Source organism: Azospirillum agricola, from assembly GCF_020005195.1.
GTDB lineage: Bacteria > Pseudomonadota > Alphaproteobacteria > Azospirillales > Azospirillaceae > Azospirillum > Azospirillum agricola.
Window position 1 is genome coordinate 1,128,795 of record NZ_JAIFZR010000002.1, and the last position, 54,353, is coordinate 1,183,147.

The following is a 54,353-nucleotide window of genomic DNA, read 5'->3' on the forward strand; positions in this document are numbered from 1 at the left end:
CTCGCCCGACGCCCGCATGGAGGGATCGACCAGCCACATGAGCTCGGTGCTGACCACGGCGACGGTGCCGGTCACGCAAATGAAGAACAGAAAGGCCCAGATCGGCATCGCCAGCCAGGAATGCCACAGGAACCACAGCCGCGTGCGCGACTTGCCAGCGCTCATCTCATACTCTCCGCAGGACCCACCCCGACAGGAAGCACCGCCCCCGCCCCAAAGACGAACGGGAGGCCCGCTTCCCTCACCGAAAAATGCGAGGGCTTCTCATTTTCATTTGGGGGAGGCGCGTCGCGTTGCCGGGGCCGGCACGGGAGAGCGACGAAAAAGCCCCCTTCCGGCGTGGAAGGGGGCGGCGTGGAAGGGGAGCGGGGCGGGGACGCCGGAGGCCGAAGCCGCCGCCCTCAGGCGGTGGCCGGATTCGTCACCATCTCGCGGATGGTGCTCTTCAGCAGCTTGCCGGTCGCGGTATGGGGCAGGGCCTCGACGAAGCGGACGTCGTCGGGGATGCACCATTTGGCGACCTTGCCCTCGAACACCGCCAGCAGCTCCTCGCGGGTCAGGCTGGCGCCCTCCTTCACCACGACGACCAGCATCGGGCGCTCGCCCCATTTCTCGTCGGGGATGGCGACGGCGGCGGCCTCCTGCACGGCGGGATGGCCGACGGCGATGTTCTCCAGGTCGATGGAGCTGATCCACTCGCCGCCCGACTTGATGACGTCCTTGGTGCGGTCGACGATCTGGACATAGCCGTCGCCGTCCATCGTCACCACGTCGCCGGTCTCGAACCAGCCGGGCTCGGTCTCGTGGGCCGGGCTGGAGTCCAGGCCGAAATAGCCGGAGCAGACGGTGGGGCCGCGCACCAGCAGCCGGCCGAAGCTGCGGCCGTCGCGCGGCACGTCGGCGCCGGACTCGTCGACGACGCGGAACTGCACGCCGAAGATCGGCCGCCCCTGCTTGGAGGCCAGCGCCAGCGCCTCGTCGGCGTCGAGCCCCCTGTGCTTGCTCTTGGGCGTGTTGGCGAGGCCGAGCGGGCTGGTCTCGGTCATGCCCCAGGCGTGCAGGACCTCGATCCCCATCTCCTTGAAGCGCTGGATCATCACCGGCGGGCAGGAGGAGCCGCCGATGGCGATGCGGCGCATGGTGGTCAGGGTCTTGCCGTTGGCGTGCAGCCAGTTCAGCAGGGCGAGCCAGACCGTGGGCACGCCGGCGGTGTTGGTGACGCCCTCCGCCTCGAACAGCTCGTGCAGGCTGGCGCCGTCCAGCTTGGCGCCGGGGAAGACCAGCTTGGCGCCGACCATCGGCGCCGCGTAGGGCACGCCCCAGGCGTTGACGTGGAACATCGGCACCACCGGCAGCACCACGTCGGAGGCCGACAGGCCGAAGACGTCGGGCAGGCAGGCCGCCATGGCGTGCAGCACCGACGAGCGGTGGCTGTAGAGGACGCCCTTCGGGTTGCCGGTGGTGCCCGAGGTGTAGCACATGCCGCAGGCGGTGTTCTCGTCGAGGTCCGGCCAGGCGAACTCCGCCGGCTGTTCGGCCAGCAGATCCTCGTAGCACAGCAGGTTGGGCAGGCTGGACCGCGGCATGTTGGCGGCGTCGGTCATCACCACGATGGCCTTCACGCCGGTCAGATGGTCGGCGATGCCCTCCAGCAGCGGGATGAAGGTCAGGTCGGTGAACAGCACGCGGTCCTCGGCGTGGTTCACGATGTAGGCGATCTGCTCGGGGAACAGGCGCGGGTTGATGGTGTGGCAGACCATGCCGGAGCCGCCGATGCCGTAATAGCATTCCAGATGGCGGTAGCCGTTCCAGGCCAGCGTGCCGACCCGGTCGCCGGGCTGAAGGCCGAGCGCCGCCAGGGCGTTGGCCAGCCGCTGCGACCGCGCCCAGGCGTCGGCGTAGGTGTAGCGGTGGATCGGCCCCTCGGTGGTGCGCGACACGATCTCGGTGTCGGCGTGGTACCGCGCCGCGTGGCGCAGCACCGACGTGACCAGCAGGGGGACCCCCATCATCATTCCGCGCAACATTGGTGTCACTCCCGGTTCTTTGGTTTTTGGGTGGTGGGGTTTTTCTGGTGATTGTTTCGGGGCGGGCGTCATTCGGCGGCCGCCGCCTCGCAGGCGGCGAGCCGCCGTTCGGCGTCCCGCTCCATCAGCTTCAGGTCGCTCACGATGTCGGCGATCTCCGCCTGCATCCGCTCCAGCGCCGACAGCCGGCCGCGGATCTTGGCCAGCCCGTCGCGGTACTGGCAGGCGCTGGGCCGGCCGGAGCGGTAATGGGCGAGATATTCGGCGATCTGGTCGAGCGAGAAGCCGACGCGGCGGAATTTCAGGATCAGGATCAGGCGCGCCCGGTCGCGGTAGGTGAAGACCCGCCGTCCGGCGGCGCGCTGCGGCGACAGCAGCCCCTTCTCCTCGTAGAAGCGCAGGGCCTGCGGCGTCAGGTCGAACTCCGCCGCCAGCTCCGTCACGCCATAGATCCGGCTTCTGTCGGCCATGAAATGTCTCCCTTGCCGGCGATTTCGACAGGAACCGCCGGCAAAGTCAACGGCCAAGCATAAAGTGTGCTTTAGGTCCTCCGGGTGGACGGGTGGACGGGTGGGCGGGCCGGGCGCCGTCGCGGCGGCGGGGGCTCAGCCCTTCAGGCAGGCGCTCATGAAGGCCTTGCGGTCGTCGCCGGTCTTGCCGGTCGCGTCCGCGTTGCACTTCTTCATCCGCTCCTGCTGCGGGGTCATCGTCTTGGCCGTGGCGGCGGCGGCCGGCTTGTTGGACAGGCAGGAACTCATGAAGCTCTTGCGCTCGTCGCCCTTCAGGCCCTTGCCGGTCGCGTCGGCGTTGCAGGCCTGCATCTTTTCCTGCTGCGGGGTGGCGGCCATGGCCGGCGTCCCGATGGCGGGCGCTCCGACGGCGAGGGCCAGGACGAGGGCGGATGCGGCGATGCCAAAAGTCTTCATGGTGCGTTCCTCCCGGCCGTGAAAACCGCCGTCGTCCCGGTGCGGGGCGCGTCCATCGCGGGGTGGCCTGACGATCCGAGAATCGCACGGTCGGCAAGGAACGCCAAGGGAGCGCTTGGAGGGGGGACGAGTCTTCATGCCGGGGGGAAAGGAAGACGACGCCATGAACTCCGCTGCGCCAGGGCGATGGGTTTTTGATCGATCGTTCAAAATAAACAGAAGGCGGAAAGTCGCCGGACTCGGCCGCCAAGAAGAATGGGAGATCATCTTGCGATTCCGGCCGGTTCCTCCTTCCGTGTCACTTTCATTGCGGCGGGAAGCCGGTTATGGTGCGGCCGCGCCGGCCTGGCGGCTCGTCGGCCGCGACTCTCGGGACGCTGGAATGGGAGAGCAGAGGACATGGACGCCGATTCGATCCGCGCCGCCTACCGCCGCTACGCCGGCTTCTACGACCGGGTGTTCGGCGTGCTGCTGGCGTCGGGCCGCCACGCCGCGGTCGCCTGGCTGAACCGCCGGGGCGGCCGGCGCATCCTGGAGGTCGGCGTCGGCACCGGGCTGTCGCTGTCGGACTACCGCAAGGACAACCGCGTCGTCGGCATCGACCTGTCCACCGACATGCTGAAGGTGGCGCAGGAGCGGGTGGCGCGCGAGGGGCTCGACCATGTCGAGGGGCTGCTGGAGATGGACGCCGGCAAGCTGGCCTTCGCCGACGACAGCTTCGACGTGGTGGTCGCCATGTATGTGATGACGGTGGTCCCCGACCCGCAGGGCACCATGGCCGAGCTGGAGCGCGTCTGCAAGCCGGGCGGCGACATCGTGATCGTCAACCATTTCGCCGCCCCGCGCCCCGGCATCCGCCGCGCGGTCGAGGGCTGGCTGGCGCCCCTGTCGAAGAAGCTCGGCTGGCGCCCCGACTTCACCATGGAGTCGCTGATGCAGGGCTCGCGGCTGGCGGTGGAGAGCGTGCGGACCGTGCCGCCCTTCGGCCTGTTCAGCCTGCTGCACTGCCGCCGCCAGAACGTGTGACGGACTACCCCTTGCCGGGATGGGGGTGACGGGGGCGGGTGGCGCCTGCTAGGCTCGGCGGGATGAAACTTGGCAAGCGCGGGGACGGCATGGGCGGCGATCTGGCGGGGCGGCGGATTCTGGTGCCGGAAAGCCGGGACCTCGACCTGTTCGCCGGCATGATGGAGCAGCACGGCGCGGAGACGATCCGCTGCCCGATGGTGAAGATCCTCGACCTCGACGACCCCGCCCCGGCGCGGGGCTGGCTCGACCGGCTGGTGGCCGGCGGATTCCACGACGTCGTGCTGCTCACCGGCGAGGGGCTGCGCCGCCTGATGACGGTCGCCCGCGCCGACGGGCGGGAGGCGGAGGTCGTCGCCGCCCTCGGCCGCACCCGGATCTTCGTGCGCGGGCCGAAGCCGGTCAAGGCGCTGCGCGAGATCGGCCTCGGGCCGTACAAGCTGGCCCCGGCCCCGACGACGGACGGCGTCATCCAGGCGCTGGCCGACGAGGATCTGTCGGGGCGGACGGTCGGCGTCCAGCTCTACCCCGACAACCCCAACGCGGTCCTGCTCGACGCGGTGCGGGCGCGCGGCGGCGAGCCGGTGGCGGTGACGCCCTACCGCTACGCCTCCGATTCCGAAACCGGCGCCGTGGAAACGGCGATCCGCGAGATGGCGGCCGGGCGCATCGATTTCGTCGCCTTCACCGCCTCGCCCCAGGTGCGCCGCCTGCACGAGGTGGCGGAGGCCTGTGGCCTGTCCGACGCCTTCCGCGCGGCCTTCCGCAACACCCGCATCGCCGCCGTCGGCCCGGTGGTGGCCGAGGCGGTGGAGGCGGCCGGCGGCACCGTCGCCGTGTCGCCCGAATCGACCTTCCACATGAAGCCGCTGGTCAACGCCATCCGCGACCTGCTCGCCAGGGAGTAGGGCGGCGGCCGGGAAAAGGGGCGGGCGGCAATCTGCCTCACCCGGCTGCGAGCGATTCTCATGCTTGGTTAAGCCGGAACGCTCATAGTGGCGCCGGTCCGCGGGCTTTGCGGGCCGGTTTCCGGAGTGTCGTCATGCCGATCTTCACCTCGTCCCGTTTCCGCCGCGCCGTCCTGCCCGCCGCTCTGCTGCTGGCCTTCGCGGCGCCCCCCGCCGCGGCCGGGGATCCGCCGACCAGGGAGACGCTGGGCGAGGCGTTGTTCTCCGACACCGCCCTCTCCTTCAACCGCACGCAATCCTGCGCCGACTGCCACAACCCGATGGCCGGCTTCGCCGACCCGCGCGACGGCGGCGTCGGCGGCGCCGCGTCGATCGGGGCCGACGGCAGGTCGATCGGCGACCGCAACGCGCCGAGCGCCGCCTACGCGAAGTTCAGCCCGGCCTTCTCCTTCAACGCCAAGGGCCGCGCGGTCGGCGGGCAGTTCCACGACGGCCGGGCGGCGACGCTGAAGGAGCAGGCGGGCGGCCCGCCGCTGAATCCCGGCGAGATGGGCATGGCCTCCAAGGAGCAGGTGCGGCAGCGGCTGGCCGAGAATCCGTCCTACGCCCGCGCCTTCGTCGCGCTGTACGGCACCGGGGTGCTGGACGACGCCGGCCGCGCCTTCGACGCGATGAGCGACGCGATCGCCCGCTTCGAGGAAACCGACGCCTTCGCCCCCTTCGATTCGAAGTACGACCGCTACCTGCGCGGCGAGTACAGGATGTCGCCGGAGGAGGATCTGGGAATGACCCTGTTCTTCTCGACCCAGTTCACCAACTGCAACCTGTGCCACCAGTTGAAGCGGATCCCGGCCTCGCCGGGCGAGACCTTCACCAACTACGAGCACCACAACATCGGCGTGCCGGTCAACGCGGCGCTGCGCGCGGCCAACGGCAAGGGGCCGAAGCATGTCGATCACGGCCTGCGCGAGAATCCGGCGGCCGCCAGCGCGGCGCAGGACGGCAAGTTCAAGACCCCGACGCTGCGCAACGTCGCCGTCACCGGCCCTTACATGCACAACGGGGTGTTCCAGGAACTCGAAACGGTGGTCCGCTTCTACAACAGCTACAACAGCCGCACCGCCAAGGGGGCGACCAACCCGGAGACGGGCAAGCCCTGGGGCAAGCCGGAGGTGGCGGGCACCCTGTCGATGACGGAGCTGGAAACCGGCCCGGCGCTGGACGACCGCCGCATCCGGGCGCTGGTCGCCTTCCTGAAGACGCTGACCGACGCCCGTTACGAGCATCTGGTCAAGTAGGTCGGGCTGGCCGGACGGAGCCGGCGTCAGCCGTGCCCCGCGTCAGCCGTGCCCCGCGTCAGCCGTGGAGGTCGTTGCGGAACAGTTCCAGGTCCAGCAGCTCCATCCGCATGCGGCGGCCCAGCGGCTTGCGGATGAAGGGGCGGTTGCGCAGGGGACGGCTGAGAACGGCGCGGGCGCGCCCGATCAGGGAGGTGCAGCGGTCGGCGAGGTTCGTGCGCATGTCCGGCTGGTCCTTGGATGGGGCCCGGTGATGGGCCTGCGGGGAGGCGGATGATCGCGGGTGTGACGCTCCATGTCCGATGACCACAGAATGCCCGTGGTCTGTGACAGTTTCCATCGCCCAAAGGTCCAACAGGAAGGTCGGGCTGGGCCGGGGGCCGGTCAGAACAGCACGCCGGTCTGCCGCTTCAGGGCGTCGCGCGCCGCCGGGTCGAGCACCGGCACGCCGGCCCGCGCCTCGAGCATGTAGGCGCCGGGATCGGACAGGGTGCGCAGGGCGAAGCCGACCACGGCCGGCGGTTCGCCGCGCAGCGGCGTGTCGTCGTAGACCGGGGTGAAGCTGCAACCGGACAGCAGGGCGCGCACCATCAGCGCCTCGTCCGACGAGGCGCCGGCCGCCGGGCTGTTGATGCCGAACAGCAGCCGCTCGGCCTCGGCCTCGTTGACCAGCCCGCGCTCCTGCATGATGTCGACCATGGTGGAGCTGGTCATCACCGGCGCCGCCTTGCCCTTCCAGCAGAAGCGGCCGTCGTCCCAGCCGACGTCGAGGCAGCGGAAGACCATGTGCGGCTCCACCGCGCCGGGGGCCGAGGACACGATGTAGTTGACCCGCAGCAGCCCGTTCCACACCCCCGCCGGGGCGACGATGCAGGACAGGCCGTTGCGCGTCAGGCGCAGGTAGGTGTCGTTGATGCCCGAGGGCTCGAAATCGAAGAGCATGGCTGCCTCACCTCGTTCCGGGACGTGCATCCCTCGTTCGATGAGTCAGGTGAGGCGTGCGGCGCGCTCCGCACACTGTCCATGCGTGGGGTTCTCGTTCGGGACGGGGCGAAAAGGCGGTAGGCCGAAGCGGAGGGGCCTCCACCTTTTCGCGGTCGCCTTCGGAGGGGGAACCCCCCTGGCGCTTGCGCCAGAGCCCTCTCCCGCGAGGGGAGAAGGGCTGCGCGGGCCGTGCCCCCGTGTCAGTTTCCTGTCGCCGGCCCCAGGAACACGCTGGCGTGGCTGTCCTTGTCCTTGCTGCCGGTGTCGGTCAGTTGGAAGGTCAGCGGGGTGGAGGCCGCCTTCACGTTCGCCTTGGGGGCGGTGACGTAGACGCGGTAGGTCGCGACGCTGTCCGGCGAGGCGGAGATGGTCGCGCCGTGGGTCTCGGCCGATTCGTCCTCGCCGACCACCTTGACCTCGGCCCCGGTCAGGCCGCTGACGGTCAGGGCGTAGGAGCGCGGCTGCCGGGTCTTGTTGGCGACCTTGAAGGTGTAGGCGTTGCGCAGGCCGCCGTCCGACAGGGCGACGAACAGCGGGGCGCGGTCGCGCAGCACCGTGATGTCAAGCCGGGGGCGCAGCGCGAAGCTCCAGGCCATGGCGCCGCCGATGACCAGCATCAGCAGGGCGTAGATGATGCTGCGCGGGCGGAAGAAGCGCCAGGAATAGGTCTTGCCCTGCGCCCGCGTTTCCTGGGCGGCCAGCGAATCGAAGGCGATCAGCTTGGTCGGCAGGCCCTGGGCGACCATGATGCTGTCGCAGGCGTCGACGCACAGGCCGCAGTTGATGCAGTCGGCCTGCTCGCCGGTCCGCACGTCGATGCCGACCGGGCAGACCTGCACGCACTGGCCGCAGTCGATGCAGTCGCCGAAGCCCTGCGCCCGCCGCTCGTCCCAGCTCTGCGACTTGCGCTTGGGCGCGCGGTTGTCGCCACGGTCGGCCCGGTAGGTGACGACCAGGCTGTGCTCGTCCAGCATCGCGGTCTGGATGCGCGGCCACGGGCACATGTACATGCACATCTGCTCGCGGGTCCAGCCGGCCATCAGGTAGGTCATGCCGGCGAACAGCGCGAAGAAGCTGTAGGATTCGTAGGAGGCCTGGAACGTCACGAGGTCGCGCGCCAGGGCCGGCGCGTCGGTGAAATAGGCGACGAAGCCGAAGCCGGTGACGAGGCTGAGCGCGATCCAGCCGGCGTGCTTGCCGGTCTTGCGCAGCAGCTTGCGCGCGGTCCAGGGCGCCTTGTCGCCGCGGATGCGCTCGGCCCGGTCGCCCTCGAAGACGCGCTCGATCCACACGAACAGGTCGGTCCACACGGTGTGCGGGCAGGCGAAGCCGCACCAGACGCGCCCGGCCAGCGCGGTGGCCAGGAACAGCCCGAGCGCCGCGACGATCAGGATGCCGGTCAGGTAATAGATCTCCTGCGGCCAGATCTCGATCCAGAAGATGAAGAAGCGGGGCGTCGTCAGGTCGAACAGCACCGCCTGGGCCGGCGCGTCGCCGCCGCGCTCCCAGCGGATCCAGGGCGCGATGAAGAACAGCGCCAGCAGGACCGCGAAGGTCAGGGTCTTGAGACGGCGGTAAACACCCTTGACCGCCTTCGGGTGAACTTTCTTGTGGCTTTCGAACAGCGTGAGCGGGGCCTTCTCCGGCTGAACGATGCTTCCGTCTGGCATGTCGAGGGGCCTGGGTTCCGGGACTGAATGCGGAACGGACCATAGACGCCCGCCGTCCCACGGCCATTGACCTCGGTCAACCGGACATGGAATTTTAAAAAGCCTTTATTTTATTACGGCTTTCCGGTGGTGCGTCAATCCGGCTTCCGGGCTCCGGTGATACTGCGCGCGGGGCTCCGGCTCAAGCGTCTTCTTGTGTCAAAACAGGACGTTAGGCGGATGGTGTCATATTGCCGCAATCAGCGCGACGTAGCGTCCGGCCTTGCCCAGCGTGACCAGGAGCAGGAACAGGCGGAAATCGACGCGCAGGATTCCGGCGACCAGGGTCAGCGGATCGCCGATCACCGGAACCCAGGCCAGCAGCAGCGACCAGACGCCGAAGCGGCGGTACCAGCGGGTCGCCCGCTCCACCAGCGCCGGCGACGCCGGAAACCAGCGGCGGTCCTGGAAATGCATCAGGTAGCGGCCGAGCGCCCAGTTGACCGCCGATCCGGCGACGTTGCCGACGGTCGCCACCAGAATCAGCGTCAGGGTGTCGTAGCGTCCCGACGCGTGCAGGCTGGCCAGGAGCAGTTCGGACTGGGCGGGGAAAATTGTCGCGGCGATCAGGGCGACGAAAAAAAGTCCGGCGTAGGCCGCGACGTCGGACATCGGTAAAATCCTTCCCGGCCAGCGGTTTGGGGGATGGCGAAGGGCGCGCAGCGGACCATAAGAGGGTGGGGGTCGGCGATTTCAAGCGGAAAGCGATGGCCGGATGCACGCCTTCCCGCTTGCCCGGCAACCCCGGAGAGACAAGAATGGGCGGAGGGGACGCCATGCGTGTTCACTGCCGGCAAATGCCACTCTGTCGGGAATCGCCGGCAATCTCTGGACTCTGGTCCCCGCGAAGGAGGAACGAGCGCGCATGACCGAAACCGGCTTCGCCCGTCTTGACGCCGACGGGCGGTTGATCTGGTCGAACGCGGCCTTCGCCGCGCTGTTCGCGACCCAGCCGGGGGCGGCGCTCGACGCCTTCCTCGGGCCGGTGGCGGCGGCCGCCCTGCGCGCCGGGGAGACGGTGGCGCACCGGCGGCCCGGCCGGCCGGCGGCCGACCTGTCGCTGGGACGCGGCGAGGGCGGCGGATGGCTGCTGTCGGCCGCGCGGCCGGCGGGGTGGGAGGCGTCGGTGGCGCTCTCCGACCGGGGGGAGGGGCCGTGGGCGCGGACCAGCCTGATCCTGGACTGCCTCAGCCAGGGCGTCATGGCCTTCGACCGCAATCTGCGGCTGGTCGCCTGGAACCAGCGGGTGCTGGAGCTTCTGTGCATCGACCCGGCCTTTCCGCGCTACGAGCAGCCCTACGAGGAGGTCGTCCGCCACATCGCCGAGCGCGGCGGCTACGGCGACGGGGTGGTGACCGATCTGGTGGCGCAGCGGCTCGACCACATCCGCAACGCCTCCTGGCCCTTCTACAACGAGCGCGTGCGGCCCGACGGGGTGATCATCGAAACGGTGACGCTGGCGCTTCCCGACGGCGGCTTCGTCACCACCTACACCGACATCACCGGGCGCAAGCGGACCGAGCGCGAGCTGGCCGCCAGCCGCGAGCTGTTCGAGCTGGCGGTCCGCGCCGCGCACGAGGGCGTCTCGCAATGGAATCCGCAGGCCGGGGAGGTCTGGTTCTCGCCGCAATGGTGGGGCCTGCTCGGCTATGACGAGACGGAGATGGACAACCGCCGCGAGCGCTGGGAGGAGCTGATCCACCCCGACGACGCCGCCGACACCCTGCGGGTGATCGGCCAGATGGCGGACGGGCTGCTGACGGAAAGCCACCTGCTCCAGCGCTACCAGCACAAGGAGGGGCACCGGGTCTATCTCGACACCCGCTCCATCGCCGTGCCGGAGCCCGACGGGCGGGGCTTCCGCGTCGTCGGCTCCCACGCCGACGTGACCGAGGCCGTGCGCTCGGCCGAGGCGGTGCGCGCCGCCAAGGAGGAGGCGGAGCGCGCGCTCTACGACCTGAAGGAGGCGCAGGTCCATCTGATCCAGGCGGAGAAGATGGCGGTGCTGGGGTCGCTGGTGGCCGGGGTGACGCACGAGGTGAACACGCCGATCGGCATCGCCCTGACCGGCGCCTCGCTGCTGGCGGAGAAGACGCGGGGCCTGCGCGGGCTGTTCGAGGCCGGCACCATGCGGCGGGCCGATTTCGCCGATTACATCGACACCGCCGACGAGGCGGCGCAGCTGATGCTGCTCAACATCGAGCGCGCCGTCCGCCTGATCCAGAGCTTCAAGCAGATCGCCGTCGACCAGGCGAGCGAGGAGCGCCGGGTCTTCGAGCTGAGCCATTACATCCAGGAGGTTCTGCGCAGCCTGGGCGTGCGCATCCGCCGTTCCGGCCACGCGGTGACGGTGCTCTGTCCGGAGGAGCTGACGCTGGACAGCTACCCCGGCGCCTTCGGCCAGATCCTGACCAATCTGGTGATGAACTCGATCACCCACGGCTACGAGGCGGGGCAGCGCGGCGCGCTGCGCATCGACGTGACCGAAAGCGCCGACGAGGTGACGCTGGTCTACGCCGACGACGGCCGGGGCATTCCGTCGGATTTGCAGGGCAAGGTGTTCGAGCCCTTCTTCACGACCTGCCGCGACAACGGCGGCAGCGGGCTCGGCCTGAACATCGTCTACACGCTGGTGACCCGGACCCTGCGCGGCCACATCCGGCTCGACAGCCGGCCGGGCGAGGGCGTGACCTTCACCCTGCGCTTTCCGCGCGTGGCCCCGCAACCCATTCTGGCCGAGGCCGCGCGGGCCTGAGCGTGCCGGGCCTGGGCGTGCAGGCAGCCGCCGGCTGGGCGATGGCCGGGCGGGAATTGAAAGCCGGTAGAAAAAGACCCCGAACCGCACAAGCGGAACGGGGTCTTTTAAAGAAACGGGCGACAAATCCGCCCGTTTTGATTTTGAACGCGACGCCTTTACTGCGTGCGGCGCGAGGCGCGGTGGGCCGGAATGGGGATCGGGCGGATCGCCTGTTCCTCGCGCCGGCTGGCCGACATGTCGATCTCGATGCGGGCGAGCGCCTTGCGAAGCTCGTGCACCGTGTCCGACAGGGATTGGATGGTCCCCTCGTTGGGCTGCTGACGCCAGCCGCGGTAGGCCGTGATGCAGGCCTTGGCGGTGTCGCGCAGGCGTCCCTCCACCGCGTCCACCGGCGGGGTCGGCTGGCCGCCGGCCGTGCGCGGCGCGGTGTCCGCCGGAGCGCCGGCAGCGGCTGCCGCCGGTGCGGCGGCCGGCTGCGGAGCGGGCTGCGGCGCCGGCTGGGGGGCCGGTTCCGGACGGTTGAGACGCAGGGTTTCCGTGGACGCCGGGGCGGAGGGCGCGGCCGGAGCCGGCGCCTCGGCCGGCTGGGGCTCCGCCGCCGCTTCCGTGCGCGGCGCACGGGTCAGCGTGGCGCGGCCGGCGCGGGCGGCCGGACGCGGACGGGCCTCGGCGGTGGCTGGAGCCGGGGCGGCCGGCGTCTCGGCGGCGGCACTCACCGCGGGTTCGGCGGCGGCCGGCGCGTCGGCGGCGGCCGGAGCGGAAAGGGCCGGAGCGGAAACATCCGAAGCGGCGGCGGGCGTTTCGGCAGCGGGGGTTTCGGCGGCGTCGCCGCCGGCGGGCTCGCCATCGACCGGCAGTTCACCCTGGCCGGCGGCCTCGGCCTTCTTGATGATGTAGGAGATCGCGCTCGGCGTGCATTCGAACTCGCGCGCGATCGCCGACAGGGTTGCGCCGCCGTGGTAGCGCTCAAGGATTTGAGGCCACGCCGATTGCGGAATGCGCCCGCGCTTCTTGGGAGACTCCGGTTCGCTCCCGGTTTCTGCGTTCATTATATCGCTCGGTTGCCAAAGTGAATTTTGAGTCATTCGTCAGCATGTTGGGCCGGATCGCACGCTTCCGACGCAGAACCACGCGGGCGCGTGCATCGGCATCATCAGGCTTCACGCTGGCGGGCGATGTTTTCGGTACGGATGACTATCGGAAACTCCTCTCGAAAATACCAGCATAACTTTGCAAGGAATCACGAATTTGTGGCCGCGCTGCCGCTCGCGGCAATGGCGCCGCCGCTCGCGGTAATCGTGATGATCCGCGCGATCCGGTTCCGGATTTTTAAAACCCCTTAAAGGCGGGTGGGGCGTGTGGGCAATTTCAAAAGGCGGAGGGACCCGAACGGCGCTCTGGCGTGTTTGGCAGGGTGAACGGGTCCCTGCCGGGCCCCGAAGTCCGTCAGGCGGAGACCGTCCATGCCGCATTCGTCCGTTCTCTTCCGGCGCCTGCCGGCGCTGGCGCTCTCCACCGCGCTGGCCGGCGCGGTCGCCGTGCCGCTGTTCGCGTTTCCGGCCGCCGCCCAGGACGCGGCCCCGGCCCAAAGCCCAGCCCTGGCCCCGGCGCAATCCCCCCTGGTTCCCGCTCCGGGCGCCAGCCAGACCTACGCGCCGCCCTCCTTCGCGGCGCTCGCCCGCAGCCAGGTCGACACGGTCGTCAACATCTCGACCACCCAGGGCGCGCCGGCGGGGGCGGAGGCCCGGCCGGACGTGCCGCCCGGCTCGCCGCTGGAGGAGTTCTTCCGCGAGTTCCGCAACCGGCAGCGCGGCGGTGGCGGCGGCGGCGGTGGCGACGGCGGCCCGCCGTCGGGCCCGCAGGGGATGGCGCTCGGCTCCGGCTTCATCATCGATCCGTCGGGCCTGATCGTCACCAACCACCATGTGGTGGCCGAGGCGGCGGAGATTTCCGTCACCCTGCACGACGGCACCAAACTGGCCGCCAAGCTGGTCGGCAGCGACGCGCCGACCGACCTCGCGCTGCTGAAGGTCGAAAGCTCCAAGCCGCTGACCGCCGCCCGCTGGGGCGACAGCGACGCGGTGCAGGTCGGCGACTGGGTGGTCGCCATCGGCAACCCGTTCGGGCTGGGCGGATCGGTCACCGCCGGCATCCTGTCGGCCCGCGCCCGCGACATCCAGCAGGGCCCCTACGACGACTATCTCCAGACCGACGCCTCGATCAACCGGGGCAATTCCGGCGGGCCGCTCTACGGCACCGACGGCGGCGTCATCGGCATCAACACCGCCATCTATTCGCCGACCGGCGGGTCGGTGGGAATCGGCTTCGCGATTCCCTCGTCGATCGCCAAGCCGGTCATCGACCAGCTGAAGGACGGCGGCAAGGTGCGGCGCGGCTGGCTCGGCGTGCAGGTCCAGCGGGTGACGCCGGACATCGCCGAGAGCCTGGGCATGGCCGACACCAACGGCGCGCTGGTCACCAGCGTCGCCCCCGACGGCCCGGCGGCGGCGGCCGGCATCCGCCAGGGCGACGTCATCACCCGTTTCGGCGACAAGCCGGTCGAGCAGATGCGCCAGCTTCCGCGCGTCGTCGCCTCGGCCGCGATCGGCAGCACGGTGCCGCTGGGGATCGTGCGCGGCGGCAGCCCGAACTCGGTGCCGGTGACGGTCGGCGAACTGCGCAACGAGCCGCAGCAGCTGGCGCTCGCCGGGTCGAGCGGTCCGCCGCGCTCCGCCCAGCCGGACGGGGGCAGGACCGTGCTGGGGCTGAAGCTGGCGCCGCTGACGCCCGGCCTGCGCGAGACCTTCTCCATCGCCGCCGACGTCGAGGGGCTGGTGGTGACCGAGGTCGGCGACAACAGCCCGGCGTCGGAGCGCGGCCTCGACCTCGGCGACGTCATCGTCGAGGCCGGGCAGGAGCCGGTCAACAGCCCGGCCGATCTCGACGCCCGCATCGACCAGGCGCGCAGCCAGGGCCGCAAGACCCTGCTGATGCTGGTCAGCCGGGGCGGCGACCTGCGCTACGTTCCGCTGCCGCTGGAGGAGAAGAAGGGCTGATTCCGCTCCGCCGCCTTCGCGTCGGATGAGCTTGCGGACGGAGCGGGGCAGGACCCCGCCCCGTCCCATCCTTTTCGCTACCGTTCCCAGGACGGCGGGAGTATTTTGCCGCCCGTTCGATGAATGGCCCCTTCGGGGCGTGGGATGGCAGCAGTGAGCAATCTTCCGGAGAGCCGGCAGCCGGTGCGGCTTTCGGTCGTGGTTCCGGTTTTCAACGAGGCCGACAACGTGCTTCCGCTGCTCGACGAGATCGAGCGGGCGCTGGCCCCGTCGGGGGCCTCCGGGACGGGCGGCTTCGAAATCATCTTCGTCGACGACCAGTCCGACGACGACACCCAGGCGCGCCTCGCCCCGGCGGTCCGGGCCGGCCGTCTGCGCGTGCTGCGCCATCGCCGCCGCTCCGGCCAGAGCGCCGCCGTGCGCAGCGGCGTCAAGGCCGCCCGTGGCGAGTGGGTGGTGACGCTCGACGGCGACGGCCAGAACGACCCGGCCGACATCCCCGCCCTGTTCGCCCTGGTGGCGAAGGGCGAGGCCGGTTCGCCGGTCCTCGTCGGTGGCCTGCGCAGGAAGCGCCAGGACACGCTGTCGAAGCGCTGGGCCTCGAAGATCGCCAACGCCGTGCGCCAGTCCTTCCTCCAGGACGGCTGCGCCGACAGCGGCTGCGGGCTGAAGCTGTTCCGCCGCGACGCCTTCCTCGATCTTCCCTTCTTCGGCGCCATGCACCGCTTCCTGCCGGCGCTGTTCCGCGCCCACGGCCACGCCGTGGCCTACGTGCCGGTCAACCACCGCCCGCGCGGGCGCGGCGTGTCGAAATACACCAACTGGCGGCGCGGCCTGATCGGCGTCGTCGATCTGCTGGGCGTCTATTGGCTGAAGCGGCGGACCAACCTGTCGCCCGTCACCGAAGATCTGTGAACCACGCCGGCCCCGGAATCCTCTCCCATGCTCGAACACGTCATCGCCTGGTTCCATGACCAGAGCACGACCGACCTGATCTGGATCGGCCTCGGCTTCTTCGCCCAGTTCCTGTTCATGATGCGCTTCGTCGTCCAGTGGATCGCCAGCGAGCGCGCCAAGCGCAGCGTCATGCCGGAGCTTTTCTGGTACTTCTCGATCGGCGGCGGCACGCTGCTGTTCGCCTATTCGATCTACCGGGTCGATCCCGTCTACATGTTCGGGCAGGGGCTGGGCCTGCTCATCTACATGCGCAACATGTATTTCGTCTGGAACAACAAGCAGACCGGCGGGGCGGCGTGACCGGCCGGCTGCCGCTCTACGGCTACGCGCTGCTGGCGCTGCTGAGCGCGGCGCTGTTCCTGCCGGGCTTCCAGGGCCTGCCGCCCTTCGACCGCGACGAGGCGCGCTTCGCGCAGGCCTCGTCGCAGATGCTCGACAGCGGCAACTACGTCGACATCCGCTTCCAGGACGAGACCCGCTACAAGAAGCCGGTCGGCATCTACTGGCTTCAGAGCGCGGCGACCGCGCTGGCGACCGACCTCACCGGAACGCCCAAGGCGATCTGGACCTACCGGATTCCCTCCTTCCTCGGCGCCATCCTGGCCGTGCTGGCCAGCGCCTGGACCGGGGCGCGGCTGTTCGGCGGCGCCGCCGGCTTCCTGGCCGGGCTGATGATGGCGTCCTGCGTCGTGCTCGGCGTCGAGGCGCGCATGGCCAAGACCGACGCCGTGCTGCTCGCCACCGTGGTGCTCGGGCAGGCGGCGCTGGCGCATCTCTACCTGACGCGCGACCGCGAGGCGCCGGCCGGCCGCGCCGCCTGGACGGCGCCGCTGGTCTTCTGGATCGCCGCCGGGATCGGGATCCTGGTCAAGGGGCCGATCGTCCTGCTGGTGTCGGGCACCACGGCGCTGGCGCTCGCCCTGTGGGACCGCAGGGCCGGCTGGCTGAGGCGGCTGAAGCCGCTGCCGGGCCTCGCCATCGTCGCCGCCATCGCCGCGCCCTGGCTGATCGCCATCGCCATCAAGACCAAGGGCGCCTTCTTCGCCGAATCGGTCGGCCATGACATGATGGGCAAGGTCGCCGGCGGGCAGGAGGGCAAGGGCCTGCCGCCCGGCTACTACCTCGGCAGCTTCTGGGTCACCTTCGCCCCCTGGTCCTTCCTGGCCCTGCTGGCGGTTCCCTGGGCGTGGGCGCGGCGCCGGATCGACGCCGTGCGCTTCTGCGTCGCCTGGATCGTCCCGAGCTGGCTGGTGTTCGAGGCGGTGCCGACCAAGCTGCTGCACTACACCCTGCCGGTCTTCCCGGCCATCGCCGCGCTGGCGGCGGCGGCCCTGCTGGAGAATTTCGGCCGCACCCACGAGCGTCCGCGCCGCCTCCTGACCGCCGTCGCGGTGGCGCTGGGCTGCCTCGGCTTCGGGGCGCTGACGCTGGCGGTGGCGCTGACCCCCTATCTGGTCGACCGGCGGATCGATCCGGTCGGGCTGGCGCTGGTGCCGGCGGTGGCCGGAATCTTCGCCGTGTTCGTCCGGCTGATCCTGCAAGGCCACCACCGCTCCGGCATGGCGGCCGGCGTGGCGGCGGCGGCGATCCTCTACGCCGGGACCTACGGCGCCGTTCTGCCGGCCATCGAGGGCGTCTGGGTCAGCCGGCAGGTCGCCCGCGCCGTCGCCGCGACGCGCCCCTGTCCGGACAGCGTCGTCGCCTCGGCCGGCTATTCGGAGCCGAGCCTCGTCTTCCTGGTGGGAACCCCGACCAGGCTGGTCCATGGCGCGGCGGCGGCCGAGCATCTCGCCGGCGGCGGGGCCTGCGCGCTGGCTCTGGTCGACGACCGCGAGGAGGCCGCCTTCCAGGCCGCCGCCGGTTCCGCGACGCCGGTCCGGCTGGCCGAGGTGTCGGGCTTCAACTACAACACCGGCAAGCGCATCCACCTGACGCTCTACGGCCGCCCGGCCTCCTGAGTCTTCCGTGGCGGCGCGCGCGAACGGCCTCCCCCAGGCTGGGTAACGCGCCTCCGCCCTGGACGCCGGGCCGCCTCTGCGGCGCAATGTCCGTCCCGACCCGCCATGCGCCGGACCCGCCCTCCTGGGCGTCGTTCCGGCCGTGGCGCCCGGATCACACCGGGATCACAACGGACGAAAGGCGCCCGTTCGATGCAACGCACCCTCGCCGCAACCTTTCTGGCCCCGGCCCTGCTGACGCTGTCGGTGCTCGCCGCCGGCCCCGCCCACGCGCAAAAGCAGGAATACCAGCCCTGGACCTACGACGAGATGGTCCCGACCGGCCCCTACATGCGCAACATGGAGCAGGCCCAGCCGGTGCCCGGCGCGCGTCCCTCGCATTGGGGCTCGATGAAGCAGCAGCCCGGACAGGGCCGCGCCGGCATGACCCGCTACGGCACCGACGTGAAGTCGACGACCCGCTCCTATTCGGCGACCCAGTCGCTGACGCCGCCCAGGGTCGACCCGAGCCGGCCGATCCTCGCCGCACCGCCGCGCAGCGCCGATCCGCCGGCGACCCCGCGCACGGCGCGGCGCGACTAGAGTGGATCGCGTAAAACCGGAATCGGTTTGGAGCGTGAATCCGCTCGTCATCAAAAGGCTAAAGTTTCGTGCGTTTCTTATTGAACGCACGAAACTTTAGGCCCCGTCTCCAGCCGCGACGGTCAAGCCGCCGCCATCAGCCGGCGTCCGGATGCTCGTCCGGACGCCACAGCCACGCTGCCCCGCGCACGCCGCTGGAATCACCGTGCAGGGCGCGGCGCACCGGCGTGTCCAGCCGGTCGGTGAAGGCCCAGCGGGCGATGGCCTCCGGCAGCCGGACGTAGAGCAGTTCCGCGTTGGACAGCCCGCCGCCCAGCACGATCACGTCGGGGTCGAGCAGGTTGACCACCCCGGCCAGCCCGCGTCCCAGCCGGCCGACCAGACGCTCGACGGTGGCGGCGCAGGCCGTGTCGCCGGCGGCGGCGCGCGCGACGATGGTGTCGGCGGGCAGGGTCTCGCCGGTCGCGGCGGCGTGGTCGCGGGTCACGCCCGGACCCGAGACGAAGCTCTCCAGGCAGCCGTGCTTCCCGCAATAGCAGGCGGGTCCCGGCCGTTCCTCGTCGGCCGGCCAGGGCAGGGGGTTGTGCCCCCACTCGCCGCCGATGGCGTTGCGGCCGGCCAGCGGGCGCCCATGCACGACGATCCCGGCGCCGCAGCCGGTGCCGAGGATGGCGGCGAAGACCACGCCGCAGCCGGCCCCGGCACCGTCCGCCGCCTCCGACACCGCGAGGCAGTTGGCGTCGTTCTCGACCCGCACCGGCCGGCCGAGGGCCTGGGCGAGGTCGCGGTCGAACGGGCGGCCGATCATCCAGGTGGAGTTGGCGTTCTTCACCAGCCCGGTGGCCGGGGAGATCGCTCCCGGAATCCCGATGCCGACGCTGCATCGCCGGCCGGTCTCGCTTTCGAGCGCCGCGACCAGGCCTGCGATGGTGGCGAGCGTGCCGGCGTAATCGTCGCGGGCCGACGGCACCCGGCGCCGGGCGAGCGTGTTGCCCTGCCGGTCGAGGACGATGCCCTCGGTCTTGGTGCCGCCGAGATCGATGCCGATGCGTGTCATGGGTGCAGCAATAGCCCCGAACCGCCCGACACTCAAGATGGCCGGCCCGCCCGGCCCCCCGCAACGGCCCCCCGCCGACGCCGGCCGCCCCTGGACAGGCCGCCCAAACGGACGGACCTATGGCAGTCCGGCATCGGTCTGGGACAAAGAGCGACGGGCCGGCCAAATCCGGTTGACCGGTTCCGGCGTTCCAGTAGAAAGACCGGACGGCCGGGGGAAGCCCATTCGTCCCCCCACCTCGATTTCAAACGAACCGCGCCACCGGAGCACATGATGAGTCGCCAGCGCGCCGCCCTTCGCCCCTCGTCCCGCGTTTTTGGCCGCGTTTTTGGCCGCGCCGCCCTGCTGGGCGCGCTGCTGGCCGCGCCGCTCGCCCTGTCGGCCCCGGCCGGCGCCGCGACGGCCAAGGCGACGGACGCCGCCAAGCCGGCAGCGTCCAAGCCGGCCGCCGCCAAGCCCGCGGCCGCCAAGGCGTCCGTGTCCAAGCCCGGCGCCTGCTACAGCCGCAGCGAGCACGCGGCCGAGCAGCTCATGCGCATGCACACCGAGATGATGGTGGTCGGGCTGACCTGCAAATCGGTCGTGCCGGAAAAGAACCCCTTCGGCACCTACCAGGATTTCTCGGTCAAGAACCGCGCGCTGCTGTCGAACTCGGAAGCCACGCTGATCAACCACTACAAGAAGACCGGCGGCAACGGCACCGCGAAGTTCGACACCTTCCGCACCGAGCTGGCCAACGAGATCAGCCGGCGCGCCGCGACCATCGGCATCCCGCAGTATTGCCAGACCTTCGTCGACCGCTCGAAGGCGGCGCAGGATCTGAACGCCGACGATCTGCGCACCCTGACCTCCGACGAGAAGAACGCCGGCCTGATGCACCTCGCCAGCAAGCCGCTGTGCGACGTGCAGGTGGTCAGCGGCCCCGACAGCGGCTACGCCGTCGCCCAGGCGGCGCCCAGCCGCGCGCCGGCCAAGGCGGCCCCCGCCAAGGCCAAGGCGAAGGCCCCGGCCAAGGCTCCGGCAAAGCCCAAGGTCGCCGCCGCCCCGGCCAAGCAGACCGTCGCCGCCCGCTGACGCGCACGCCTCCGGCGCCGTGAACGAGGAAGGCCCCATCCGCTCCGGCGGGTGGGGCCTTCGGCGTTTCCGGACCGGGGATCCGGGGGGGATCCGGGGGGGCGACCATCCCGGACACATGCGAACAACACAAATCTGTCTTGCAAAAATCCACGGGGCTGATACTACCGGAACAGCCGGCCTTGCCGGGCCCCCACGCCGCCGGAACGGGGTGGGGTCGCCTTCCGGCATCTCAAAAAATGTTGGTCCATCAATCCGATAGATGGGCCGGGTCAGATCAGGGGGCTGCTGTTGCGTGATCGGTGTGCCGTGTGTGCCCGCGTCGCCGCGCCCCGCCTCGCGACACGCTGAAGGTGGGGTGACGCCATGGACTATTTTGTACAGCAATTGATCAACGGCTTGTCGCTTGGTGCGATCTACGGGCTGATCGCGATCGGCTACACGATGGTGTACGGCATCATCGGGATGATCAACTTCGCGCACGGCGAGATCTACATGATCGGTGCGTTCGTGGCGCTGATCACGTTCCTGGCGATCGGCGCGCTGGGGATCACCTGGGTGCCCTTGGCGCTGCTGCTGATGCTGGCGGCCTCGATGCTGTTCACCAGCGTCTATGGCTGGACGGTCGAGCGCATCGCCTACCGGCCGCTGCGCTCCAGCCCGCGGCTGGCGCCGCTGATCTCGGCCATCGGCATGTCGATCTTCCTGCAGAACTACATGCAGATCCTCCAGGGCGCGCGCTCCAAGCCGTTGCAGCCGATCCTGCCCGGCAACCTCACCCTGATGGACGGCGCCGTCTCGGTCAGCTACGTGCGGCTCGCCACCATCGTGCTCACCCTGCTGCTGATGGTCGGCTTCACCATCCTGATCAACCGCACCTCGCTGGGCCGCGCCCAGCGCGCCTGCGAGCAGGACAAGAAGATGGCCGGCCTGCTCGGCGTCAACGTCGACCGCATCATCTCGCTGACCTTCGTCATGGGCGCCGCCCTGGCCGCCGTCGCCGGCATGATGGTGCTGCTGATCTACGGCGTCATCGACTTCTACATCGGCTTCCTCGCCGGGGTGAAGAGCTTCACCGCCGCCGTGCTCGGCGGCGTCGGCTCGCTGCCCGGCGCCATGCTCGGCGGCGTCGTCATCGGGCTGATCGAGGCCTTCTGGTCGGGCTATGTCGGTTCCGAGTGGAAGGACGTCGCCACCTTCACCCTGCTCGTCCTCGTGCTGATCTTCCGCCCCACCGGCCTGCTCGGCCGGCCCGAGATCGAGAAGGTGTGAGCGCCATGACCATGCCGTCCCACACCGCCGCCGCCGCCGTCCCCGCCACTCGCGCCGTCGACTGGCCGGGCACCCTGCGCGACGCCGGGCTCGCCGCCTTCGTGGCGCTGCTGCTCACCCTGCCGCTGGTCGGCCTGCGCACCATCGACCGCCCGACCGGACTGGGCATCGAGGCGCGGCCCGACGAGGTCATCGCCTCCATCGTCCTGGTGTTCCTGGGCCGCCTCGGGCTCGGGCTGATCCGCCAGAACCTCGCCCTGCCGGTGCTCGTCCTGGCGCTGGTCTGCGCCGGGGTCGGGCTGGTGCTGCCGATGCCGACCCAGGTGCTGCGCCTGGTGCTGGTCGCCGGCGGCGGCATCATCGCCCTGCGCGCCGCCATCACGCTGACCACCGGGCGCTCCAAGCTGTCCCAGGCCGAGCGCGACCGCCGCATGGACCGCGTCGCCGTCCAGGTCCAGCACGCCACCAAATACATCGCGCCGGTCGCCATCATCGGCGCCGCCCTCCTGCCGCTGACGCCGATCGCCGACCGCCAGATCCTCGACATCGGCATCCTGCTGCTGACCTACATCATGCTCGGCTGGGGGCTGAACATCGTGGTCGGGCTGGCCGGATTGCTCGACCTCGGCTACGTCGCCTTCTACGCGGTCGGCGCCTACAGCTACGCGCTGCTGGCGCATTACTTCGGGCTCAGCTTCTGGGTCTGCCTGCCGCTGGCAGGATTGCTGGCCGCGCTGTCGGGGGTGCTGCTCGGCTTCCCGGTGCTGCGGCTGCGCGGCGACTATTTCGCCATCGTGACGCTGGGCTTCGGCGAGATCATCCGCATCATCCTGGTCAACTGGTACCAGTTCACCGGCGGCCCCAACGGCATCTCCGGCATCCCGCGCCCGAGCTTCTTCGGCATCGCCGACTTCACCCGCACGCCGACCGAGGGCATGGCCGCCTTCCACGAGCTGTTCGGGCTGGAGTTCTCCTCGCTGCACCGCATCGTCTTCCTGTACTACCTGATCCTGGCGCTGGCGCTGGTGGTCAACCTGTTCACGCTCAGGGTCCGCAAGCTGCCGCTGGGCCGCGCCTGGGAGGCGCTGCGCGAGGACGAGATCGCCAGCGCGTCGCTCGGCATCAACCGCACCAACATGAAGCTGGCGGCCTTCGCCATCGCCGCGATGTTCGGCGGCTTCGCCGGCTCCTTCTTCGCCACCCGCCAGGGCTTCATCAGCCCGGAGAGCTTCACCTTCATCGAATCGGCGATCATCCTGGCGATCGTCGTGCTCGGCGGCATGGGCTCGCAGATCGGCGTGGTGGTGGCGACGCTGCTGGTGATCGGGCTGCCGGAAGCCTTCCGCGAGCTGGCCGACTACCGCATGCTGGCCTTCGGCATGGGCATGGTGGTGATCATGCTGTGGCGGCCGCGCGGCCTGCTGGCCCACCGCGACCCGACCATCCTGCTGCATGGCGGCCGCAAACCCCAGGCCCAGAACGCCGGAGCCGCCCGATGAGCGCCGTGATGACCGACAAGCCGCTGCTGACGGTGGAACACCTGACCATGCGCTTCGGCGGCCTGGTCGCCAACAACGACGTCTCCTTCGAGGCGCGGGCCGGCGAGATCACCGCGCTGATCGGGCCGAACGGGGCGGGCAAGACGACGCTGTTCAACTGCGTCACCGGCTTCTACACGCCGACCGTCGGGCGGCTGACGCTGCGCCACGCCGACGGGCGGGAGTTCCTGCTGGAGCGCATGGCCGGCTACCGCATCGCCCAGCAGGCCGGGGTGGCGCGCACCTTCCAGAACATCCGCCTGTTCGGCGGCATGAGCGTTCTGGAGAACCTGATCGTCGCCCAGCACAACAAGCTGATGGACGCGTCGGGCTTCGCGATCGCCGGGCTGCTCGGGCTGCCCGGCTACCGGGCGGCGGAGCGCGAGGCGCTGGATCTCGCGAAATACTGGCTGGAGCGGGTGCGGCTGACCGAGTTCGCCGACTGGGAGGCGGGCAATCTGCCCTACGGGGCGCAGCGCCGCCTGGAGATCGCGCGGGCGATGTGCACCGAGCCGGTGCTCTTGTGCCTGGACGAGCCGGCGGCGGGGCTGAACCCGCGCGAGTCGGCGGAGCTGGCGGAAATCCTCACCTTCATCCGCGACACCCGGACGCCGGGCGGGCACCGGATGGGGGTGCTGCTGATCGAGCATGACATGAGCGTGGTGATGCGCATCTCCGACCATGTGGTGGTGCTGGACTATGGGCGGAAGATCGCCGACGGCGATCCGGCGTCGGTGAGGAACGACCCGGCGGTGATCCGCGCCTATCTGGGCGAGGACGAGGATTCCGAGCTGCCGCCGGAGGTGGCGGCGGACCTGCCGGCCGCGGCGGTCGATCCGGCGGCTCCCGTTCAGAAGGGGGCGTGAGGCGATGAGCATGCTGAAAGTGTCGGGGGTGCACACCTTCTACGGCGCCATCGAGGCGCTGAAGGGCATCGACCTGGAGATCGGCTCGGGCGAGATCGTCTCGCTGATCGGGGCGAACGGGGCGGGCAAGTCGACGCTGCTGATGACGCTGTGCGGCAGCCCGCGGGCGCGCCAGGGGCGGGTGGTGTTCGAGGGCGAGGACATCACCGACCTGCCGACCCACGAGATCGTGCGGCGCGGCATCGCGCAGTCGCCCGAAGGGAGACGGATCTTCCCGCGGATGAGCGTGCTGGAGAATCTCCAGATGGGCTCGATCGTGGCGAAGCCGGGCAGCTTCGAGACCGAGCTGGAGCGGGTGCTGACGCTGTTCCCGCGGCTGAAGGAGCGCATCCACCAGCGGGCCGGCACGATGTCGGGGGGCGAGCAGCAGATGCTGGCGATCGGCCGGGCGCTGATGAGCCAGCCGCGGCTGCTGCTGCTCGACGAGCCGTCGCTGGGTCTGGCGCCGCTGATCGTCAAGCAGATCTTCCAGGTGATCAAGGCGATCAACGAAGAGCAGAAGATGACGGTGTTCATGGTGGAGCAGAACGCGTTCCACGCGCTGAAGCTGGCGCACCGGGGCTATGTGATGGTGAACGGGCGGATCACGATGACGGGGTCGGGGGCGCAGCTTCTGGCCGACCCGGAGGTGCGGGCGGCCTATCTGGAAGGGGGGCACTGAGATGGAGCATCTGCTTGGCGCGTCGCTTCCGGTGTTCCTCGGGCTGACGGTGGTGGTGTTCGGCGGCTTCGGGGTGCTGACCGGGCAGACCCTGGCGGAGGGCTGGAAGCCGGCCTCGGTGGCGGTGGCCTATTCGCTGCTGCTCGGGCTGGGCGACCGCTTCCTCGCCTGGGGCCTGTTCGGCGAGCCGCTGCTGTCGCTCTGGGGCTTCCTGGTCCACACGGCCGTCATCGGCGCCATCACGCTGACCGCCCACCGCATCGCCATCGCGCGCCGCATGGTCAACCAGTACCCCTGGCTCTACGAGCGCGCAGGGCCCTTCGCCTGGCGCGAGCGGGCCGGCGGGGATCTGGGGGAATAGGGGGAAATAGGATAGGCCGAACGGCCGGGGGTGCGAACGAAACTGTCGCATCGGCCCCCGGCCGGAGTATGGTAAAATGAACACCGCCGGAGGGGACCCGGCGGCCGTCCCCGAACCGGAGCGCCAAGCCGAGCGCCACGCTCCGACGGGCCGGGGGAAAATGACTCAACAGGGATCACTCTTCGAACAGGGAGTAAGAATACCCATGAAACTCAAGCTGTCCCTTCTCGCCGCCGTCGCGGCGACCGCGCTCTCCGCCACGGCGGCCAAGGCCGACATCGCGGTGGCCACCGCCGGTCCGATCACCGGCCAGTACGCCACCTTCGGCGAGCAGATGAAGAAGGGCATAGAGCAGGCCGTCGCGGACATCAACGCCGCCGGCGGTGTTCTGGGTCAGAAGCTGAAGCTGGAAGTCGGCGACGACGCCTGCGATCCGAAGCAGGCCGTGGCCGTCGCCAACCAGCTCGCCAAGGCCGGCGTGAAGTTCGTGGCCGGTCACTTCTGCTCGGGCTCCTCGATCCCGGCCAGCCAGGTCTACGCCGAAGAGGGCATCCTCCAGATCTCCCCGGCCTCGACCAACCCGAAGCTGACCGAGCAGAACCTGAAGAACGTCTTCCGCGTCTGCGGCCGCGACGACCAGCAGGGCCTGATCGCCGGCAAGTATCTGCTGGAGCAGTACAAGGGCAAGAACATCGCCATCCTGCACGACAAGTCGGCCTACGGTAAGGGCCTGGCCGACGAGACGCAGAAGGCGCTGAACGCCGGCGGCCAGAAGGAAACCATCTACGAAGCCTACACGGCCGGCGAGAAGGACTATTCCGCCCTGGTGTCGAAGCTGAAGCAGGCGGCCGTCGAGGCCATCTACATCGGCGGCTACCACACCGAGGCGGGCCTGATCGCCCGTCAGATGAAGGACCAGGGCCTGAACGCCGTCATCATCTCCGGCGACGCGCTGGTGACGAACGAGTACTGGGCCATCACCGGCGCCGCCGGCGAGAACACCATGATGACCTTCGGCCCGGATCCGCGCGAGAAGCCGGACGCCAAGGCGGTCGTCGAGACGTTCCGCAAGGCCGGCTACGAGCCGGAAGGCTACACGCTGTACACCTACGCCGCGCTCCAGATCTGGGCCGACGCGGTGAAGACGGCCAACTCGACCGACGCGGCCAAGGTCGCCGAGGTGCTGCGCAAGGGCAACTACGACACCGTCATCGGCAAGATTGGCTTCGATGCCAAGGGCGACGTCACCTCGCCGGCCTATGTCTGGTACAAGTGGAGCAACGGCCAGTACGCCGAGGTCAAGTGATCGCCATCCGGCGAATCCGGTAAGGGAAAGGGTCCGGCAAGCGATTGCCGGACCCTTTTTCTGTCGGGCTGGATTTTCTGTCGGGCTGGGTTTTCTGTCAGGTTGGGATTCGACGGACGGATCCGTCAGGGAATGGGCCGGTCGACCCGCACGGCGCCGGTCTGAGCCGCCGCCAGTGCGGCCGGCATTCGGCCGCCGCATCGTTCGCTCAGCAACTGTTCGGCCGTGCGCATCACGTCGCGCCAGAAGGCGGCGGCGTGGGTGTGGTTGGCGGCCGTGAGTTCGACAAGGCGAACCCGGCTGATTCGGACCGCGGCCTCGCCCAGTTCATCCACCAGGCGGGTCGCGAAGACAAGCACGTCGAGGTCGGTCTTCATAACCTCCATGAACCCACGCCGACGGATTTTGTTCCAGCCTTGAGACGGGGTGCGACATCGGGTCATCGGGGGTGCCCCGGCCGATGCTGCGCTGCGGCATGATCCGCCGCCGGACCGGCCACACTGTCACCGAACGGACACTCGCCACGCCGGGGGTGTTTTGTGCTTCAATGGCGGCCAGGGAGCGGCGGCCCGGAAACGCCCGTGCCGGACGCTCCCTGATTTTTTTATGGCCCCTGGAATGGCCCGGGGGTCGGTTGGGGAGAGGTGGATATGCGCAGGAAGCGCGAGGTCGTCGAAGGTCAGGTCTACCGCAAGCTGGGACCCAGCGGCGGTTTCTGGGAGGTGATCGCCATCCGCAAGGACGGCATGGGCACGCAGCACGCCCAGTTGAAGCGGTCGGACGATCCCAAGACGCTGAAGACGCTGTCGGTTTCCGCCCTGCTCGACGCCCAGCAGTTCGAGATCGTCACCGAATCGTGACCTCGCCTCAGCGCCGGCGGTAGAGGTCGATCCCGTCCGGGCCGGCCTCCCGCGCCAGTTCGCCGCGCCGGATCAGGTGGTTCAGGTGGGCGATCGCCTCGCCGATCGCGAAGACCATCTGGTGCGGGTCGAGCGGGCGGTCGAACAGCCGCCGGGTCACCGCCGCCGCCGTTCGCGGCGCGGCACAGAACTCCAGGATTTCCTCGAGTCGCGTCTGATGGTGGCCGGCCAGTTCGGCCGCCCGCGCGTGCAGGCCCCGGAAGGGCAGCCCGTGCGAGGGCAGCACCAGCGTGTCGGCGGGCAGCGCCGACCATGCCTCCAGGCTGGTGAGATAGTCGGCCAGCGGGTCGGCGTCGGGCTCGGTCGGCCAGACGCTGATGTTCGGGCTGATGCGCGGCAGGATCTGGTCGCCGGAAATCAGCAGCCCGCCCGCCTCGTCATGAAGGCTGACCGGCTCGGCGGTGTGACCGCCGCCGCCGATCACCGTCCAGCGGGTGGAGCCCACCGCCAGCCGGTCGCCGGCCCGCAGCCGGGTCAGCACCGCTGGCACGCCGGGCACGCCGCGCGCGTAGGCGCCCTGGCGGCCCAGCACGGCGGCCAGCGGGTCGGCGTCGAGCCCGCTGCGGCGGTAGAAGCGCTCGGCCGCCGCGTCGAAGGCCGGACTGGGGCCGGCCGCCAGCATCTGGGCGATCAGCCATTCGGTCAGGGAGGCGGCGAACTCCGCCCCGGTGTGCCGCACCAGCCAGTCGGCCGCTCCGATGTGGTCGGGGTGGAAATGGGTGACGACCACGCGCCGCACCGGCTTGCCCGCCAGGACCGTCGTCAGCAGCCTTTCCCAGCTTTCGCGGGTGCGCCGGTCGCCCAGCCCGGTGTCGACCAGGGTCCAGCCGGCCTCGCCGCCGTCCAGCGCCCACAGATTGATGTGGTCGAGCTGGAAGGGCAGGGAAAGGCGGATCCACAGGACCCCCGGTGCCACGGCAAGGGCTTCGCCCGGTTCCGGGGCGGAGCAGAAGGGGTGGGTGACGTCACCGTTCGGGGTAGAGGGCATGGGAGTGCGCTTCCAGTCGATTGTTTTTCATGGAGAATTCCGGAACGTCGAGGTGTTGCGGATATGCGACAGGATCCTTGGCGTTGCCGGGCGGGGGATTGAGGGGGCAGGGGTGGTCTTTATCTCCGGTGCAGGACAGCCGGCATCCGTGACCTCCGCCGCGCTGGATTACGCTTACGTCATCCGTCCAAGCGTTCAAGTGTTCCGTTTCGCGAACGCCGTCAACCATGGGAAGAAGAAAATGAAGATGCGTGGAGCTCTGTTGGGCGCGGCCTTCGCCCTTGCCCTGCCGACCGCGGCCATGGCCCAGACCGAAGGCTTCTATGTCGGTGCCGGCGCCGGCGTGAACTGGACCCGCGACGCCGATGTGCGCGACTACCCGACCACCAACTTCGGTCTGAAGGAATCCTTCGACCTCGGCGGCGTCGGCAGCGTCTCCGCCGGCTATGCCAGCGATTTCGGCATGCGCGCCGAGCTGGAATTCGCCTGGCGCTGGCGCAACGCGGTCGACGGCACGGAAAGCGCCACCCCGGCCTTGCAGGGGCTGAGCGGCAAGACCAGCTCGATCGCCTTCATGGGCAACGCGCTGTACGACGTGAAGACCGGCACGCCCTTCACCCCCTACATCGGTCTCGGCGCCGGCGTGGCGCAGGTGCGCCAGAAGCTGAACGGGGTGAGCGACAAGGACTGGGTGTTCGCCTACCAGGGCATCGTCGGCGCCTCCTACGCCGTCACCGACAATCTGGCGGTGACACTGGACTACCGCTACTTCGCCACGCTCGATCCGGAGTTCGACCTGGGGCCGGTGACCTCGAAGGGCGAGTACCGCAACCACACCATCCTCGCGGGCCTGCGCTACAGCTTCGGCGGTCCGGCCCGGCCGACCCCGGCGGTGGCCACGGCCCCGGCCGCCCCGATGGTCCAGCAGCAGCCGCAGACCGAGTATCAGGTGTTCTTCGACTGGGACAAGGCGACCATCACCCCGGTGTCCGACAAGATCATCGGCGACGCGGCGGCCGCCGCCGGCCGGGTGCGGGCGGTCAGCATCCACGTCGTCGGCCACACCGACAGCTCGGGCTCGCCGGCCTACAACCAGCGGCTCTCGCTGCGCCGGGCCGAGGCGGTGCAGCGCGCCCTGGTCGCCAAGGGCACGCCGGCCAACCTGATCTCGATCGAGGGCAAGGGCGAGCAGCAGCTCATGGTCTCGACCGGCCCCAACGTGCGCGAGCCGTCCAACCGCCGCGCGCAGATCATGATCCGCGTGCAGTGATCCGGCGGGTGCAAGCCTTCGGTGGAAGGGGCGTCGCCATGCGGCGCCCCTTTTTCCGCCCCGCCGCCCCGCCACCGCGCCAATGAGGTAGCGCGGACCGTTGCGTCAGCGTATGACAGTACGGGGAATCACTCGCATTTTCGGTCCGGGACGTTTCATGCAGGTTCTGATCGCCGACGATCATTCCATCGTCCGCAGCGGCTTGACCCATCTGGTGGGGGAGTTGGATGAACAGGCCACGGTGGTCGCCGCCACCAGCTTCGGCCAGTTGATCGGGATTCTCGACCAGGGAAGCGTCTTCGACCTGATCGTGATGGATCTGCGGATGCCCGGCCTGGGCGGACTCGACGAGGTCGAGGCGCTGGTCCGCCGGGTGGCGCCGGTGCCGGTGGCGATCTTCTCGATGATCGAATCGCCGGACGAGATGCGCGCGGTGCTGTCGCGCGGCGTGCGCGCCTTCATCCCGAAATCGACCGACGACGTGCTGGTGGTCAACATCCTGCGGCTGGTGATGGCCGGCGGCTCCTACGTGCCGCCGGTGCTCGGCATGCCGGGGACCGGACCGGCCCTGCCGGCCGGCGGGCGCGCCGCGCCGCCCAGCCTGTTCGACGGGCTGACCCGCCGCCAGCTGGAGGTTCTGGATCTGCTGGCGCAGGGCCTGTCGAACCAGGACATCGGCGAGCGGCTGGGCCTGAACCTGTCGACCGTAAAGACCCATGTGACCGGCGTGCTGAAGGCGCTGGGCGTCGGCAGCCGGACACAGGCGGTGCTGCTGGTCAAGGAATCCGGGCGCGACCGGCTGGTGTGAGGGGCGCCGGAGCCGCCCGGTCCTTGGATGGGGGCGTGTTCTGTCCGTCATGCCCGGCACAAGGCCGCCGGGCATGACGTTCCTGGCAGAGGAGCTTCAGGCCGCGCGGTCGCCGGTGTGCATGATGTCGCCCAGCTTCGCCAGCAGGAAGTCGAGATCCTCGGGCGCCAGATCCTCGTACTGGGTCAGGATGCGCTCGATCAGCCGGCGGCGGTGGCGCTCGCGGTCGCCCGGCTCGCCGTCGTAGGGGGTTTCCTTCAGGACGTCGATGGCGATGCGGCAGGCCGGCAGCAGGGCCGGCGGCAGCTTCGCCTTGTCGTAGAGCGACTTCAGCCCCAACCGCCCGGCGTCGTGGATCAGCAGGCGCGTGTTGGTCATCGGCACGTTGGCCAGCAGCGACATCGCCGTCTCGAAGAAGGCGATGTCGCCGGTGCACAGCGCGCGCAGCAGCAGCGACGGGGTCAGGCGCCCGGTGCGGGACAGCTGGGCCACCAGCCGTTCCAGGGCGCCCTCGTCGCTCTCGCCGCTGAACAGGGCGACGGTCGCCCGCTCGCGGCTTTGCAGGATCACCTCCGAGGCGATCTTGGCCGGCAACTCGTGATGGGCGACGAGATGCTGGCGCAGCTTCTCCGACACCACGGCGACCAGCCGCTCGGCGATGGTGATCGGCAGCCTGGAGCGGTGGACCAGGGGATCCTGCACCGCCTCGCTGGCGCCGAAACGGTCGATGACGCGGTCCAGGCTCCCTTCGCCGAGTTCGGCCCCCTCGTTGGCGACCAGGGCGGCGACGGCGTTCTCGGACGCGGTTTCGATCAGCGCGTCGGCGACGTCGGCCGGCACGCTGGGCCGCCGGGCGATGGCGGCGTGCTTGGCGTCGGTGCCCGAGCGCACGATCTCCACCAGATCGGCGCTGGTCAGCACGGTGGAGACGCTGAGCACGGGGATGGCCACCGCCTCGACGTCGCGGGCGAGGCTGAGCGCCACGTCGCGCGGCAGCGACGGGCTGGATTTCAGGTTCTCGGCCAGGGTCTGGCGCACGCGCACGACGGTGTCGGTGACCATCACGCGGATGATGTCCTCGGCCAGCTTGCGCTCGGTGGCGGACAGGGCGGGGCTGTCGAACTGGTGCGCGATCTTCGCGGCGAGATCGGTCCGGCTGCTCGGCGACGGGTCCGACAGAAGCCGGGCGACGTCGTCTTTCGTCAAATGGTCGGTCATGGGTCCCGGACCCTTCCTTCCCTGGTCTGCCCCTTATCAGATGGGGGCATTTCCTCAAGGATTCAGCATGGAATGAAACGGTTTAACCTTCATTAACGGCCGGGGGGCCTCCTCTCCAGCGCGATTCCGCACAGGCCGCCGGCGCCGTCAGCACATCGACACCCGCACCGAGACGCCCGTGGGAACCGGCGCGTCGACGTCCGCCCGGTCGAGCGATTCCAGGTGCCGGTCGATCAGCCGGTCGAGACGCTCGCGGGCCGACCAGTCGGTCAGGCTGTGGTCGGCGCGCTCCAGATACTCGACCCGGATGCCGGGCAGACCGTTCAGGCAGCGGCCGGCGAGGCCGAGATGCAGCTCGAACTCGGCGTAGGTCATGTCGCCGACGCTGTAGACCAGCAGCACCCGCCGCCCTTCCGCCGACAGGCGGCGGAAGACCCGCAGCACGCGGCTGTCCAGCCCCGACTTGATCAGCGCCTTGCGGGCCAGCCGCGCCGCCAGCCGCCGCCCCAGCCCGCCGATCCGCCCCCGGTTGCGCAGCAGCGCGCGCAGCTTGGCCGGCTTGAAGGCCTCGCGCAGGTAGCCGCCGGTCGAGCGATGGGCGACCGAGCGCAGGACCTCGGTGACGGGGATGCCCTTCCCCAGCTCGAACCGTCCCGGATTGAGCAGGATCTGCCCGGCGACGCGCTCGTCGCCCAGCCCGGCCAGCAGGGCGGGGGCGCCGCCGGCGCACAGGCCGACGATGACGCAGCGCTCGTGGCCCTGCTCCTCCAGCCAGTCGAGCGCGGCGCGGACGTCGGTCATGACGTCGCGGTTGTAGAGCAGGTTGTCCGGCTGGCCGGGCCGCGCCGGGCTGTCGCCGAGGCCGGCCGCGTCGATGCGCAGCGAGGCGTGGCCGAGCGCCGCCAGCCGCCGCGCCTGGAGGACGGTGGCCCGGCCGGAGCCGACATGGTGCGTCGCCCCGCTGTTGAGGAACAGGATCGCCGGCCGGCGGCTCGACGGATCGGCCAGCACCGGCGCGCAGTGGACGCCGAACAGCGGCGGGGAGCCGTCCAGCACCACCGGCCGCTCCACCGCGTTGGGCATCATCAGCCCGGCCGGGCGCTCCGGCGGGGCGGAGGCGCCGCGGCGGACGCCGCCCGCCGTCAGCCACGCCGTCAGCGGCGCGAAGGCGGCGGCGGCCTCCAGCCGTTGCGGCTGCTGGACCAGTTCGGGGGTGCCGGCGAACACCGCACGTTCCACCGCCACGCCCAGCCCGCCCAGGGTCGCGGCGAGCTGGGCCGCCACCCGCGAGTCCGCCTTGTCGAGCAGCAGGGCGTGCCGCGCCGGCACGCGCCCGGCCGGCCGGGCGTCGAGCGCCGCCAGCTCCAGCGCGGTTTCCGGGGTCAGGGCGAAGCCGACCACGTTCACCTGCCCGGCGCGGTCGGGCAGCGCCGGTTCCGGTCCCGGCAGGGCGACGATCCGCGACAGCGCCTGCATCTCGCGCACCGCCATGCGGCCGCTGGCGGTCGGCGCCACCAGCGCCAGGAGATCGACGCCGACCGTCTCTCCCCCTGCCTCCCCCACCATCTCTCCCGCCATCTCCTCCGCCGCGACCAGGGCGAGCAGCCCGCCCAGCCGGTAGCCGACCAGAGCCACCTCGGTGACGCCGGTGTCCTCGCGCAGGCGGCGCACCGCCGCCCGCACGCTGTCCAGCCACGCCCGCACCCGGCCGGGGTCGCTGTCCTCGCCCGCCGAATCGCCCAGCCCGTGATAGTCGAATCGCAGCGTCGGCAGGCCGGCCGCCGCCAGCGTCTGGGCGAGGCCCATCCAGGCGCGGTGGACGCACAGCTCCTCGTGCCCGTGCGGGCCGCACAGCACCACGCCGCGCCGCCCGTCCGCCGGATGCAGCCAGCCGAAACAGCCCTCGAACACCACCGGCGTCGGCGTCATGCGGTTCCCCTGTAGCGGACCGGGGCCAGCGCGTTCAGCGCGTGGACCTCGCCGTCCGGTGCTTTCGTCATCGTGGCGGGCGTCATCGTGGCGGGCGTCGTCGTCGCGGAGCGGGGAAGCAGGCGGATCGTCCGCTCGACGCCGGGTGGAAGATGGAACCACGCGTCCTCGGCGCGGTAGCCGTCATCCTCCACATGCACCGAGCAGGCGAAGCGTCCAGTGGCGAGGGTCAGCCCCCACCCGTCGCCCAGCCGCGCGGTCCGGGCGGTCAGGCCCAGCTCCGCGCGCGGCAGGGCGCGTCCCTTGGGGAAATGAAAGGACTGGGCGATTGGTTCCGCGGCGCCGATTGTTTCCTCCGAACGTGTCAGCGTCGCCACCACCACGTCGTGCGCCGCCGGCCCGAAGCGGTAGGCGTGGTTCAGGTCGAAGAAGCGGTCGGCGAGTTCGGCCGCCGGAATCTCCCGCGCCGAGCGCGGCGGCAGGGTGAGGGCGCGCTCGGCCCGGAAGACCGGCAGGGCGCCGTCGCGCAGCGCCGTCAGGGTTACGGTCGCCGGGACGGCGGTGGCGGTCTCGTTGATCAGATGGACGGCCAGCCCGTTCACGCCCTCGTCGCTCAGCAGGATCTGGACCGGGCGGAAGGCGCGCCGCATCGCGTGCCACGCCGCCTTCGGCGTGCCGTCGGCGGCGACCACGCCCCAGCCGGCGCCCGGCCACGGGTCGCGCCACAGCCAGACCAGTCCGCCGGCGCAGGTCGAGGCGCCGCGCCGCCACTCGCCGAACACCGCCTCGATCACCTCGCCGGTCACGGCGCGGGACAGGCGCAGGTAGCGGTCGGGATCCTCGTAGCGCAGCCGGCGCGGATCGACGGCGTGGAGCCGTTCCAGATAATGGTCGCGGACGTCCTCGAAGTCCCAGGAGGCGCCGCTGTCGCGCGGCACCCGCTCCTTCCAACGCGGGTGGTGGACGGCGGGAACGCCGAGCGCGCCGTCGGGGACGTGGGAGAAGGCGAGGCATTCGGAAGCGAAGCGCACATTGGCCCGGCGGGCGTCCTCCAGCGGGCGCTGGTAGGCGCCGACGCCGTAATAGTGCGACACGCCGCTGTCGGCGGCGAAGGGCAGCGGCCCGCCGGTCGGGGAGTTCGGCACGAAGGCCACGTCGGGGCGGCGGGCGGCCAGCTCGGCCCGGAGGGTTTCGGTCAGGGCCGGCTGGCTCCAGGCGGCGCGCGGCAGGCCGAGCATCGCGGCCTGCTGCTCCATCTCGCTGCCGCCGCACAGAACCGCCAGCGCCGGGGACGCCTGGCTGCGGTCGAGGAGCTGGGCGATCTCGGCGCGGACGGATTCGAGGAAGGCGGCGTCGGCCGGGTAGTCGAAATTGGCCAGCATGGCATCCTGCCAGATCAGGATGCCCAGCTCGTCGCACAGGTCGAAGAAGGCGTCGGCCTCGTACAGCATCGTGCCGCCGACACGGACCATGTTGGCGCCGGCGTCGCGCAGCAGGGTCAGGCCCGGTTCGTAGGCGCTGCGGTCGCCGGGCAGGGCGACGACATCGGGCGGGGTCCAGCAGGCGCCCCGGCAGAAGATCCGCTCGCCGTTGACCAGCAGGGCGAAGCCCCGGCCGTCGGCGCCGCGATCCACCGCGAGGGAGCGGAAGCCGGTGCGGCCGAGATCGACGCGGGTGTCGCCGATGCGGGCGGTGACGGCGTGCAGGTTGGGGGTGCCGTGGGTGTGCGGCCACCAGGGTTCGACGCCGGGGATGGTCAGGTCGGCGCGCAGCGTGGCGGCGCCGGTGCCGGCGTCGGTCCAGGCCAGCGGGGCGGCGTGTCCGGCGACCTCGACCGTGGCGGCGGGGCGGAAGCCGTCCGGCGCCTCGACCGTCAGGGTCAGCGTCAGCCGGCCGTCGCGGCCGTCATGGGCGGTGCGCAGGTCGGCGGAGCGGACGCGCAGCGGCCCGGTCTCGGCGACCAGTTCGACCGGGCGGTAGGGGCCGACCGCGTGGACCGGCGGGCACCAGCCGGGCATGTGGCCGAGCGGGGTGGTGCGGACGAAGCGCAGGTTGGCCGGCTCGATCAGGCGGGGGCGCCAGCGGGCGCGGCCCTTGCGCGTCGCCAGATGCGGGTGCAGGGCGTGGAAACGGATGGTCAGGACGGCCTCGCCCGCCAGCGTGACGGGGACCTCGTGGGCCAGCACCATGCTGTCGGAGATCAGGATGCGCTCGTCGTCGAGCCAGACCTCGGCCAGCGTGGCGAGCCCGTGGAAACGCAGGGTGCGGGGGCCATGCCCGGCGATGCGGGTGCGGTAGAGGACGTCGCGGTCGTGCAGCGGCGCCGGCGCGTCGAGCGACCACAGCCCGGCGTCGCGCAGGGCTTGGGCGGCGGTGCCGGGGACGGGAGCGGGAATGAGTGTCCCTCTCCCGTCCCGGGAGAGGGAAGGGGCCCACGGCGAATGCCGTGGGAAGGGTGAGGGGCTAACGGGGGTGTGGCTTGAACCATGTTCCGATAGCCCCTCACCCTCCCCGCGCTGCGCGCGGGTCCCCTCCCTCTCCCGGGGCGGGAGAGGGACGAGTCCGTCAATCGTCAGCTCCCACCCGTCGGTGACGGGCGTCACCGTCCGGCCGGTGACGGAATGGACGCGCGCCACCGCCGCTCACCCGTACCGGCGGACCAGCGCGCCGAGCGCCGTGTCGTAGGCCCGTTCCAGCCGGTCGAAACTCTCGCCCAGTTCCACCGGCTTCCGGCGCGCCACCGCGCGGGCGAGCTGGAACTGCATCGCCTTGGCGCCCTCGGCGATGACGCCGCAGGCCTCCGCCGCCTCGGCCGGGCCGTCGAGCCAGCGGACGTGGGCGCCGAGCAGCTCGAAATTCGCGCCGAGCTGCCGCAGCACGTTGAAGGCGTTGAGGTGGAAGTAGGCCATCGGCCGTGCCAGCAGCGCGTCGAGATGCCGGGGAAAGGCGGCGCGGTAGGCGGCCACCGGGTTGCCGGCCGGCCGCCGCGCCAGATGCCGGCGCAGCAGCTCCAGCGAGGCCGTCACCAGCGCCCCGCCCGCCAGGGCCGGGCCGCCCGGCTTGACGAACTCGACGTAGGGGAACAGCGGCCCCGCCGCCGCCGCGAACAGGGCGTCGTAGTCGGCGCCGTCGAGCGTGAAGAAGCCGGCGTTGTGGAAATACTCCATGCGCCGCGCCGCCGGGTCGAGCCGGGTGATCCCCACCGTCGTCTTGACGTGGGTGACGCCGTAGGAGGTGCCGCGCGTGTCCGGCAGGTGGAAGCCGTCCACCTCGACCAGCACCAGCCCGCCCTCCGGCCCATCCCCCGGCCGGCGCGCGAGCTGTTCGACGACATGCGCCTCGACGCTGTCGTAGATCGCCAGCTCCTGAACCCGCAGGCCGTAGAGCGTTTCCAGATCCTCCAGCGGCGGCTTGAAGAAGGTGAACTGGTCGCCCTCGAAATCCTGGGTGACGGTGAATCCCAGCAGCGCCAGCGGCTCCAGCCCGCGGGCGTGCAGCGCGCCGATCCACAGGTCGACGTAGCAGTTGGTCTCCGGCCACACCCGTTCGCCCGCGTGCAGCGGGTGCGGGCGGTGGGTGGCCGGATCGGGGGGATGCGCCGTCACGCCGCTCACCCCCAGAGGACCGCGCGCACCGGCGCCGGCCAGCGCGCCGTGTCGAAGCCGTGGTGGCGGAACAGCGCCAGCGCCACCCGCTCCATGCCGAAGCCGACGCAGGCGGTGTGGGCGACGCCGCCGTCGGCGGTCCGGATGTCCCACAGATGGCCGAAATGATCCTGGTGGTAGTTGAAGCTGAGGCAGGCGGTCGGCTTGCTCTCGCTGGTGATCGGGATCAGCAGCTCGAACTTCAGCTTCTGCTCGCGCTGGCTGTTGGACAGCACGGCGCCGCCGCGCCCGAAGAAGGGGTCGTTGGCGACGTCGATCTCCAGCGGCACGCCGAGCGAGGCCATCATCTCGCGCCCGCGCCGCAGCCAGACCTCGCGGAACTCCATCACCTGCTCCGGCGTGCCGACGCGGATGTACTCGCGCATCCGGAACATCTGCATCCGCGCCGGGTCGAGCGACGGTTCGTGCCGGAAGCAGTAGGAGAAGACGTCGATCAGCCGCCCGTCCGCCGGCAGTACCCCGCGCGCCGCGACGGTCGGGTAGACCGGGTAGCAGGCGGCCGGGGTCATCACCACGTCGGTCACGGCCTGCTCCTCGGTCCAGTCCTGGCCCTCCTCCAGCCGGCGCAGCAGCGTGCGGTGGGCGCGCTCGTCGCCCTTGAAGCTGTGGATGGTGCCGGCGAGGTGCGGGAAGCTCTTCAGATACTCGCTCTCCTCGAAATATTTCCGGTTGAGCGCCGGGGGAAAGCGCATCACCTCCGCCCCGTCGGTGCCGCCCCAGACGGTGACGAGCGCGTCGAAGCGCTCCACCACGTCCTCGAACACGCCGCCGCGGCCGTAGAGCCCGTCGACCCCGGTGGGGATCAGCAGCCCGGCCGCGACCAGCTCGTCGCGGTAGGCGGCCTGTGAATCGGTTTGGGGGGCGTCGGCCTGGGTGCCGGCGCTGTCGGTCATGCTCATTCGAACGGCCCCGATCCGTCGCGCTGGACGAGAAGCTGGTTGGCGGTGTGCGCCATGATGCGGTCGTTGCCGATCATCAGCGCGGCGGACTGGGCGTCGCGCAGGTGGCGGCCCAGGCTGTAGGGGGTGTCGTTGCGGTAGCCGGCCAGCCCGCAGGCGCGCATCGCCCGGTCGACCACCTCCATCACCAGTTCGGAGGTCGTGACCTTCAGCGTTCCCATCGCGGTGGCGAAGGACAGCGAGCCGAGCAGCTCGGGCGTCTCGCGCGCCAGCTCGTACTGGCGGATCGCCGTCAGCACGCAGGCCTTCATCTGCTGGAGCTTCGCCGTCGCCTCCGCCAGCCGCGGGGCGCTGGGCGGGGTGGTGCCGGGCTTGCGCTTGGCCTCGGCGCGGACGTAGGCGCGGGCGCGGCCGACCGCGTCGGCGGCGATGCCGAGCCACACGCTGCTCCACAATATGTGGGTGACCGGCAGCATGGTCCGCGCCGACAGGTCGGCGTAGGGCAGCGGCATGACCTGCCCCAATTCCCCAGCCGCCTCCAGCCGGTAGCCGTCGCTGCATGTCCCCCGCATGCCGAGCGCGTCCCAACGGCTTGTCTTGTCGAGGCGGTAGTCCTCCCGGCGGAGGACGACCAGCGCCTGATCGGAGGAGGGCGAGTCCGGCGTCCGCCGCGCCGTCACCAGGATGGCGTCGGACTGGTCGCCGTAGGAGATCACCGAGGCGTTCTTCGCGAGCGTGAAGCGGTCGCCGTCGGCCCGCACGGCGCAGACGCTGTTGCGGATGTCGCCACCGGTCTCGGCCTCCGTCGTCGCCGAGCCGAGCAGAAGCTGCTCGTCGGCGAGGCGGGCCAGGAAGGCGCGGTGCCACGCGCCGTCGCGCCCGTGATGGACCAGGCAGGCGACCTGGATCTGGTGCATGGCGAAGATCATGCCGGTCGAGCCGCAATGGCGGGCCAGCGCGTGGCAGGCCGCCGCCACCTCGAACAGCGAGGCGCCCGCCCCGCCGAACTCGGCGGGGACGTAGGCGCTCAGCAGGCGCTGTTCCCTCAGGGCCGCGACGGCCTCGGCGGGGAAGCGCGCGTCGCGGTCCACGCCGTCGGCGTGGGCGGCGGCGACCCCGGCACCGACGGCGCGGGCCTGGGCCGAGGGGCCGCTCACGCGGCGGACCTGACGAGCAGGCCGCGCACGGCGTCGCGGATCGCCGCGATGCTCTCGAAGGTCCGGCGGTTCAGCAGGGTTTCGGGAAATTCCACCTCGAAGCGCTCCTCCAGCCCCAGCATCAGCCCGACGCAGCCGTGCGAGGTCAGCCCGGCGGCGTAGAGGTCGTCCTCGGGAGCGAGGCGTCCGGGATCCACCGCCAGCCCGCCGCACTCGGCCAGAACGGCGCGGATGTCCTCGGCCAGGGACTCGTCCGAAGGAAGGGGGATGGTCATCGCCAGCCCTGCGTTGGTCGTCCCGGCGTCCGTCGGCCAAACATCGCGCTGCATGGTCATGCCTTTTGAAAAGTCCGATGCTGTGAAATTAATCATGGTCTTTGCCTCAATCCAGGCGGCATCGGTATTGCCGCATCCTTACACTTGCGATGATCTGTTCGCGCCGGACGTGTTACCCACAAGGATGGGGTGTTCGTTTCCACCAACGGTACGGGACGGGAACGGAAGCTTCGGCGTGGCGGTGCTCCCTTTCGCCTTCCCCTCAATAACCAATCGCTGCGCTGTGATTTGCGCAGTGGGAATTCCCGGCCGAACACGGTATGACTGGCCGCTTGCCAAGCCCCCGGATCACTCCATCATCGTCGTCAATGGACCGCCTCATGCACGCAGCGCCCAACCTGTTCGCCCACCGTCCCGATCGGAGCCGGCGCGCCAAGCCGGCGCCGTTCCTGCCGATGTCGCGCGCGGAGATGGACCGGCTGGGCTGGGACCAGTGCGACGTCATCGTGGTGACCGGCGACGCCTACATCGACCATCCCAGCTTCGGCATGGCGATCATCGGCCGGCTGCTGGAATCGCAGGGGCTGCGCGTCGGCATCATCGCCCAGCCCGACTGGACCAGCGCCGAGGCGTTCAAGGTGCTGGGGCCGCCGCGCCTGTTCTGGGGCGTGACCGGCGGCAACATGGACAGCATGGTCAACCACTACACGGCCGACCGCCGGCTGCGCCACAACGACAGCTACACCCCCAACGACGAGGGCGGCAAGCGGCCCGACCGCGCGGTGACCGTCTACGCCCAGCGCTGCCGCGAGGCGTTCAAGGGCATCCCGGTCGTGCTCGGCGGCATCGAGGCGAGCCTGCGCCGCATCGCCCAGTACGACCATTGGAGCGAGAAGATCCGCCGCTCCGTGCTGGTCGATTCCAAGGCCGACATGCTGGTCTACGGCAACGCCGAGCGCGCCATCGTCGAGATCGCCCAGCGGGCGCTGGCCGGCGAATCGCCGCGCGCGATGACCGACATCCGCGGCACCGCGATCATGCGCTCCAGCATCCCCGAGGGCTGGACCGTCATCGACAGCAGTTCCATCGACGACCCTTCGGCCACCGTGTCGCCGCGCGCCGCCGGTGCCGACCGCATGGCGGTGCGCCTGCCCTCCTACGAGCAGGTGAGCGAGGACAAGGTGCTCTACGCCCACGCCAGCCGCGTGCTGCACCAGGAGAGCAACCCCGGCAACGCCCGCGCGCTGGTGCAGCGCCACGGCGACCGCGACGTCTGGCTGAACCCGCCGCCGATCCCGCTGGAGACGCCGGAGATGGACGGGGTGTTCGACCTCGCCTACGCCCGCGCGCCCCATCCCTCCTACGGCGACGCGCGCATCCCGGCCTGGGACATGATCCGCTTCTCGGTCAACATCATGCGCGGCTGCTTCGGCGGCTGCTCCTTCTGCTCGATCACCGAGCATGAGGGGCGCATCATCCAGAGCCGGTCGGAGGGCTCGATCCTGCGCGAGATCGAGCAGATCCGCGACAAGACCAAGGGCTTCACCGGCACCATCTCCGACATGGGCGGGCCGACCGCCAACATGTACCGGCTGGCCTGCAAGGACAAGGAGACGGAATCGGTCTGCCGCCGCCCGTCCTGCGTCTTCCCCGACATCTGCAAGAACCTGAACACCGACCATTCCTCGCTGGTGCAGCTCTACCGCAAGGCCCGCGCGGTGCCCGGCGTGAAGAAGATCCACATCGCGTCGGGCCTGCGCTACGACCTCGCCGTGCGCAACCCGGAGTATGTGAAGGAGCTGGTCACCCACCATGTCGGCGGCTATCTGAAGATCGCGCCCGAGCACACCGAGCCGGGGCCGCTCGCCAAGATGATGAAGCCCGGCATGGGGGCCTACGACGAGTTCAAGCGGATGTTCGACAAGGCGGCGAAGGAGGCGGGGAAGAAGCTCTACCTGATCCCCTACTTCATCGCGGCGCATCCCGGCACCACGGACGAGGACATGATGAACCTCGCCTTGTGGCTGAAGCGGAACGGCTTCAAGGCCGACCAGGTGCAGACCTTCCTGCCCTCGCCGATGTCGCTGGCGACCGCCATGTACCACAGCGAGCGCAACCCCCTGCGCCCGATCCGCCGCGTCGGCGCCGAGGTGGTGTCGTCGGCCAAGGGGCTGCGCCAGCGCCGCCTGCACAAGGCGTTCCTGCGCTACCACGACCCGGAGAACTGGCCGATCCTGCGCGAATCGCTGAAGGCGATGGGCCGCGCCGACCTGATCGGGCCGGGCGAGGAGCAGCTGATTCCGGCGTGGCAGCCGGTCGGCGCCACCGCCAACCCGCGTGAGAAGGGGCCGCGCGAGAAGGGGCCGGGGGGGAACTGCACGTCGAAGGGGCCGAAGGGCCAGACCTTCCTGACCCAGCAGAGCGGCAAGGGCCGGCGGATGCTGCCGGGTGGCAAGGCGGGCGCCAAGCCGGGGCCGGGCCGCCGGGCGGGGTGAAGTCCGAAAAGCCCCTCTCCCCTCGTGGGAGAGGGGTTGGGGTGAGGGGGCGGGAATTTTTCCGCCTACGGCGGAATACCCCTCATCCCAACCCTTCTCCCACAAGGGGAGAAGGGCTTCATCATAGTCCCGTTCAGCCCAGCAGTTCGGCCAGAACCCGCGCCACGACCAGCGTCGCCTTGCGCAGGTCCTCCAGCACCAGCTTCTCGTCGGCGCGGTGGCCGTTGGCCTCCAGCAGGTCGCGCGGGCCGGCGCCGTAGAGCACGGTCGGGATGCCGGCCTCCGAATAGTGCCGGGCGTCGGTGTAGAGCGGGATGCCGGTCCGCGCCACCGGCACGCCCAGCACCGCCTCGGCGTGGCGGGCGAACAGGGCGGCCAGACGCGGCGCGTCGCCGACCGAGGTGAAGGGGCGGGCCAGCAGGATGCGGCGCACCGTCACAGCGATGCCGGGGTAGGCGCCGGCCGCCGTCCCGATCAGGGCGCGCAGTTCCGCCTCGACCTCGGCCGGGTTCTCCTCCGGGATCATGCGGCGGTCGAGCCGGAAGGTCACGCGGTCGGGCACCACGTTGGTGTTGATGCCGCCCTGGATCAGCCCGACCGTCAGCGACGGGTGGGTGATGCCGGGAACCTCGGACCGCCGCTCGGCCAGCTCCGGCCGGTGGGCGTAGAGCGCCGACAGAACGCCGTTGGCCGCCTCCAGAGCGTCGAAGCCGGTGTCGGGGCGGGCGGCGTGGGCCGACTTGCCGTCGATCCGCACCTCCAGATGCAGGCAGCCGTTGTGCGCCGTCACCACCGAATAGGCGAAGCTGGCCGACACCGCGTAGTCGGGCTTGGAGATGCCCTGGTCGAGCAGCCATTTCGGCCCGATCTCGCCGCCGGCCTCCTCGTCGTAGGTCAGGTGCAGTTCCACCGTGCCCCTCAGCGGGGCGCCCGTGGCCGTCAGCGCCTTCAGCGCGAAGGCGTAGGTGGCGAAGTCGGACTTCGACACCGCGACGCCGCGGCCGTACATCACCCCGTCGCGGATCTCGGCGCCGTAGGGATCGGCCGACCAGCCCTCGCCGGGCGGCACCACGTCGCCGTGGGCGTTCAGCGCCACCACCGGTCCCTCGCCGGAACGGTCGCCGCCGAAGCGCTGGCGGATCACGAGGTTGGTGGCGCTGACCATGCCGTTGGCCCGCGCCAGCCCGGCCGGGACCGGGTGGCGCTCGACCGTGAAGCCCAGCGCCTCCAGCAGCTCCGCCGCGCGGGCGGCGTGCGGCGCGCAGTCGCCGGGCGGGTTGTCGGACGGCACCTTAACCAGCTCCGCCAGGAAGCGGGTCTCGGCGTCGAAGGCTTCGTCGACGGCGGCGGCCAGGGCGTGGTCAAGCGCGGAGAAAGGCTCGGTCATGGGGCGCGGTCCGATGCGGGCTGGAAATGGTCGACGAAACGGGCGAGCACGCGGGCGCCGGCCTCGGCGTCGGCGGCGGTGATGCTCTCGGCCGGGTTGTGCGAGATGCCGCGCTCGCAGCGCACGAACAGCATGGCGATGTCGGTCAGCGCGGCGACCGCCATGGCGTCGTGGCCGGCGCCGCTCGGCAGCTCCGGCGCGTCGAGCCCGAGCGAGGCGGCGGCGGCGGTGAGCTGCGTCATCAGATCGGGGTGGCAGGCGACCGCCGGGCTTTCGTGCAGGGTCTCGAAGGCGATGCCGACCTCGCGACGGTCGGCGATCTCCTCCAGCCGGGCGCGCACGGCGGCGACGCGCTCCAGCCGCAGGGGGTCGCGGTCGGCCCGCAGGTCGATGGTGAAGCGGACCCGGCCGGGGATGACGTTGGTGGCGCCGGGCGCCGCCTCGACGCGGCCGACCGTGCCGACCAGCCGGTCCTGGCCGGAGCACAGGCTCTCCACCGCCAGGATCATCTCGGCCGCCGCCGCCAGCGCGTCGCGGCGCAGCGTCATCGGCACCGTCCCGGCATGGCCGGCGAAGCCCTCCACCGTCACGGCGAGCCGGGTCGCTCCGGCGATGGCGGTGACGATTCCGACCGCGCGGCCCAGCGCCTCCAGCACCGGCCCCTGCTCGATGTGGAGTTCGGCGTAGGCGAGCACGTCGGCGGGGCGGTGGGCGGCGGTCGCCCAGGCGGCGGGGTCGAGGCCGAAGGCCGCCATGGCGTCGCCGAGCCGGACGCCGCCGGCGTCGCGCTTGTCGAGCACCGACGGGTCGAAGGTCCCGGCGACGGCGCGGCTGCCGATCAGGGTGGATTGGAAGCGGGTGCCCTCCTCGTCGCCGAAGCCGATGACCTCGATGGCGAAGGGCATGCGGCGGCCCTGCGCGTGCAATTCGGCGACGACGGCGATGCCGGACAGCACGCCCAGCATGCCGTCATACTTGCCGGCGTCGCGCACGGTGTCGAGGTGCGAGCCGATCAGCAGCGCCGGCAGGCCCGGCCGGTCGCCCTCGTAGCGGCCGACGATGTTGCCGACGGCATCCTCGCGCGCGCTCATGCCGGCCTCGCGCATCCAGCCGGCCACGAGGTCGTTGGCGCGGCGGTGCTCCGGCGTCAGGTAGAGGCGCGACAGGGCTCCCGTGTCGGCGCTGATCGCCGCCAGCGCCTCGATGCGCGCGAGAAGGGCCGGGCCGGAAAGCGGGGAGTCGGGCATGGGCGGGCTCTCGTGGACGGAGTCTGGGCGGACGGACTCTGGGCGGACGGGCGGACCAACAGGCCGCCGATCATAGGCGCGGCGGCGGCGGCGGCCCTAGCCCCCGTTGCGTGAAGACAGTTTCAAAGAATCCCGAAGCCTCGCGCGCCGTCCTCCGGCGCGGGCGGGAGGACGGCGCGCGATCCGTCAGCGCCTCGGCGTGCGCGCGGCGGCCCTTGCGCGCAGGATGAGCGCGCCGAGCACGACGCCGGCGGCCAGGCTCGTGTGGCCGCTGAACATCACGAGGCCGAGGCCCCAGCCTTTCCACGCGACCAGGGCGCCGAGCGCCAGCAGCAGGGCGGCGGCGCCGGCGATGCGCAGGGCGCGGGTGACGGACGGCGGCAGCGGCCGTCCGAGCAGGTCGTGCTGCTGGCGGTCCGTCGCGAAGGCCAGCGCCGTGAAGCCCGCCAGGGCCAGCAGGAGGGGCGGCAGATGGCTCATGCTTCCCCCTTGCGCAACGCGGCGCCGGCCATGGGATCCCGGTCGGGCTTGCGCGCGGGCCGGAGACGGGGTTGGTGTCTGGCCGTGCGGATCGCCAGGACCGCGTGGAGCCCGGCCAGCCCCCAGCACAGGAGCTCGGTGCCGGCGAAGATCCAGTCGCCCTCGGCGAGGCTGTGCCACAGCGGCCGCCGGGTGGTGGCCGCGTTCAGCACGGGCAGCAGCGCCAGCAGCGCGGCCGCCGTCCAGAGCTGCTCGATCCACGCGGTCCTGGCCGGACGCAGCGCGGCGTGCGCCAGCGTCAGCGCCCAGACGATGAAGAAGCCGTGGATTTCCCAGCCGGCGCGGTCGGCCATCCCCTGCGGCAGCAGACGGTTGGCCCACAGGAACGCCGCCATGGCGATCGACAGGCCGGCGATGCCCGCGATGTTCAGCCGCTCCACGAGCCGGAAACCGAAATAGGGCCGCTCCGGATCGGCCAGCTTCTGCCGCCGCTTCACGGTCCACATCACCAGCCCCGTGCCGACCATCGCCGTGCCGGCGAGGCTGACGAGGAAATACAGCCAGCGCGTCACGCTGTCGCTGAAGCGCCCGAGATGCAGCGCGTAGAGGACGCCGCGCGTCTCGGCCGCGGCGCCCACGCCCTCGTGGACCGCCAGCAGCCTGCCGGTCGGGCCCTCGAATTCCATGTATTGCGGGCTCATGGAGACTCGGCCGGCCTCGCCGCGCGCCACCGCCACCCGCGCCGCCACGTCGCCGGCATGGGTGACGGTGACGCGGCCGACGTTGTCGCGGCCCCAGCGCTCCTGCGCGTGGCGCACCATGTCCTCGATGGACGCCAGCGGCGCCGTCTCCCCGCTGGGCTTGCCCGGCTGGATGAAGGCGCTGAGTTCGGCGGTGAGCTGCTGGCGCTCGGCCGGCGTCCGGATGGCGGCCTGCTCGCCCCAGGGCATGTAGAGCGCCATCAGCGTGACCAGCCCGCTGTAGGTGATCATGGCGTGGAACGGCAGCCCGAACACCGACAGCGCGTTGTGCGCGTCGAGCCAGGAGCGCTGTCCCTTGCCCCAGCGGAAGGTGAAGAAATCGACGAAGATCTTCTTGTGCGTGATGACGCCGCTGACGATGGCGACCAGCATGAACATGGCGGCCACGCCGGCGATCCAGCGCCCCCAGATCACCGGCATGTAGTGGAACTGGAAGTGGAAGCGGTAGAAGAAGTCGCCGCCCATCGTTTCGCGCGACGTCACCTTCCGGCCGGTGGCGGGGTCGAAGCTGGCCTCGCCGAAGCCGCGCTGGCCGGGCGTGCCGGCGGCCGTGCGCCAGAAGGCGTAGACGCTGTTGTTGCGCGCGTCGGGCAGGCGCATGCTCCATTGCGGGCTGCCGGGCGCGATGGCGACGAGTGCGTCGGCGACGCGCTGGGCGACCAGGGCCTGGTCGGGGACCTCGGTCTGGTGCGGCAGCTCGGGCCGCATCCATTGCGACAGCTCGTCCTTGAAATAGGCCACCGTCCCGGTGAGGAACATGGCGTAGAGGACCCAGCCGAGCAGCAGCCCGACCCATGTGTGCAGGCCGGACATGCTCTGGCGGATGCCCGGAGTGGCGGGGCGAGCGGCGGGGCGGCCGGCGGGCGGCGGCTTCCGGTCGGTTTTCACGCGGGGGTTCCCCATCACCAGACGGACCACGCCGCCAGAAGCAGCGGCGCGGCGACCACGAGAAGGCCCGTCCAGGCCCGCGGGGCGCTGCGCGCCGCGAAGACCCAGATCACGGCGCCGGCGTAGACCGCGAAGCTCGCCAGCATCCCGGTGAGCACGGCCTGCGGCTTGCTCATGGGAAGGGCGAGCACGGCGACGCTGGCGAGCGCGGCCAGCGCATAGCCGCCGAACAGGGCGGCGACGATGCGCGAGACGAGCGGGCCGATGCCGCGGATCCAGCCGGCCACGGCGGTCACTTGCCGGGCGCCGCCGCCGGTCCGGCGGGGATCGGCGCAAGGCCGTCGGCGTGGACGTAGGTCACCGTGGTGACGTAGCTGACGCCGTCGTACTTCTCCGCGCCGCCGGCGCCCGGACGCTCGCCGGGGCTGCGCTCGTTGAGGCTGACCTCGGCGACGTAGGTGCCCTTCCAGGGCAGGTCGAATTCGACGAGCCCCTGCTCGTCGGTGTGGCCCTCCTTGGCCCAGCCCGACTGGGTGACCAGCGCCACCTTGGTCTTGGGTTTGGGCTGGCCCTTGAAGAACAGCTTGAACTGGCCTGGCTTGCCGGCCGGCACCAGATCCAGCGCCAGCTTGGGCGGCTGCTCGGCGAAGCCGGTGATCAGGCGGGCGGCGGGGTGGAACCAGTTGACGGTTTCCTTGTCCGCCTGCTTCCAGCTGTAGAGCGGGTACTGCGCGTCCTCGGCGACGATGCTGTCGCCGGCCGCCGCCGCGAAGGGCAGGGTGAAGCCGTCCGCCGTCCTGGCGGCGTCGGCCTTCCGCTCGCCCTTGGCGGAAACCAGCGTGCCGGCCGGCTTGACGAACTTGTCGAGCAGGCCGGGCGACGCCTCGCGGAGATTCTCGCCGAACTCACCGAAACGGATCGTCGCGTTGCCGCCGTCGGGCTGCTCGATCCAGATCTGGTGGGCCTGCGCGGGCAGGGCGAAGCCCAGGGCGGCGAGGAGGGCGATGGAAAGCTTGGTCATGGCGAATCCGTCGGCAGGAGCATGGAGGATCAGAAATCGACCGTGGCGGACAGCACCACCGTGCGCGGCGCGCCGACGGTCACGTAGGTGCCGGTCGTCAGCCAGTAGTTCTTGTCGAACAGGTTCTCGACGTTGGCGCGCAGGGTGACGGGCTTGCCCCCGATGTCGGCGCTGTAGCGGGCGCCGACGTCGACGCGGGTCCAGCCGTCGAAGCGCAGGGTGTTGGCGGCGGTCAGGTAGGAGCCCGAGGTGTGGATGACGCGCCCGTTCAGCGACAGCTCGGGCACCCAAGGGGTGGTCCAGTCGAGGCTGCCGGAGAAGGTCTTGTCCGGCACGCCGGCGGCGTCGTTGCCCTGCTCGGCGGCGACGGCGGTGCGGGTCAGCTCCGGCTTCAGGAAGGTCGCGCTGGCCATGGCGCGCAGGCCGGGCAGGATCTCGCCGTAGGCGGAGAGCTCCAGGCCGCGGTTGCGCTGCTCGCCGTCGTAGGCGAGGTCGTTCGAGGCGGTGCGGATCGAGTTCGGCTTGGAGATCTGGAAGACCGCCGCCGTCGTGGTGACGGTGCCCCAGTCGACCTTGACGCCGGCCTCGTACTGCTTGGACTTGAACGGGGCGAGCACCGCGCCGGTGTTGGCGTAGCCGGCGCCGACGATGGTGCCGCGGCTCAGCCCCTCGGCGTAGTTGGCGTAGAGCGAGAGGTTCTCCAGCGGCTTGACGACCAGGCCGGCCAGCGGCGTCGTCGCGCTGGCGTCGTACTTGCTGGTCATCGCGCCGGTGGCGGTGCTGTAGCTCTTCAAGGTGACCTGCTGGTCGCGCACGCCCAGCGTCAGCAGCAGGCGGTCGTCCAGGAAGGACATCGTGTCGGCCACCGCGACGCTGGTCAGCGTCGTCTCGGACGCCTTCGTCGGGTCGGTGCGCGCGGCCGTGATGGCGGGAAGCCGCGAGGGCCGGTAGATGTTCGTCGCGACCGAGCCGGCCGACTGGATGTAGGCGTTGCCGGCCTCCTGCTGGAAGCCGGTGAAGCCGACGTTGATGGCGTGGCGGACGGGCCCCGTGTCGAAGCGCAGGCGCGTGCCGGCCATGCCGCTGGTCGTCCGGGTGTAGGAGTCGTAGTAGGAGTTGCGGACCGTGAAGTTGCCGAGCGCGTTGACGGCCGGGCTGGAGGACGGGAAGACCTGATCGTTCGAGCCGTCGCGGTAGCCGAGGCCGGCGTACACGGTCAGCCAGTCGGTCAGGTCGAACTCGATGTTCGAGGCGACCGTCGTGTCCTTCTGGACCAGCGTCGTGCCGGGATACCAGTTGCCGCGCGCGTCCGGCGGCGCCGGGATGGCGGTCGTGGTCGACAGGATGCTGACCTGCGGGCGGAAATTGTCCGTGCTGTCGCGCTGCACGATGCCGTCGAGCGACCAGCGCAGCCGCTCGCCCGGTAATCCACCGCCAGCGTGCCGAGGCCGGTCCGCGCGTCGCCGCCGTCGACCGAGCCCTCGCCGCCGCGCAGCAGGCCGTTGAAGCGGACGCCCCACTCCTTGTTCGCCCCGAAGCGGCGGCCGACGTCGGCGCTCAGGCCGAAGTTGGCGTCGCTCTGGTAGGTGGTGGTCAGGCGGGTCAGCGGCTCGTCGCCGGCGCGCTTGCTGACGATGTTGATGCCGGCCGCCGATGCTGTTGCCGGGGCGATGCCGTTGGCGAGCGCGCCGGGGCCCTTCAGCAGCTCGATGCGCTCGATGATCTGCGCCGGCACGCGGTTCTGCGACACCAGGCCGTACATGCCGTTGAAGCCGACGTCGGTGGCGGACACGGCGAAGCCGCGAATCTGGAAGGTGTCGTCGAAGCCGTTGCTGCCGGTGGTGGTGCGCACCGACGAATCGTTGATCAGCGTGTCGGCCGCCGTGCGCGCCTGCTGGTCCTCGATGAGCTGGGAGGTGTAGTTGGTCACGCTGAACGGCGTGTCCATGACGTTGCGGGAGCCGAGCAGGCCCAGCGATCCGCCCTGCGCCACCTGTCCGCCGGCGTAGGGCCGCTGGAGCTCGCCGGGAAGCGGAGCGGAGTTGGCCGTGACCTGGAGGGCCGGCAGCACCGTGCCGCCCGCCGCAGCCGTGCCGGCCGCCGGGGCGGCGCCCTGCGCGACCAGCCTGTAGCCCGACGGGCCGCGTCCGATCTGGTAGCTGCTCCCCGCCAGCAGCCGCGGCGGAAGCCGTCCTCCACCGTCGTCGTGCCGTTCAGCGCCGGAGCGGTCCTGCCCCGGACCTGCTCCGCGTCCACCGCGATGGAGACGCCCGCCTGCGCCGCGAAGCGGTTCAGCGAATCGGCAAGCGGACCGGCGGGCACGCTGGCGTTGACCGTGCCGGCCGTGGCTGCCGTCTGGGTGGCTGCCGTCTGGGCATGGGCGGCCGGCGCGAGGGAAAGCCCGCCCGCCAGCACGGCGCCGGCCAGCTGGACGGCCATGGCGACCGGGCGCAGGCCCGGAGCGGAGGCGTCGGGCGCAACGGACGGGCGGTTGCGAGGGGGAACGGTTTGGCGCGGAGCAGCCTTGCCGCGGACACGATTCATGGGGCCGATTCCTCTACCAGGCGGCGGTCTCTGTGACGCAACTTCAGCGGCCGGCACGGCGTCCTCCCGGTGGAGGCGAACGTCGGTGCGGATCGGCAAAAATGCGAATGATTATCATTGTATTCAGCGGGCGGCGGCTCTGGCAAGAATTGTGTGACTACCTACGATTTTGCTGACGCGCCGCCGCTGGTGTGTTGCCGATCTGCCACGGCTGGGGCGGTCGCGGCCTCCGTGCCCCGGCTGGGCCTCTGCCTTCGTCCACGCCTGAGGCACGCTGCGGATCATCCGCATTGTCCCGTGCCCGGATCGGCGTCTAGATCGGCTCCATGCCGAGCCACTCCCTCCCCATCATCGCCGCCGTAGCCCTGACATTCCTGCTCGCCGGTGGCGTGAAGGGGATGATCGGGCTGGGTCTTCCCACCGTCGCCATGGGGCTGCTGGGTCTCGTCATGCCGCCGGCGGAGGCGGCCTCGCTGCTGATCGTGCCTTCGCTCGTGACGAATGTCTGGCAGTTGGCGAGCGGCCCCCGATTCGGCCCTCTTCTGGAAAGGCTGTGGCCGATGATGGCGGGTGTGTGCCTGGGAACCTGGGTGGGCGCCGGCTTCCTGGCCAGCGACGCGTCGGGGGTCGCGACCATGGCGCTGGGGATCGCCCTGGTGCTGTACGCGATCCTCGGCCTGTCCGGCGCGCTGCGCGTGCCGGCCGGGAGCGAGCGGTGGATGGGGCCGCTGGTCGGGCTGGCGACCGGGCTGGTGACCGCCGCCACCGGCGTCTTCGTGATCCCGGCCGTCCCCTACCTCCAGGCCCTCGCCCTGGAGAGGGAGGAGCTGGTGCAGGCCCTGGGGCTGTCCTTCACCGTCTCCACGGTGGCGCTGGCCGCCGGTCTGGCCCAGCACGGCGTGTTTCGCCGGCGCGCTGGTGGGGATGTCCCTGCTGGCCCTGCTTCCGTCCCTGGCCGGCATGCTGCTCGGCCAATGGCTGCGCCTTCGCGTGCGTCAGGACACCTTCCGGCGCTGCTTCTTCCTGGGCCTGCTGGCGCTGGGCGCCCATCTCGCCCTGCGGCCCCTGTTCTGAGCGGGCCGGCGGCGAGCCGCGCGGCGCGGCGGGCTGCCGCGGAAGAAACCGTCTCCTGCGTCAGTCCTGGCGTTCGGACCGCCGGAGGGCCCGTGTATTTCTCAGAAATTTCATGAAGCCCGCCTGAAACATTCCAGGTCATCACTCCTAAATTCCTGTCGACATCATCGGCCTATATCGGCGTCCGGCTTCATGCGCGCTTTCCAGGAACCGGCGCTCATTCGACGAAGACCTCGCGGCGGCCGCGCTTGACGGCCGCAGCAGCGTGGCGGCCAGAAGGAGGAGGCGAGCAGCAGCAGGCCCAGGCTGACCGGCTCGCGCAGGAAGACTCCGGCGTCGCCGCGCGACATGGTCATGGCCCGGCGCAGATTCTCCTCCATCAGCGGGCCGAGGATGAATCCCAGCAGCAGCGGCGCCGGCTCGAAGGCGGCCTTGACCAGGATGTAGCCGAGCAGCCCGAAGGCGGCGGCGAGGCCGACGTCGAAGGCGCTGTTGCCGACGCTGTAGATGCCGATGCAGGCGAACAGCAGGATGGCCGGGTAGAGCAGCCGTAGGGAATGCGCAGCAGCCGCACCCACAGCCCGATCATCGGCATGTTGAGCAGCACCAGCATCAAATTGCCGATCCACATGCTGGCGATCATGCCCCAGAACAGGTCGGGCCGGGCGGTCATGATCTGCGGCCCCGGCGTGATGCCGTGGATCATCATGGCGCCGACCATCAGCGCCATCACCGCGTTGGACGGCAGCCCCAGCGTCAGCAGCGGGATGAAGGAGGTCTGCGCCGCCGCGCGTTGTTGGCCGATTCCGGGGCGGCGACCCCCTCGATGGCGCCCTTGCCGAAGCGTCCGGGCGTGGGCGACAGCTTCTTCTCCAGCGCGTAGGCGGCGAAGGAGGCGAGCGCGGTGCCGCCGCCCCGGCAGCAGCCCCAGCAGCGAGCCCAGCGCGGTGCCGCGCAGCACCGGCTTCCAGGAGCGGCGGGTGTCGTCCAGGCTGGGCCAGACCCGGCCGTGCGGGATGACGGTCCCCTCCTCGTCCTTGCGGCGTTCCAGCGTGACGATGATCTCGCCGATGCCGAACAGACCCATCGCCAGCACGACGAAGTTGATGCCGTCGGCCAGCTCCGGCAGGCCGAAGTCGAAGCGCGACACCGCCGAGTTGACGTCCGTCCCGACCAGCCCGAGCAGAAGGCCGAGCACGATCATCGCCACCGCCTTCAGAAGCGAGCCCTGCGCCAGCACCACCGCCCCGACCAGCCCGACGACCATCAGCGAGAAATAGTCGGCCGGCCCGAAGCGCACGGCGATGGCGCCCAGCAGCGGCGAGAACAGCGCGATCAGCAGGGTGGCGACGCAGCCGGCGAAGAAGGAGCCGAGCGCCGACACCGCCAGCGCCGGCCCGGCGCGGCCCTGGCGGGCCATGGCGTGGCCGTCGAGGCAGGTCACCACCGACGAGGTTTCAGGATCGAGGTGGTCGAGCCGCCATTGGAATTGCAGCATGGTGCGCGCCCGGCCGCCATGGTCATCCCGGCAGCCCCCGCCGGCAGCGAGAGACCGAGCCTCAGGTTAGCACTTTCGGTCAGAGAGAATCGAGCAGGCGTAGCATCGAGTTTCCCGCTCAGAGGAGATCTTGAGGTCCCGTAGACGAACGACCGAGCGAGAAGGCGCTGCCAGCCCTCCAGTGGCCAGGCCAGCAAGAGCGCCAGCTCAGCAGCAGCAGGGCGAAGGACAAGACCCCGCCCGAGCACCAGCAGGACCGGCCGCCACGCGAGGCCGCCCATCCGGTTGCCCTCGTCGATCCACAGCGCCCGCAGGCTGATGGCGGCGCCGAGCAGGGCCAGCAGGCCGCCGAGCAGCACCGGGAAATAGCCCGGCCCCATGCGGAAGGCGGTGCCCATGGCGTAGCGGCGGCGAGGATCGCGGGCCGCGCGTGGACACGAACCAATGCTCATGCGGGGGTCTCCGCGGGGTGTCGAGGTGGCGGTCGAAGAGGGCGACGGCGTCGTCGGTGCCGGCGGGAAGCCGTCCGTTCGCGGCGGCGGCCAGCCCCCGTTCGCCGGCGGCGGCGGCGCAGCGTGTTGGCGATGTGCTGTGCGTGCACGGCGTGGGTGCGGATCAGGAAGTCGAAGACCGCGCGGCTTTGCGGCCCGAACAGCCCGACGAGGCTGTCCAGCACCGCGTGGTCGAGGCCGTGGCGGCGGGCCGCCGTCAGGCTTTCGACCAGCAGGCATTCCAGCCCCTTGGTCACCACGCTGCGCAGGATCTTGACGCCGGCCGCGTCGCGGGCCGGGCACCGGCCACCCGGATGCGCATGCCGGCCCGGCCGCCCAGTTCGGCGAAGCGTTGCGCCGCCTCGCCCGAGGCCAGCACCGGAACGCGGTGGAGGTCGTTGATCGGCATCCCCATGATCGCCGCGTCGACGAAGGTCCGGCCCAGCGCGGCGACCCGTTCGGCCACGGCGATCTTGTCGGGCGGCCCCAGCGAGTTGACGTCGACGTAGAGGGCGTCGGGCGCGATGGCCCCGGCGCAGCGTTCGGCCGCCGCCATTGCCTGATCCTGCGGAACGCAGCAGACGACGAGATCGCGGTCGGCGAGTCCCGCCGGGTCGTCGAGCAGGGGGACCCCCAGCTCGACGGAGCGCCGGCGGGCGAGATCGCGCTGGGCATCGCTCCGTGGTTCGTCGTAGGCGACGAGTCCGGTCAGGCCGTCGGCGAGGAAGCCGCGGGCGAAACTCGACCCGACCTCGCCGAAGCCGATCAGGCCGATGCGCAAGGAGGCTGGCATGGGGGCTTTCCTCACCATTTCTCGGGCAGCACGGCCATGCTGTCGCGCGGGGCGTCGCCGCGCCGGACGCTGTCGATCAGCGCCTTTTCACCGGCCGTCGCCGCCTGGGCGCGCCGCAGCACCTCCTCCGCGAGGTCGGCGGGCACGGCGATCAAGGCCGT

The 54,353-nt window shown here is 70.8% G+C and carries 50 protein-coding genes and 2 pseudogenes (1 of these 52 only partly in view); 21 read left to right on the plus strand and 31 right to left on the minus strand.

Going from position 1 to position 54,353, the window contains the following annotated elements:
• The 4 genes from JN22_RS07890 to JN22_RS07905 form a co-directional block, all read right to left on the minus strand.
• Positions 1-165: the 5' portion of a PepSY-associated TM helix domain-containing protein gene (locus tag JN22_RS07890; RefSeq protein ID WP_085553355.1), read on the minus strand. It extends 972 nt beyond the left edge of the window; 165 of the gene's 1,137 nt are visible here — the first part of the coding sequence; the start codon lies at positions 163-165; the stop codon falls past the left edge of the window.
• A gap of 236 nt (positions 166-401) precedes the next feature.
• Entirely contained in the window at positions 402-2,027 is a 1,626-nt protein-coding gene (locus JN22_RS07895) for a 3-(methylthio)propionyl-CoA ligase (protein ID WP_085553356.1), read from the minus strand.
• A gap of 68 nt (positions 2,028-2,095) precedes the next feature.
• On the minus strand, positions 2,096-2,497 hold the full coding sequence (locus JN22_RS07900; protein ID WP_085553357.1) for a MerR family transcriptional regulator: 402 nt from the start codon (positions 2,495-2,497) through the stop codon (positions 2,096-2,098).
• A 135-nt stretch (positions 2,498-2,632) separates the two neighbouring features.
• Positions 2,633-2,953 carry a PsiF family protein gene (locus tag JN22_RS07905; RefSeq protein WP_085553358.1) on the minus strand — a complete coding sequence of 107 codons (321 nt, stop codon included), beginning with the start codon at positions 2,951-2,953 and terminating at the stop codon, positions 2,633-2,635.
• Positions 2,954-3,352: 399 nt separating this feature from the next.
• On the opposite strand from JN22_RS07905, the gene JN22_RS07910 reads away from it, so the two are divergent.
• From JN22_RS07910 to JN22_RS07920, 3 genes are all read left to right on the plus strand, one after another.
• The gene (locus JN22_RS07910; RefSeq protein ID WP_085553359.1) at positions 3,353-3,979 is read left to right on the plus strand and encodes a class I SAM-dependent methyltransferase; all 627 of its coding nucleotides are present in this window, start codon (positions 3,353-3,355) and stop codon (positions 3,977-3,979) included.
• A 62-nt stretch (positions 3,980-4,041) separates the two neighbouring features.
• Positions 4,042-4,887: a uroporphyrinogen-III synthase gene (locus tag JN22_RS07915; protein ID WP_223677616.1), complete on the plus strand. Its 846-nt coding sequence runs from the start codon at positions 4,042-4,044 to the stop codon at positions 4,885-4,887.
• 134 nt (positions 4,888-5,021) lie between these two features.
• Positions 5,022-6,185 (plus strand): cytochrome-c peroxidase, encoded by a 1,164-nt coding sequence (locus JN22_RS07920; RefSeq protein ID WP_085553361.1) that lies wholly within the window; start codon positions 5,022-5,024, stop codon positions 6,183-6,185.
• A 58-nt stretch (positions 6,186-6,243) separates the two neighbouring features.
• Here the strand turns inward: JN22_RS07920 and JN22_RS07925 are convergent, their stop codons facing one another.
• The 4 genes from JN22_RS07925 to JN22_RS07940 all read right to left on the minus strand — a co-directional run bounded on the left by JN22_RS07925 (position 6,244) and on the right by JN22_RS07940 (position 9,490).
• Entirely contained in the window at positions 6,244-6,408 is a 165-nt protein-coding gene (locus JN22_RS07925; protein ID WP_179166075.1) for a hypothetical protein, read from the minus strand.
• A gap of 161 nt (positions 6,409-6,569) precedes the next feature.
• Positions 6,570-7,127 (minus strand): hypothetical protein, encoded by a 558-nt coding sequence (locus JN22_RS07930; protein ID WP_085553362.1) that lies wholly within the window; start codon positions 7,125-7,127, stop codon positions 6,570-6,572.
• Between the two features lie 242 nt (positions 7,128-7,369).
• A complete protein-coding gene (gene ccoG, locus JN22_RS07935) occupies positions 7,370-8,839 on the minus strand; it encodes a cytochrome c oxidase accessory protein CcoG (protein WP_085553363.1) in 1,470 nt (489 codons plus the stop codon).
• A 225-nt stretch (positions 8,840-9,064) separates the two neighbouring features.
• Positions 9,065-9,490 (minus strand): YqaA family protein, encoded by a 426-nt coding sequence (locus tag JN22_RS07940; RefSeq protein WP_085553364.1) that lies wholly within the window; start codon positions 9,488-9,490, stop codon positions 9,065-9,067.
• 253 nt (positions 9,491-9,743) lie between these two features.
• Here JN22_RS07940 and JN22_RS07945 point away from each other — a divergent pair, with 253 nt between their 5' ends.
• A complete protein-coding gene (locus JN22_RS07945) occupies positions 9,744-11,633 on the plus strand; it encodes a PAS-domain containing protein (protein WP_085553365.1) in 1,890 nt (629 codons plus the stop codon).
• Positions 11,634-11,791: 158 nt separating this feature from the next.
• Here JN22_RS07945 and JN22_RS07950 read toward each other — a convergent pair whose 3' ends face one another.
• Positions 11,792-12,685: a hypothetical protein gene (locus JN22_RS07950; RefSeq protein WP_085553366.1), complete on the minus strand. Its 894-nt coding sequence runs from the start codon at positions 12,683-12,685 to the stop codon at positions 11,792-11,794.
• 414 nt (positions 12,686-13,099) lie between these two features.
• On the opposite strand from JN22_RS07950, the gene JN22_RS07955 reads away from it, so the two are divergent.
• From JN22_RS07955 to JN22_RS07975, 5 genes are all read left to right on the plus strand, one after another.
• The gene (locus JN22_RS07955; RefSeq protein WP_085553367.1) at positions 13,100-14,692 is read left to right on the plus strand and encodes a Do family serine endopeptidase; all 1,593 of its coding nucleotides are present in this window, start codon (positions 13,100-13,102) and stop codon (positions 14,690-14,692) included.
• Between the two features lie 144 nt (positions 14,693-14,836).
• Positions 14,837-15,607: a glycosyltransferase gene (locus JN22_RS07960; RefSeq protein WP_085553368.1), complete on the plus strand. Its 771-nt coding sequence runs from the start codon at positions 14,837-14,839 to the stop codon at positions 15,605-15,607.
• Positions 15,608-15,634: 27 nt separating this feature from the next.
• Positions 15,635-15,949 carry a lipid-A-disaccharide synthase N-terminal domain-containing protein gene (locus tag JN22_RS07965; protein WP_085553369.1) on the plus strand — a complete coding sequence of 105 codons (315 nt, stop codon included), beginning with the start codon at positions 15,635-15,637 and terminating at the stop codon, positions 15,947-15,949.
• Entirely contained in the window at positions 15,946-17,607 is a 1,662-nt protein-coding gene (locus JN22_RS07970; RefSeq protein ID WP_085553370.1) for an ArnT family glycosyltransferase, read from the plus strand. Before JN22_RS07965 ends, JN22_RS07970 begins: the two co-directional genes overlap by 4 nt.
• Positions 17,608-17,799: 192 nt before the next feature.
• Complete coding sequence (locus JN22_RS07975; protein WP_085553371.1) at positions 17,800-18,189, plus strand: hypothetical protein; 390 nt, start codon at positions 17,800-17,802, stop codon at positions 18,187-18,189.
• A gap of 136 nt (positions 18,190-18,325) precedes the next feature.
• On the opposite strand, the gene JN22_RS07980 is transcribed toward JN22_RS07975, so the two are convergent.
• Positions 18,326-19,246 carry an ROK family protein gene (locus JN22_RS07980; RefSeq protein WP_085553372.1) on the minus strand — a complete coding sequence of 307 codons (921 nt, stop codon included), beginning with the start codon at positions 19,244-19,246 and terminating at the stop codon, positions 18,326-18,328.
• Positions 19,247-19,516: 270 nt separating this feature from the next.
• Between JN22_RS07980 and JN22_RS07985 the strand changes: the two genes are divergently transcribed.
• The 7 genes from JN22_RS07985 to JN22_RS08015 all read left to right on the plus strand — a co-directional run bounded on the left by JN22_RS07985 (position 19,517) and on the right by JN22_RS08015 (position 26,384).
• On the plus strand, positions 19,517-20,320 hold the full coding sequence (locus tag JN22_RS07985) for a hypothetical protein (protein ID WP_223677617.1): 804 nt from the start codon (positions 19,517-19,519) through the stop codon (positions 20,318-20,320).
• Positions 20,321-20,686: 366 nt separating this feature from the next.
• Positions 20,687-21,592, plus strand: coding sequence for an ABC transporter permease subunit (locus JN22_RS07990; RefSeq protein WP_085552558.1), 906 nt, complete (start codon positions 20,687-20,689; stop codon positions 21,590-21,592).
• 5 nt (positions 21,593-21,597) lie between these two features.
• Entirely contained in the window at positions 21,598-23,091 is a 1,494-nt protein-coding gene (gene livM / locus JN22_RS07995) for a high-affinity branched-chain amino acid ABC transporter permease LivM (protein WP_085552557.1), read from the plus strand.
• On the plus strand, positions 23,088-23,996 hold the full coding sequence (locus JN22_RS08000) for an ABC transporter ATP-binding protein (RefSeq protein WP_085552556.1): 909 nt from the start codon (positions 23,088-23,090) through the stop codon (positions 23,994-23,996). The genes livM and JN22_RS08000 overlap by 4 nt, the downstream gene beginning before the upstream one ends.
• Before the next feature lie 10 nt (positions 23,997-24,006).
• A complete protein-coding gene (locus tag JN22_RS08005; protein WP_085553392.1) occupies positions 24,007-24,717 on the plus strand; it encodes an ABC transporter ATP-binding protein in 711 nt (236 codons plus the stop codon).
• Between the two features lies 1 nt (position 24,718).
• Positions 24,719-25,078, plus strand: coding sequence for a DUF6867 family protein (locus JN22_RS08010; RefSeq protein ID WP_085553373.1), 360 nt, complete (start codon positions 24,719-24,721; stop codon positions 25,076-25,078).
• Positions 25,079-25,283: 205 nt separating this feature from the next.
• Complete coding sequence (locus tag JN22_RS08015) at positions 25,284-26,384, plus strand: branched-chain amino acid ABC transporter substrate-binding protein (RefSeq protein ID WP_085553374.1); 1,101 nt, start codon at positions 25,284-25,286, stop codon at positions 26,382-26,384.
• A 125-nt stretch (positions 26,385-26,509) separates the two neighbouring features.
• Here the strand turns inward: JN22_RS08015 and JN22_RS08020 are convergent, their stop codons facing one another.
• On the minus strand, positions 26,510-26,761 hold the full coding sequence (locus tag JN22_RS08020) for a hypothetical protein (RefSeq protein WP_085553375.1): 252 nt from the start codon (positions 26,759-26,761) through the stop codon (positions 26,510-26,512).
• A gap of 273 nt (positions 26,762-27,034) precedes the next feature.
• On the opposite strand from JN22_RS08020, the gene JN22_RS08025 reads away from it, so the two are divergent.
• Complete coding sequence (locus JN22_RS08025; RefSeq protein ID WP_085553376.1) at positions 27,035-27,244, plus strand: hypothetical protein; 210 nt, start codon at positions 27,035-27,037, stop codon at positions 27,242-27,244.
• 7 nt (positions 27,245-27,251) lie between these two features.
• Here JN22_RS08025 and JN22_RS08030 read toward each other — a convergent pair whose 3' ends face one another.
• The gene (locus JN22_RS08030) at positions 27,252-28,292 is read right to left on the minus strand and encodes an MBL fold metallo-hydrolase (RefSeq protein WP_085553377.1); all 1,041 of its coding nucleotides are present in this window, start codon (positions 28,290-28,292) and stop codon (positions 27,252-27,254) included.
• A 241-nt stretch (positions 28,293-28,533) separates the two neighbouring features.
• On the opposite strand from JN22_RS08030, the gene JN22_RS08035 reads away from it, so the two are divergent.
• Both JN22_RS08035 and JN22_RS08040 read left to right on the plus strand, forming a co-directional pair.
• Positions 28,534-29,562: an OmpA family protein gene (locus JN22_RS08035; RefSeq protein WP_085553487.1), complete on the plus strand. Its 1,029-nt coding sequence runs from the start codon at positions 28,534-28,536 to the stop codon at positions 29,560-29,562.
• Between the two features lie 157 nt (positions 29,563-29,719).
• Complete coding sequence (locus tag JN22_RS08040; RefSeq protein WP_085553378.1) at positions 29,720-30,370, plus strand: response regulator transcription factor; 651 nt, start codon at positions 29,720-29,722, stop codon at positions 30,368-30,370.
• Between the two features lie 96 nt (positions 30,371-30,466).
• Here JN22_RS08040 and JN22_RS08045 read toward each other — a convergent pair whose 3' ends face one another.
• The 7 genes from JN22_RS08045 to JN22_RS08075 form a co-directional block, all read right to left on the minus strand.
• Complete coding sequence (locus JN22_RS08045) at positions 30,467-31,588, minus strand: DUF2336 domain-containing protein (RefSeq protein WP_085553379.1); 1,122 nt, start codon at positions 31,586-31,588, stop codon at positions 30,467-30,469.
• Positions 31,589-31,735: 147 nt separating this feature from the next.
• Positions 31,736-33,517 (minus strand): serine aminopeptidase domain-containing protein, encoded by a 1,782-nt coding sequence (locus tag JN22_RS08050; protein WP_085553380.1) that lies wholly within the window; start codon positions 33,515-33,517, stop codon positions 31,736-31,738.
• Entirely contained in the window at positions 33,514-36,153 is a 2,640-nt protein-coding gene (locus JN22_RS08055) for a glycoside hydrolase family 2 protein (protein WP_223677618.1), read from the minus strand. Before JN22_RS08055 ends, JN22_RS08050 begins: the two co-directional genes overlap by 4 nt.
• 6 nt (positions 36,154-36,159) lie before the next feature.
• Complete coding sequence (locus tag JN22_RS08060) at positions 36,160-37,122, minus strand: DUF1839 family protein (protein ID WP_143268179.1); 963 nt, start codon at positions 37,120-37,122, stop codon at positions 36,160-36,162.
• 5 nt (positions 37,123-37,127) lie between these two features.
• A complete protein-coding gene (locus JN22_RS08065) occupies positions 37,128-38,081 on the minus strand; it encodes an amino acid--[acyl-carrier-protein] ligase (RefSeq protein WP_085553382.1) in 954 nt (317 codons plus the stop codon).
• A complete protein-coding gene (locus JN22_RS35185; protein WP_085553383.1) occupies positions 38,078-39,238 on the minus strand; it encodes an acyl-CoA dehydrogenase family protein in 1,161 nt (386 codons plus the stop codon). Before JN22_RS35185 ends, JN22_RS08065 begins: the two co-directional genes overlap by 4 nt.
• Entirely contained in the window at positions 39,235-39,567 is a 333-nt protein-coding gene (locus JN22_RS08075; RefSeq protein ID WP_223677619.1) for an acyl carrier protein, read from the minus strand. Before JN22_RS08075 ends, JN22_RS35185 begins: the two co-directional genes overlap by 4 nt.
• Before the next feature lie 326 nt (positions 39,568-39,893).
• Between JN22_RS08075 and JN22_RS08080 the strand changes: the two genes are divergently transcribed.
• Positions 39,894-42,008 (plus strand): YgiQ family radical SAM protein, encoded by a 2,115-nt coding sequence (locus JN22_RS08080; RefSeq protein ID WP_085553490.1) that lies wholly within the window; start codon positions 39,894-39,896, stop codon positions 42,006-42,008.
• Positions 42,009-42,141: 133 nt separating this feature from the next.
• Here JN22_RS08080 and JN22_RS08085 read toward each other — a convergent pair whose 3' ends face one another.
• From JN22_RS08085 to JN22_RS08120, 8 genes and pseudogenes are all read right to left on the minus strand, one after another.
• A complete protein-coding gene (locus JN22_RS08085; RefSeq protein ID WP_085552489.1) occupies positions 42,142-43,395 on the minus strand; it encodes a M20/M25/M40 family metallo-hydrolase in 1,254 nt (417 codons plus the stop codon).
• Entirely contained in the window at positions 43,392-44,642 is a 1,251-nt protein-coding gene (locus tag JN22_RS08090) for an allantoate amidohydrolase (RefSeq protein ID WP_085552490.1), read from the minus strand. Before JN22_RS08090 ends, JN22_RS08085 begins: the two co-directional genes overlap by 4 nt.
• A gap of 186 nt (positions 44,643-44,828) precedes the next feature.
• Complete coding sequence (locus tag JN22_RS08095; RefSeq protein WP_085552491.1) at positions 44,829-45,122, minus strand: DUF3325 family protein; 294 nt, start codon at positions 45,120-45,122, stop codon at positions 44,829-44,831.
• Positions 45,119-46,771: a PepSY-associated TM helix domain-containing protein gene (locus JN22_RS08100; RefSeq protein ID WP_223677540.1), complete on the minus strand. Its 1,653-nt coding sequence runs from the start codon at positions 46,769-46,771 to the stop codon at positions 45,119-45,121. The genes JN22_RS08095 and JN22_RS08100 overlap by 4 nt, the downstream gene beginning before the upstream one ends.
• Before the next feature lie 14 nt (positions 46,772-46,785).
• Positions 46,786-47,058: a DUF3649 domain-containing protein gene (locus tag JN22_RS08105; protein ID WP_223677541.1), complete on the minus strand. Its 273-nt coding sequence runs from the start codon at positions 47,056-47,058 to the stop codon at positions 46,786-46,788.
• Positions 47,059-47,063: 5 nt separating this feature from the next.
• A complete protein-coding gene (locus JN22_RS08110; RefSeq protein ID WP_085552494.1) occupies positions 47,064-47,792 on the minus strand; it encodes a DUF4198 domain-containing protein in 729 nt (242 codons plus the stop codon).
• A gap of 29 nt (positions 47,793-47,821) precedes the next feature.
• Entirely contained in the window at positions 47,822-49,180 is a 1,359-nt protein-coding gene (locus JN22_RS08115; RefSeq protein ID WP_247877488.1) for a TonB-dependent receptor, read from the minus strand.
• 344 nt (positions 49,181-49,524) lie between these two features.
• Positions 49,525-49,740: pseudogene (locus JN22_RS08120) on the minus strand (TonB-dependent receptor plug domain-containing protein); the annotation flags it as partial.
• A 922-nt stretch (positions 49,741-50,662) separates the two neighbouring features.
• Here JN22_RS08120 and JN22_RS08125 point away from each other — a divergent pair.
• Complete coding sequence (locus JN22_RS08125; protein WP_223677621.1) at positions 50,663-51,526, plus strand: sulfite exporter TauE/SafE family protein; 864 nt, start codon at positions 50,663-50,665, stop codon at positions 51,524-51,526.
• Between the two features lie 48 nt (positions 51,527-51,574).
• Here the strand turns inward: JN22_RS08125 and JN22_RS35460 are convergent.
• From JN22_RS35460 to JN22_RS08145, 4 genes and pseudogenes are all read right to left on the minus strand, one after another.
• Positions 51,575-52,908, minus strand: a pseudogene (locus JN22_RS35460) (tripartite tricarboxylate transporter permease).
• Positions 52,851-53,360: a hypothetical protein gene (locus JN22_RS08135; RefSeq protein ID WP_143268181.1), complete on the minus strand. Its 510-nt coding sequence runs from the start codon at positions 53,358-53,360 to the stop codon at positions 52,851-52,853. Before JN22_RS08135 ends, JN22_RS35460 begins: the two are co-directional and overlap by 58 nt.
• Positions 53,357-53,659 (minus strand): hypothetical protein, encoded by a 303-nt coding sequence (locus tag JN22_RS08140; protein WP_179166076.1) that lies wholly within the window; start codon positions 53,657-53,659, stop codon positions 53,357-53,359. The genes JN22_RS08135 and JN22_RS08140 overlap by 4 nt, the downstream gene beginning before the upstream one ends.
• Positions 53,653-54,192 (minus strand): NAD(P)-binding domain-containing protein, encoded by a 540-nt coding sequence (locus JN22_RS08145; protein WP_179166077.1) that lies wholly within the window; start codon positions 54,190-54,192, stop codon positions 53,653-53,655. Before JN22_RS08145 ends, JN22_RS08140 begins: the two co-directional genes overlap by 7 nt.
• Positions 54,193-54,353 lie beyond the last annotated feature (161 nt).

Coding starts and splice junctions, on each gene's coding strand:
- JN22_RS07905 (WP_085553358.1), bottom strand. CDS start 2,953: ATGAAGACTTTTGGCATCGCCGCATCCGCCCTCGTCCTGGCCCTCGCC.
- JN22_RS08110 (WP_085552494.1), bottom strand. CDS start 47,792: ATGACCAAGCTTTCCATCGCCCTCCTCGCCGCCCTGGGCTTCGCCCTG.
- JN22_RS07955 (WP_085553367.1), top strand. CDS start 13,100: ATGCCGCATTCGTCCGTTCTCTTCCGGCGCCTGCCGGCGCTGGCGCTC.
- JN22_RS08075 (WP_223677619.1), bottom strand. CDS start 39,567: ATGCAGCGCGATGTTTGGCCGACGGACGCCGGGACGACCAACGCAGGG.
- JN22_RS08000 (WP_085552556.1), top strand. CDS start 23,088: ATGAGCGCCGTGATGACCGACAAGCCGCTGCTGACGGTGGAACACCTG.
- JN22_RS08035 (WP_085553487.1), top strand. CDS start 28,534: ATGAAGATGCGTGGAGCTCTGTTGGGCGCGGCCTTCGCCCTTGCCCTG.
- JN22_RS08095 (WP_085552491.1), bottom strand. CDS start 45,122: ATGAGCCATCTGCCGCCCCTCCTGCTGGCCCTGGCGGGCTTCACGGCG.
- JN22_RS08085 (WP_085552489.1), bottom strand. CDS start 43,395: ATGACCGAGCCTTTCTCCGCGCTTGACCACGCCCTGGCCGCCGCCGTC.
- ccoG (WP_085553363.1), bottom strand. CDS start 8,839: ATGCCAGACGGAAGCATCGTTCAGCCGGAGAAGGCCCCGCTCACGCTG.
- JN22_RS07910 (WP_085553359.1), top strand. CDS start 3,353: ATGGACGCCGATTCGATCCGCGCCGCCTACCGCCGCTACGCCGGCTTC.
- JN22_RS08020 (WP_085553375.1), bottom strand. CDS start 26,761: ATGAAGACCGACCTCGACGTGCTTGTCTTCGCGACCCGCCTGGTGGAT.
- JN22_RS08045 (WP_085553379.1), bottom strand. CDS start 31,588: ATGACCGACCATTTGACGAAAGACGACGTCGCCCGGCTTCTGTCGGAC.
- JN22_RS08050 (WP_085553380.1), bottom strand. CDS start 33,517: ATGACGCCGACGCCGGTGGTGTTCGAGGGCTGTTTCGGCTGGCTGCAT.
- JN22_RS07945 (WP_085553365.1), top strand. CDS start 9,744: ATGACCGAAACCGGCTTCGCCCGTCTTGACGCCGACGGGCGGTTGATC.
- JN22_RS07920 (WP_085553361.1), top strand. CDS start 5,022: ATGCCGATCTTCACCTCGTCCCGTTTCCGCCGCGCCGTCCTGCCCGCC.
- JN22_RS08065 (WP_085553382.1), bottom strand. CDS start 38,081: ATGAGCATGACCGACAGCGCCGGCACCCAGGCCGACGCCCCCCAAACC.
- JN22_RS08090 (WP_085552490.1), bottom strand. CDS start 44,642: ATGCCCGACTCCCCGCTTTCCGGCCCGGCCCTTCTCGCGCGCATCGAG.
- JN22_RS08015 (WP_085553374.1), top strand. CDS start 25,284: ATGAAACTCAAGCTGTCCCTTCTCGCCGCCGTCGCGGCGACCGCGCTC.
- JN22_RS07980 (WP_085553372.1), bottom strand. CDS start 19,246: ATGACACGCATCGGCATCGATCTCGGCGGCACCAAGACCGAGGGCATC.
- JN22_RS07990 (WP_085552558.1), top strand. CDS start 20,687: ATGGACTATTTTGTACAGCAATTGATCAACGGCTTGTCGCTTGGTGCG.
- JN22_RS07965 (WP_085553369.1), top strand. CDS start 15,635: ATGCTCGAACACGTCATCGCCTGGTTCCATGACCAGAGCACGACCGAC.
- livM (WP_085552557.1), top strand. CDS start 21,598: ATGACCATGCCGTCCCACACCGCCGCCGCCGCCGTCCCCGCCACTCGC.
- JN22_RS08040 (WP_085553378.1), top strand. CDS start 29,720: ATGCAGGTTCTGATCGCCGACGATCATTCCATCGTCCGCAGCGGCTTG.
- JN22_RS07915 (WP_223677616.1), top strand. CDS start 4,042: ATGAAACTTGGCAAGCGCGGGGACGGCATGGGCGGCGATCTGGCGGGG.
- JN22_RS07950 (WP_085553366.1), bottom strand. CDS start 12,685: ATGAACGCAGAAACCGGGAGCGAACCGGAGTCTCCCAAGAAGCGCGGG.
- JN22_RS08030 (WP_085553377.1), bottom strand. CDS start 28,292: ATGCCCTCTACCCCGAACGGTGACGTCACCCACCCCTTCTGCTCCGCC.
- JN22_RS07895 (WP_085553356.1), bottom strand. CDS start 2,027: ATGTTGCGCGGAATGATGATGGGGGTCCCCCTGCTGGTCACGTCGGTG.
- JN22_RS08005 (WP_085553392.1), top strand. CDS start 24,007: ATGCTGAAAGTGTCGGGGGTGCACACCTTCTACGGCGCCATCGAGGCG.
- JN22_RS08080 (WP_085553490.1), top strand. CDS start 39,894: ATGCACGCAGCGCCCAACCTGTTCGCCCACCGTCCCGATCGGAGCCGG.
- JN22_RS08145 (WP_179166077.1), bottom strand. CDS start 54,192: ATGCCAGCCTCCTTGCGCATCGGCCTGATCGGCTTCGGCGAGGTCGGG.
- JN22_RS07975 (WP_085553371.1), top strand. CDS start 17,800: ATGCAACGCACCCTCGCCGCAACCTTTCTGGCCCCGGCCCTGCTGACG.
- JN22_RS07960 (WP_085553368.1), top strand. CDS start 14,837: ATGGCAGCAGTGAGCAATCTTCCGGAGAGCCGGCAGCCGGTGCGGCTT.
- JN22_RS08025 (WP_085553376.1), top strand. CDS start 27,035: ATGCGCAGGAAGCGCGAGGTCGTCGAAGGTCAGGTCTACCGCAAGCTG.
- JN22_RS07925 (WP_179166075.1), bottom strand. CDS start 6,408: ATGCGCACGAACCTCGCCGACCGCTGCACCTCCCTGATCGGGCGCGCC.
- JN22_RS07900 (WP_085553357.1), bottom strand. CDS start 2,497: ATGGCCGACAGAAGCCGGATCTATGGCGTGACGGAGCTGGCGGCGGAG.
- JN22_RS07985 (WP_223677617.1), top strand. CDS start 19,517: ATGATGAGTCGCCAGCGCGCCGCCCTTCGCCCCTCGTCCCGCGTTTTT.
- JN22_RS08125 (WP_223677621.1), top strand. CDS start 50,663: ATGCCGAGCCACTCCCTCCCCATCATCGCCGCCGTAGCCCTGACATTC.
- JN22_RS07940 (WP_085553364.1), bottom strand. CDS start 9,490: ATGTCCGACGTCGCGGCCTACGCCGGACTTTTTTTCGTCGCCCTGATC.
- JN22_RS08135 (WP_143268181.1), bottom strand. CDS start 53,360: ATGAGCATTGGTTCGTGTCCACGCGCGGCCCGCGATCCTCGCCGCCGC.
- JN22_RS08010 (WP_085553373.1), top strand. CDS start 24,719: ATGGAGCATCTGCTTGGCGCGTCGCTTCCGGTGTTCCTCGGGCTGACG.
- JN22_RS07930 (WP_085553362.1), bottom strand. CDS start 7,127: ATGCTCTTCGATTTCGAGCCCTCGGGCATCAACGACACCTACCTGCGC.